A 57,671-nucleotide genomic window follows, 5' to 3' on the forward strand; every position below is an offset into this window, starting at 1 on the left:
CTGATGCTGTTCACAATACTGTTTTCGGGTCAGATCACTGTGCCGCCATTGGGTCACATGGCGCTGTTTTTGTTCGGGGGTGTATCGGTTACGGCGCATGATGGGCTCTCCAAATGAAAAATCAGAAGCCGTAGCGTGCATGAGCTGAATGGACGGAACAAGGTGAGATCACCGGACGGTTACAAGGCACCGAAATTTTTGAAGGGCCTGTGGGTTATCAAGGAGGGGTATATCTAGGTGGGCAAGATAAAATGCAAATCTTTATTAAAGAACCTTGGAAAATAGATGGCGTCAAGGTATTACAAGATTGGCCTTTGAGGTAATACATGGATTCTATTGAACGATCAGAAAAATTAAGAGCCCTCTTTTTTTCACTATGGGAAATTATGCGTGATAACGGTGGAGGAAATTGGATAAGGGGTATTGAGAACATAATTGCGTTGCTGACACCCCCAACGTATGGAGGTGTGAACGATGCAAGAGCTGCGATTGAAGATGCCCGCCATGCATATAGTTCTATGTTCAGAGGCTATGGTGGTTTTTCTGAATATTTTATCTGGAGAGATGATTTTAATGAACGAGTTAAAGCTAATGATGCATTAGATAAAATAAAAAACGATATCAATGAAATGCTTAATTAAGATAGAGCCGGAAAGATCCCTGTGATCTTCCGGCTTTGTTCTTTTTTAGAGCCGCTCAGTCCCTGCCCTTAGTTGCTGTTGTAATTACCTATTAGCTCCCGCATTCTCAGCTTAATTTCACTGAGCTGCTCTTGCTGGCGCTGGTACTGTTGTTTAGTAACCGTCCGGTGATCTCACCTTGTTCCGTCCATTCAGCTCATGCACGCTACGGCTTCTGATTTTTCATTTGGAGAGCCCATCATGCGCCGTAACCGATACACCCCCGAACAAAAACAGCGCCATGTGACCCAATGGCGGCACAGTGATCTGACCCGAAAACAGTATTGTGAATGTAACCGTCCGGTAATCTCACCTCGCTTTATCAGATAAGAACGAAGTGAGACTACCAAATGCTTACATTCATCGTTCTTCTATCCTCAGTTCAAACACCATCCCCACCATGACCTCCTGATTGACCTGGATATTTTCCATCCCCGCCATTGGGACAATCGCTATCAGGTACTCCGTTTTGACCCGGTTTTCCATTTAATGCTGCACAATCAGTGAGTTTTGTCATGTTTGTTTTTTCGTGGAGTTACTTTTAGTCTCAGCATGTCATGATGAAAAAGGAAAACTTAATAGGGATGCGGCGATAATGATTTTGCTGAGTTTCATTTGAATTTCTCCCACAAGATATTACAAAAATGAAATAACTTAACTTATTAAATTACTGACTCAATCCCCCCAACACGCCACGTATGGGTGTATGCTGTTTAATCAGCTCCTGCAAAACTTCTTTTAATAGCTGGCTTTTACTATCGCCCAATGGCTCCAGCACACTTTTTTCATGCAATTCAGCCTCAACCAGCAACCCTGCTACCACGTTTTTTCCTGTTTCAGTCAGGCGTACCAATGTCACACGGCGATCATGACCCCCATTGGAAAAACGCACGACATACCCCTGTAATTCCAAACGCTGTAAGACGCGGGTAATCGTCGGCTGTTTACTGACCGTTTTCTGCGCCAACAAACTGATACCAATCGGGCCACTTCCTGCCAATGTCGATAGCACCCGCCACTCCAGCACTGACAACCCTTGCGCTTCAACGATGTCATGGAATTCAGAAGAGACTAGCATCCATGCCTGCCCAAGCAAGGCTGGCAAGTAATTGTCAACAAACACTTTTGAATCTGGCATAAGTTGAACAACCTTTTTATCTCAGGAAGTTTTTTTGTCTTCCAATACTAAAAGGTTCACCCATGAAAAACACGCCCACAACAGCCATTCAGTCAATATTTTCCTGATAATAGTGAGCCAGCTCCCGGAACGGATGTATTTAGCCCAAGCTGTTTCAGTATCATGTAGGTTGTCGCCACAGATGAAGACATAACCGGCAATCCCACCCGATCTTCGATCAGCGGTACTGACGCCAGGGAAGGCATTTGTACACATGCGGAAGCAACAATCACGTCCACATTGCTGTTCAACCGTTTGGTAATCTCCACGGGAGCGAGGGGATCTTGCCGCCCAACATCAAGGTTATCGGGGATCTCCAGCGAAATGCTGTCGATCACTTCAATTCCCTCATTTTCAATATAATCAATGACTAACTGAGTCAGTGGCTTCATATAAGGTGTTAATATGGAGATCCGTTTCGCCCCCAAAGCATGTAACCCATCCACCAGCGCACCTGCGCTGGTCACAACCGGCGCCGGATAGCCATTTTCCGCTGTCCGCAGATGGAGCCGTTTTTCAGAGCTCCGATGATACCCCTTTCCCATGCTCATAATCGCCACTAAACAGGCATATCCCAGCACATCGACCGCCGCATCTGACAGTTCAAGTGCACAGCGATCACTGTCGGCATCCATTGCCGCGAGTTCCGTTTGGGTGACCGTTTTCATTCTCATGCGGCTGGAATGAAAGGTAAAACGTTCGGGGCTTATCGCTTCACGGGCACGCAGGATAGCAGGGATTTCTGTTTCCATTGTCGTATTTGAAGAAGGCACAATCAGCCCGACCCGAAAATGCTGCGTTTCATTCATGGAAGATCCTCCGGTGTGAGATCGCCCCAATCCGCCTCTGCCTGGGATCTGGCCTGATCGGATGGCAGATCAGCAAACCGGATCGCAGTCAGCGGGCGACGATTCACTTTGAGATCGAAAATATCAAATCGATTGTAATGCCCGGTGATATCGTGCATCTGGCGAGGCTGGATACAGCGGTTCAAGTCAATATCGGCATAAACGATCCCCTCTTTATCAATCAGGGGAGTGCCAATCACACGTCCATCTGGCCCGATGAACCCGGTAAATGCACTATTAGTGCGCGCCAACAACGCCTCAGCCTCAGGATGGCTGGCTGACATGGCGTTGATAATTTCCGGTGAAATCGTGGAGCAGGAAACGATGGTAAACACCTTGCCCTCAAAACAGTGAGCCGCTGCGCGTAAACGGATCGCCTCCGCCATGTCATAATCCGGCGGGGCAACAGGCAGGGAAATATAGCTGGCGACATGGACCAATTCCCCCTGAGACAACAGGGAAAAACGGGCCAACGTATTGGTATTTTCACCACAGGCCAACACGCCCAGTGGCCCGATACTGGTATCATGCACTTTTAACGCAGACGCATCGCCATTCGCCCAGGTCAACTTCTCCGCCCAGGTCGGCACCAGCTTGCGATGTCGCCCCAGAATTTGCCCTTCATCAGAAAGGGTCACCAAGGTGTTATAAAGTGTTGCGATACCCTTGGGATTGCGTTCATTGACCCCAATCACAACATTGATGTGATGACGTGCCGCCACCTGTGCGATTTTGTTGATCTCCGGCCCCGGTACTTCAATGGCCGATTTGCACAGTTTTTCAAACCACGAGCTACCTTGTATCGGGTTCATTACCCAATTCCAGTAAGGATACCCAGAAACAAACACTTCGGGAAAAGCCACCAAACTGGCTCCCTTATCTGCGGCTTCCTGGATCAAGCGACAAACGAGATCAACCGTTGCCTCCGTATCCAGAAAGATGGGGGCAGCCTGTACCGCAGCCGCCTTGAACTTGGGAAGTTTCAGCATTATCGGGCTCCTGTTTTATCTATTTTGGATTTACACCGCAACCACGGGGTGACGTAAATCACCAATCTTTTCAAGGTGCGCTTCAACCACATCCCCAGGCCATAGCCATTCCTGGGGAGCACGCCCCGCCCCAACACCTTCCGGCGTGCCTGTGGCAATGATATCCCCCGGCTCCAGCGTGATGCCTTTGCTAATATCTGCAATCAGGGTATTGACCTTGAACAACATATGGCGGGTATTGGAATCCTGTTTGGTCACCCCATTGACTTTCAGGCTCAGCGCCAGATTCTGGGGATTGGGAATTTCATCCGCGGTGACAATGCAAGGTCCAAAAGGTGCATAGGTATCCTGCCCCTTGGAGTAGATCCACTGACCAGCTCGGCGGCAATCACGGGCGCTCATGTCGATAAGCAGGCTATAGCCAAACACATATTTCAATGCCTCCGCTTCCGATACGCCTTTGGCGCGCGTTCCGATAATAACCGCCAGTTCCACTTCCCAATCCAATTGCTGGGTGATCGCACTGTTATGTTCAATCGCCTCGCCAGGGCCAATGATCGTCGTTGGCGGCTTGGAGAAAATAACCGGTTCTTTGGGCAGATCTTTTGCCGTATCCAGCGAGCGGCTGGACTCAGCCACATGCTCAACATAGTTCAGGCCGATCCCAAAGATATTTTTCCGCGGGCGAGGGATCGGGGCAAGAATGTTCACATCCTGCAATGGCTGTGAAACCCCCGTAGGCCACAATCCCTTGAACGAATCTAACAGCGCTGTTGTGCTGCTTATCGCCAACGGCCCCAGCTCAATAAACTCCAGCATGTTATCCGGCAATTTTTTCCCAGCATGAACAGCCAGTTTTGCCAGATCGACGACGTGATTATTGACAATTGCCCCTAAACGCGCGGCAGCCGTTACTTCTGAACGGTAAGTGATTAAACGCATCTCTTATCCTCTCACTTGTTGGTGCCCATCGTTATCAGTCAGGGCTTCTTCGTAATACAATTGCAATGCCTGCATCACGGGTAGGTCGTTGAAGCAGAACAGGCAAGCATCATCTGTTTGCGAGGTATTCACATGCTCATGAAATGCCCATGATGGTACGCAGAAAATATCCCGCTCCTGCCAATCAAACCGTTGGCCATCAATCACGGAATAGCCTTGCCCTTTCGCCACTTGGTAGATGAAACTGCCAGTATGACGATGTGCCTTGCCAACAAAGCCCGGACGCAGCAACTGCATACTGGCACCCAGGGTTGCCATGACATGACCACCGGTGAGGGGATTGGTGTAATGCATCAGCGTGTCATCGAAGGGTGATCCATCCGAGACGCGGGCGTAACGCTGCAAGGCTTCATAAGTGGGTCCCCATTGGTATCTGAACAAGGGAGAATAGGGTTTATCCCAGCCAACATTTTGTGGACGCAAGGCAGGCGCCCCCCAGAGCGCAATGGCAGCATTCACCGGTTCAGTCACCGCCTGGCGTAAGTCAGGATGAACCTTATAAAACCCCGCCTCCAATACGTTAACCAGGGGGATATCCAGGCCATCCTGCCAGATACATTGCGATCCCGTAGGTTCAACGCCATGTTCATGCCAGGTGCCATTGGGGGTTAAGACGAAATCATTCGCTTCCAGCAACAACTTCTGCCCATCAACAATGGTGTAAGCACCACGCCCTTCCATGATAAAACGCAGGGCAGAAGAGGAGTGGGCATGTGCCGATGCCGCTTCGCCTGGCCGCATGGTCTGGAGACCGGAATAGAGCAAGCCAACCGCGGTTGACGCTTGTGGATCGCCGGAGTTGTTCAGGTAGACCACACGGCGCCCGGCTTTTTCCGGTGTGACTAAATCAGCCGATTTGATAACGTGCTCACGCAGCTCACGGTAACGCCAAAGTACCGGAACCGAAGCGGACTTAGGTTGCCAGGGTTCTATTTTGTTGGCGATTGTCCAAAGTGCCCCTGTCCGGTATTTTCTCAACTCCCGGTAATACGCCAACAGCTCAGGGCTATCGGCAACGTTGGCACGGCCATTAATCTCTTCCCGGTATTGATCATGGGCCTGGATATTTTCTTGTTGAGACATGGATATCTCCTATACGGATAGCGGTAAAGTGACTAACTGTTTTTACCGAAGGGTTTTTTAATAAATTTGTTTTTTAATAAGCTGCGCCTTGCCGTAAAGATAAGGTTTCGGCCAATCAATCCCTGTCCAGCCATATCTGGCACATTCATGCAGTAGCCAGGCCGCATTGGCTAAAAATGGGCGGGATAAGGCACAGAGATCAGCACGCCCCGACGCGATAATGCCGTTGATTTGATCCGCATCGGTAATCGCACCGACAGCAATTACCGGCACGTTTCCTTCATTACGAATGCGATCCGCCATCGGAGTCTGGTACATTCGCCCGTAAACCGGTTGCTGCTCAGCAGAAACTTCGCCGGTGGAACAATCCACCATATCCACCCCGGCTTCATAGAAACGACGGGCAATTTCTACGCCTTCATCAACCGTCGTGCCTCCTTCCACCCAATCCGTCGCAGAAATGCGCACAGAAATGGGCAAATCAGCCGGCCAAACTTCACGTACAGCTTCAAAGACGGCCAACGGGAAGCGAAGTCGGTTTTCCAGCGAGCCACCGTATTCGTCATCGCGCTGGTTCGTCAGCGGGGAGATAAAACTGGAAAGCAGGTAACCGTGCGCGGCCTGGATCTCCAGCCAGTCAAAGCCGGCTTGCATGGCACGCTGGGTTGCTGCGACAAATTGCGCAATAATCTCTTGCATTTGTGCCTGAGTCAGCGCGGCCGGCACGGGTGAAATCCCCGCTAAATAGGGCAGTGCCGAAGCGGAAACCAAGGGCCAGTTGCCCGCAGGCAAAGGGTGATCCGCGTGTTCCCAGCCTAGTTGGGTTGAGCCCCGCCGCCCGGCATGCCCCAATTGCACTCCGACCAAGGTGTCAGAATGCTGATGGACAAAATCGGTGATCGTCTTCCACGCCTGTACCTGTTGATCGTTCCACAATCCCGTACAAGCCGGGGTGACGCGCGCTTGTGGAGAAATTGCCGTCATTTCAGCGATCATCAAACCGGCTCCGCCCAATGCCCTGCTGCCAAGATGAACCAGATGGAATGGTCCCGGTACACCTTCTTCTGCGCTATACAACAGGGTAGGCGAGATAACGACCCGATTTTTCAAAGTCACGCCCCGTACCTGATAAGGCGTCAGCAACGGTGGGGTGAGCGGTGAGAGGGGGTTAATTCTTTGGGCAAACCCGCGTTCATAATTTTCCAGCCATGCCCTGTCCCTCAAGCGCAAGTTTTCATGGGAAATGCGCTGTGAACGTGTCAGCAGTGAATACGCGAATTGTTCCGGCGAAAAACGTTCATAGCGGGCGACATTTTCGAACCACTCCGTTGAATTGCGGGCGGCATTTTGGATTTTCAGCACTTCGACACTCCGCGATTGCTGATAATCGGCTAAACCCGACCGCCAATCCCCCTGATGAATTTTCAGGCTATTGGCCAGTTCAATCGCGTCTTCCAATGCCAATTTTGTACCGGAGCCGATGGAAAAATGGGCGGTATGGGCGGCATCCCCCATTAATACAAGCGGAATATTTTTGCCGTTATCACCCTCGGCTTTGATCCAGTGCACCCAATTCGCGCAAATGATGCGCGGGAAACGTATCCAAATGGCGGCACCACGTAAATGGGTGGCATTGGAGATTAATGGGTGTCCATCCAGCCACGGGGCGAAGAGTTTTTCACAATAGGCAATGCCCTCTTCTTGTGACATTTTGTCGATACCCGCCGCCAGCCAGGTTTCTTCCGTTGTCTCAACAATAAAAGTCGATAACCCTTCCTCAAATTGATAAGCGTGAACCTGAAACCAGCCATATTCGGTTTCAACAAACAAAAACGTGAATGCATCAAAGATCTTGCGCGTCCCTAACCAGACAAAACGGCAATGGCGTTGATCGATATCGGGCCGGAAAAAATCGGCATAACGGGTGCGGATCTGGCTATTGATGCCATCAGATGCGATCAGCAAATCCGCTTGATATTGGCGGGCAATCTCCTGTTCATCCTCAACCTGGGTTTCAAACAGCAGCTCAACCCCAACTTCCTGGCAGCGATCTTGCAAAATATTCAGGAGCTTTTTACGGCCAATACCAATAAAACCATGACCGCCACTACGATTTACCGTTTCCTTGAAGTGGATATCAATATTATCCCAACGGCTAAATTCCGCGCTGATCGTGTTAGCTGACACCGGATCAGCCAGGTGCAGGTTTTCCAGCGTGGCATCCGAAAACACCACGCCCCAACCAAACGTGTCATAAGGCCGATTGCGCTCGATCACCACGACGCGATTATCCGGATTTTGCAGTTTCATCAGCAGACCGAAATACAAGCCAGCCGGTCCACCGCCAATACAGACGATATTCTTACCCGTTACGGTCATTGCATTTTTACTGATAACTGCATTCTTACCTCTTACATTCATATTTTTCTCCTGCCGCACGATATCTACCCCATGCGATAACCCAGCTACAGTGCCTGTTTAACTGACTAAGGCATCAGTTCAGTTAACGCATAGTAAAACTCATCGGGTATGGGGATAGCTTGATGGGTATCCAGTGAAGTCGTGACATAAGTCTGAGTGGCACTCATCCTCAACTCACCTTCTTTGCTGACGCAGCGCTGGAGCAGCGTCAATGATTTTTTGCCAATTTTCTCAACATTTAATTCCAGCCAAACCTGATCCCCCATCCGGCTAATGGCCTTAAATTCCGCCTCCAGATGAACGGTTGGCAGTCCAAAACGGTGTTTGGCGATGTAGCTGGCATATCCCATTGGCGTTAATTCATCGAACCAATCTTCCAGCAAGTTATTGAACATCACGAAATACTGGGGATAAAAGACGATCCCCGCCGGATCACATTCGGAAAAGCGGATCTTATGGGGCTGTATAAATCTAAGCAGACTCATTGCGGGTTCCTTAGGATAAGTTCTTTAATATAAAGAGAGACGTCGTTGGCACTCACGTAATCGATCACCCTGCTCATCCGCCAATGCCGCTTCACACAGTTGCCGCAGGCTGGAGGGGGATAAATCATGCGGATGGTGGTCAACAATCCTCATCAGGGTTTGAAAATGGCTCAAACCACGGGATTGCGTTTCGCCATATCCCTTGAGCAAGCGCTGGCATTGAGCGATGGCCAAAGCCAGTTCGGGATCACGCTTTGCCGCGATTCCAATGCGCCGCAGCCACGCTTCAATGCGTACCGTTTCATGCTGAAAGCGCAGCGTATGGCGGCGCATGTGGCGCCAACTCGCCAGCAGATAAAGCAACGAATATCCCCGAAGAGAGCTGGTGGTAATGACACGCCCACGGCTGAATAATTTTGCCAATACACGATGAAAAAAATGGGGACGGGACAACCAGCGCCCGATATTGGCAGGCAAGGTGTCACAGATTTCTTCCATCCTGGGATGCAGAAAGTCATTGATCTCGACAAATTGATCGCCCTTCACCCGCATTTCTTGGCTAACACGTTCGAACCGCCCGGCACGGATTTTGAGATCCGCCACCCGCATGGTGTCTTCGTACGCCATCCACAGCGCCAAATGACGGGCGGTTTCACGCAATAATGGCTCCTCAGGCTTGACGATTTGCTCGATCAGGTGTTGCAGTCGATCAAGATACAGGCGGGCGTAAGCGAGATCCTGATAATCAATCAGCCGCTTGATACCTTCAATCACAATGTCATGGATACTGGAAGGGAACGTCTGCCGGAGATGCAATAGCAGGGCATTCACCTTGTTGTTGTGGGAGATCCGGCTATGGGAGATCCGGCTGTGGGAGAACCGGCTGTGGGAAAGATGACGTCTCTTGGGCGGAACAGGGGTTTCTGGCGCGATGTTTAATTCTGCCGCCAACTGTACCTGACTCACTCCCAGATTAAAGGCTTGCAAGCTGGGTTTGATCCCCACTTTTTTCTTGATGATCGCCGCCTCAAACTGGTTACGGCTGAAGGGTAAAGCCGCCGTGCCACACAATGCACCAAACAAGACGGCACTGATCACGCTATGACTTTTCTCTGCCATCTTCGCCATATCAAAATGGATAAAGCGCAAAGCAGCCTGGCGGCATTGCCGGATCAGCACCTTGTTATTGACCCGCCCATCCCCCATTGCCGAACGCTCTGCCATCGAAAACACCCGATGGCTTGACGCGATCAGTGTCGTGCGATCAGGGGTGGCAAAACCGCGTTGGACAGCACGGCCGGCTTCCATCAATTCAGAAGCCAGCACAATATCCACATCACCGGCCGTCGGCATCAGTGCCAGCACCGGGGCTAAAACGTTCGGATCATCAGCACCAGGAAATAACTCAACATAATAAATGGTGGCTCCTGTTCGCTGGGCGACGCCAGGGACTGACGTCGTTTGGGCAAAATAGCCATTCTCTTCCCCCAACGTCACGATCCAATCGGCCAGTACGCCCCCCCCTTCACCGCCCATCGCCAGAATGGCAATTTTGATCGGCTGTTTGGGTGAGTTCATGAGCGGGGAGTGGGTGGATAATGACATAGACATGACTCCTTATTAAAAATCATATTGCTGACGCCGTCTGGCATCACGACGTTGCACATAACCGATGAGTCTTTTGCGAATAGGGTGAAGCCACCGCTCCCAACGATTGGGGTTGGTAATGATCCGTGCCTTAAAAAAAGAGGGACACAGCACTGCCGCATGGGATAATTCCCCGCACAACCCACAGCCCACACAACTACTTAATACCGTTGTGACCGGATCGGTGCGTAAGGGATCAGGATTCGGCTTAATCGACAGGGAAGGACAGCCGGACAAGCGGATACAGGAGTGATCGCCCGTGCAGGTATCAGGATCAACGCCAAACTGCTCACGGACGACCCGCTTTCCTGCCGCAATTGCCCCTTTCGTCTTTACCTTCTCGCGCCGCTGTTTATTCAACATGCACTCACTTTGCGCGACCAGGACTTTTGGCCCCGGTTCGCCGGTTGTCAGCGCCTCACGCAACGTTTTGATCATCGCCTTGAGATCGTAAGTCCGCTTGATCTTACGTACCCATTTCACGCCAACCCCTTTGACCGCTTTTTCAATGTCATGGCCGGTACTGCGGTGGGGATTCAGCGCGGTTGAAGAGGGAATATCCTGCCCGCCGGTCGCGGAAGTGTAGCTGTTGTCCACAATAATGGTCAGGTTGTCGCTGCGGTTAAAAACACTGTTCGCGATGCCGCTGGTTAAGCCGTTGTGCCAAAATCCCCCATCCCCCATCACTGAGATTGCCCGCTTATTCGTCAGCGACGTATTCAGTGCGGCCGCACTCGCAGCCCCCAATCCATATCCCATTGTGGTATTGCCCAAATTAAAGGGGGGCAAAATGGCAAATAAGTGACAACCTATATCGGCACTGACATGGTGTTGCCCCAACTCCCGTTCGAGCAACTTCATCGCCGTAAAGATTGGGCGTTCCGGGCAGCCGGTACAAAATCCGGGGGGACGGGCATGAACCGCCTCTTCCAGTGGATCTGGTGGCGCGGCATTGATATTGCGTGCCTGATCCTTATTTTCCTCGCTCGGTAAAGTGACGGCGGGAATGCGCACCTGACAGGCAGACACCGCACTTTCCGCCGCAATTTTACCGTAACGTTCAAGGAAAGCCCGGAGTCCTGCTAACACGGTTGCCGTATTGTATTCTCCCGCCATTGGCAATAAATCCTTGCCATGTAACCGGGTCGCTATCTCACGCTGGCGCAAAATATTCGCGACATTCTGCTCCACAAAATTGGGCTGGCCTTCTTCCAGCACTAAAATCCCCCGCTTGCCACGGCAAAAACGTTCAAACTCGTCGTCAATCAATGGATAGGCGACATTCATGACATACAGCGGGATTTGGCTATTGCCAAAAACATCCGCCAGGCCAAGTAAATTCAGGGCGCGGATCACGGTGTTATAGCATCCACCTTGCAGGGCAAGGCCAACATCGTCAGCTTGTTCGGCGAAAAACTCATTCAAGGCGTGCTGCTGGATAAAACGCACGGCCGCCGGCCAGCGATCCTGGATTTTTTCTTTCTCATGCAAAAAGCTGGCGGGAGGCAGCACGATACGGCTGAGATCGCGCGCCGGATTTTCCAGCGCATCTTTAATCATGAACGTGGATGCGCGATTTTTCTCACACACAAACTGGCCATGCACATGGCAGGCACGAATGCGCACCTGTAACATCACCGGCGTATTGCTGGCTTCCGACAGCTCAAAACCGGTCTTCACCGCCTGTACAATCGAGGACAAGTTAGGGCGTGGATCGAGCAACCAGATCTGGGATTTCATCGCGAAAGCATGGCTACGCTCCTGCATGATGGAAGAGCCTTCACCATAATCTTCACCGACGATAATCAGGGCGCCGCCCACCACGCCGCCCGATGCCAGATTTGCCAACGCATCCGAGGCAACATTTGTACCCGCCGTCGATTTAAACGTGATGGCGCCACGCAGTGGATAATTAACGGAAGCGGCCAATGTCGCAGCAGCAGTAGCTTCGCTGGCACTGTTTTCAAAGCGAATGCCATATTCAGATAAGATATCCTGTGCATCCAGCAGCACATCCATCAGATGGGAAATCGGCGCCCCCTGATAGCCCGCCACATACGCCACACCGGATTCCAGCAGGGCTTTGGTGACGGCCAGTATGCCTTCACCCCTGAAAATCTCGCCCTGATCCAAACGTAGCTTTTTCACTTCCTCGACAAATGATCGCTCAGCCATGCTCACCTCATCGTGTTCGCCTTACGCTTTTTCGTTATCCCTTATGTAATTCGGCGATGAGTTAACGGTCAATGCATGATTTGTCATGTAATTGGGATTTATGCAGTGTTTGGATAAAGCGTGCAGCAAGCGGATAAATTTGGGGTAGGGGTGGGGAGGAAATGTGGCCGTTCAAGATCCGCTATCGTTGTGAAAAATCATTTTTGTTCACAACAAGGTTAGCCAGACATTTAGCAAGATACGCAGTGACCACCATAAATATATTCATAATCATATATATTTCATTTAAGCAACATGTGGATACTGTTATCAGACAATAGAATAAGGACAAGACGAATACTGTTATTTTTAATTAAGTTATTTCATTAACCATCTTAAAAATATCCCAAATAATCAAAACAGGGAATAAGAACGTTATTAGCGGGATATCTCACACATTATAACAATTATGTGACTGGATAGAGGTATCTGAAATTATGAGCAATTCGTGGTCTAGCGACTATTCTGGAACCCAAAATTATTCTGGAAATAAAGGCACTGAGCAAACAAGCCCTGCTCTAAAGCACATTGGCTCAGGAAGAACAGAATCAAGGTATTCAACTTCAAACTGCGCAGATCCCAAATACGCCGTGACGAAAATTGGGGTGCATTTCAATTCCCCGAAACATCTGCTTTTTTCATCCAACGATCTTGATGAAGTTAAATCGATGGTCGGGCGGGTCATGCAGCCCCACCAGCTAACGATATTGGGCAACAATCAAAAATTGGATGCGAGGATGCACTATATTCCACTGGGGGATATTTCCATCAGCCGGCTACGTTACGGCGCCAACGTTGCAATCACGCCAGGAGAATTGAATGCGTTCTTTCTCGTCCAGATGCCACTGGCAGGCTGCGCGGGTATTGAAAGCGGGGAGCAGTGCCTTGATTCCACGCCTCATCTGGCTTCCATCCTCAGCCCAGACCAACCCACCGCCATGCGCTGGAATGCCGATAACGACCAGTTTATGGTCAGGATTTCCCGTTCCTTGCTGGAGAGAACCCTGGTCGGGCAATTGGGGCATCCTCTGGATCAACCGCTGGTCTTTGAGCTGGGATTTGAATGGCAACGCTGTCAGGCCTGGCGCTGTTTGATGCCCTATCTTCTGGAATGTACCACGCAGGTGCCGGATATCTTGCAACACAAGCTGATCACCAGCCAGATAGAGCAATTAATTTCCGTTACCCTGCTCTCCACCCATCAGCATAATTACAGTGAAACCCCCGCCAACCGCCGATGCTCTATTCGACCGCGGCATGTACGGCGAGTGCAGGAGTATTTGCAGGCTCACGCCCACGAACCCATCACCGTGGAACAGCTTGCCCAAGTGGCAGGGGTCAGCTTGCGCAGCCTCTACGCCGGCTTTCGGGCGTTCCTGAATATCAGCCCGATGCAATACTTACGTGACCTGCGTATGGAACATGTCCGCACGGAGCTATTGGCCGGCGAAGCTACCAGTGTCACCGGCGTCGCCCTGCGTTGGGGATTCGCCCATATGGGACGCTTTAGCGCAGAATATAAAGCCCGTTATGGTGAGACGCCAAGTGAAAGCCTGAAACGTGGGTGAAGCATTGCTTTCATATTTTCATATCTCCTCAGAAATATTCAGCCTATCGCCGCCCCTGGTGACATCCCAAACTCACCCATTCAAAAATCATAAAATGATTTCACGACAACGAAAAACATTAGGTTGAATACCCTGATGGTGATTAATATCGTAAAAAACAGACCCTACACATTTAAAAAGGACATCATGTATGGATCTTCAAGCAGGACAGAATATCGTTTTATCTAAAACTTTGCTTCGAATCACCCTCTCTTACCCAACAACCCCTTCTTTTCGCAGTGAAGTCGATACCTCCGCTTTTCTATTGAATGCGAATGGGAAAGTCAGGGGAGATAGTGACTTCTATTTTTACAATCATCCCACCGCCGCAGATCACAGCCTGGTGTTGGAAACCGCTCACCAAAGCAGCACGATCACCGTGGATCTGACCAAAATGGCGGCCAGTGTGAGCAAAATGGCGATCACGCTGGTGATCGATGGCCCAGATTCAGTCGCTGGTCTTCAACAGTTGAAATTTGACATGCAAGATGTTGCCACCTTTACGGTTTCAACCGCAGGCAGAACGGAAAAGGCCATGATTATTGCGGAAATTTATCGACATTCCGGTAGCTGGAAACTCCGTGCCCTCGGCCAAGGGTTCAATGGTGGGCTGGAGCCTCTGGCGGTGAATTTTGGGGTTGATGTGGAACAACCGGTATCCCCAACTCGCCTCACTATCAGCCTTGAGAAAAAACTCCAGGATAAAGCACCACGCCTCGTCAACCTTGCCAAGAATGCCACCGTCAGCTTGAGTAAACATAACCTGCAATCCATCAAAGCCAGGGTGGCATTTGTGCTTGATGCTTCAGGATCAATGAAAGGCCAATTCAAGAAGGGATATGTTCAGGCAGTCCTGGATCGTATTGCGGTATTGGCCGCGCAATTTGACGATGACGGCTCCATGGATGTCTGGGGTTTTGCCGATAAGCACAAAAAATATCAGGACGTCACCCTTGATAATCTTGATGACTATGTCCATGCAATCCAAACCACGATGAAACGCTCCAGATGGGAAATTCTCCCCGGCCTGGGTGCGACAAACAATGAACCACCCGTCATGGAAGATATTATCGACTATTTTAAAGACAGTGACCTCCCTGTCTATATCGTGTTTATTACAGACGGGGGGATCAGCAAGACTCGTCAAATTAAGGAGGCCATCCGACGTTCAGCAAATTATCCTATTTTTTGGAAGTTTGTTGGCCTGGGGGGAGCGTATTATGGCGTACTCGAAAAACTCGATAACTTTACCGATCGTCGTCTGGATAACACCCATTTCTTCGCCATCGACAATTTTGCCACGGTAAAAGATGAGGTGCTGTACGATTTATTGTTAACCGAATTTAAAGAGTGGCTAGATATTGCGGCGGCTGAACAGATCCTGTCGTGATAAATAACGGTCAGCGCCCCAATCGGGGCGCTGGAATTTATCCCAATATTTCATAAAGTCTCTCAATTTCCTTTTTCCAACTTGCCTGATTTTGGGGTTTCTGGTGCTTCGGTTTTCTTGCCAAATCCTGCGCCAGATTTTGCTCCAATACCACAATACGTTGCAGGATCGCTTCCTCATCTGCCAATACTTGTGGTTCATCAGGCGCGCTTTCCTGAACTTTAATCACCTCTTTTGGATATAGGGTCACATTTTCATTCAGAAACTGGTAATACCCTTCGCTGGATGTCACTTCTTCCAGTTTGCCATTTTTAATCAGCCAAAAACGATTGGCGACGTTATCAATAAATACCCTGTCATGCGAAGTGATGAATATCGTCATTCCGTTATTCATTAATTCATTCTCTAATTCCATTTTGCCAAAAATATCCAGATGGTTTGTTGGCTCATCAAGGATCAGGAAATTGTGCTTATTTAATTTCAAGATCAAAAACATTAATCTGGAACGTTCTCCACCACTTAATCGCCCCACCCGTTGATGAAAATCCGCATATTGAAAGCCTGTCGCAATTAATTGTTGTTTACAGGTAATATCATCAATGTTCGGCGTGTTATTTTTGACCGCATCGAAGATGGATTCGTTCAGCGAAATTTTTTCCAATTCCTGATCGAGATAACCCATATTACACTGCGGGGAGAAGGTGATATTCCCGGTATCATAGGCCGAAGTCGCCAATTCTCCATTATTCACATTTCTGGCCTTGTTATAGGCATCAACAAGCGTATGGATCAAGGTGGATTTCCCGACACCATTATCACCGAGCAGGGCAATCCTGTCGCCTGGCCGGATATACAAGCCATTCATTGAAAATAAAGAATTAAACTGCCTATTTTGGTGATAGCCAATCCATTTTTCCCCAATTTGCAGCATATTTTTCGATTTGATCGTGTCGGCATCCAACGATAATCGATAGGTTTCCCCTTCGGTTATTTGGGTTTTACTCTTTTCGAGTTTTTCCGCCCGTTTTTCCATCGATTTGGCTTGTCTGGCTAATTTTTCGTTATCGTGGAGTTTTCCCCACAATGCCAGACGCTTGGCACTTTCCTGTATGCGTTGAATATTCTTTTCTTCCGCTTTCAAACGTAAAGCGTCCGCTTCATCTTTTTCCTGCAAAGCCATAAATGCCTGACTGAATGGCAGGGAAAATGTTATCAATTGTTGGTCACGCAAGAAAATCGTTTGGTTGGTGACGTTATCCAGAAAGTTTCGATCGTGGGAAACGATAATAAACGCGCTCTTTAGGCTTTTATTAAAGAAATCCTCGAAAAATTTCAGGGTATTGGCGTCCAAATGGTTACTGGGTTCGTCAAATAAAATGATATCGGGTTCCACGGCCACACTCATGGCAAACATCAATTTTGTTTTTTGCCCACCACTGAGATCAGCCACTTTCGTCGTAAAGTCAGCATCCTGAAAGCCAAAATCATAAAGCAGGGATACCGCTTTATAATCACCATATTCATCGATTTGTTTGACTTTCTGGGAAATAGAGTCAAGCAAGGTCATCTCAAGTAATGCGTCATCAATAAACTGGGAAACCATCTCCAACCTCAAACCATTGGCATATTCAATGACGCCATCATCCGGCTTTTCAATACCCGCCAATAATTTCAGTAAATGGGTTTTTCCCGTGCCGTTATAACCAACCAACGCAATTTTGTCGTTTTCTTTAATCGTTATAGAGAGGTTATTAAATAATGGTTTTGAATGAATGCTAAAGTTAACCTTATTACACTGAATCAGCGTTGACATTTTTATGTCCCTATCATAAGACTTTTATTAATCTCAGGATGATGATTTTCAGTCAAAACTTATATATTCAAAGAACGGTTGGGTCAAGTTGTTACCCGAATAAATGGAGATATCACCACGGTATTTTAGTGTATTAATGTCATTATTTACTCGATTAATTAATTGATAAAAATAAACGCCGCGCATATTAATGGGCGGCGTTTATTTCTTATTGGTAACCGTACCATTTTATTTCCCCGCTGCGCGGGGAGATATAAAACGCATCTTGAAAGGCGATGGGTATATACGCATTAAACTTCAAGTTGCAATTTACAACACGATATGAAACCTGATTTCTCCCCGCGAAGCGGGGAGAAATCACACGCATCTTGAAGTTAGATTGGTATAGTTCACTTCCTTAAAATGGAATGGCCGCTTTAACGAAAATTTGGGAACCCGCTGGGCGATGGCTGACGATAAAGTCTTTTTGCCATTTCAACGTCACCAGCCAGCCTTTATCATTGGCATAGCGAAGGGAGGGACCCAAACCCACCGCGCTGGCTTTACCTCCGGCTGAGTTTGTCCCACTATCATTGGTAACCTGCTGGAAGACATAACCGCCAACGCCTACGACAAAACCATTGCCAAATCCCCACCCCAGCGCATAATCCGCATGCAGTGCCTGACCAGAGGTCGTCTTGGTGGCTTTGTTGCGGAAGTTGACATCATACATCACTTTTAAATCGGCATTGATGCCGTAAGCCGGAAAATAGCTGATCGCCCCAACCGGTTGGGCTGTCCAATAATTTTTTCCCAGGTTGGCAAGATCGTGGCGGTTATAGTGGCCTGTTGGTGCGTTAACATTCACGCCAATAACATAAGCTAAATCCGGTGCGGGGTGGTAACCCAAAGCAGGACCCAAGGTGATATCCCCGATCCCCTTGCTGTTGCTGTGTTTGCCAGCGGCATCAGCGGTAACATCCAATAACGGCACGATCGCATGGTAAGCCAGTTGGCCGCCAAAAACCTGTTTTTCCGTCACCCAGACCAGCCGAGGGGCAAGGACGTTGACGTTGACTTTAAAACCCGGAACCGGGATCACATCGCCATGCGCGCCCTTAAGTTTGTTGTAGTGAATATTGCCACCATAAAACAGGGCGTGAATGCCCGCTGGCGGTAACGCACCGGAGAGATAGTTATCCAGCCCATCGGGATAGGCTCCAACTCCTCCTTCTGTCGCCATCGCGCCATGACTGACCATCGCCAGACCACCGGGCAGTGATAAAAGCGCAACATAAATGAGTTGTCTGAATTTTGACGTCATAAAATTTTCCTCTCTGTAAGAGATGAATTGATAAAAAATGAAAGGATTGGCTAAGTTGATCAGCGCCGCACAAGCCGGCGAGCGACAAGGTAGCCGGAAGTCCCGCTTAATCCGGGGCCTGGGTGGGTTGAAGCCCCAATGTGAAACACGTTACTGACTGGCGTTTGGTGCGCCTTTGCACCTTGCGAGGACGCAAATGGGCGTAGCCAGAAAAATTGATCCGGTGAACAAATCCCCGAATAGGGATCGCCGCCTGACAAGTTGCAGTTCAATGCCTGTAAGTCCGCCGGTGAATAGGCTCTGCGACCCACAATCGAAGCGGAAAAACCCGCCATCACCGTTTCCAGACGTGCCTGAATGCGATCCGCAACCGCTTCGCGGATCGTGTCATTCCATTTGCCATCTGCCGGAATTGGAATTTCGCCCAAAGCATCACCTTTAAGCTGGGTGGGCAACTCCTGCATTTGAATCCACAAGATCCACCCCCCTTCTGGGGCGCGGGAAGGATCAAGGGCGATTGGCTGCCCTATTGCCAGTGTCGGGTGGCTTGGCAGATAACCGTTGTTGGCTTGTGTGACGGATAAACACACGTGTTCCATGCTTTCTGTCAGGTGGACAAGGGGGACATGGCGTAATTCAGGATCACACCACGGGGGCGGCGTGCTCAAGGCAAAATGAATCTGCATTCCCCCACGCCCATAACGATAGTTTCGCGCCTGTTGCAAGACAGGTTCGGGGATCCTATCCAGCAGGTGACCATAAAGTTGTTGGGGCGTTACATTACAGACCACCGCTTCACTGGCGTGGTAAACCTGCCCTGCGACTATCACCCCCGAAGCGCGGCGTTTTTTCCCCTGCCCTTGGCTGATGATGCGGTCAACCTGAGCCTGGGTGATAAACCGACCACCGTGTTGCTCGGTGATCTGTTTTAGCGCCTCGACAATGCGCATACTCCCGCCTTTCACCACCGGCATCCCGCCTGCAATCACGGCGGCAAAGGTGAGTTTACCTATCAGGGCGGAGCTGGCATCATCCGGCCCCAACCCGGTATGCAATACCCACGGCGCTAACAGGGCGCGACTAAAATCAGACTGTAATTCACGTTCAGCCCAGCGCCGGAAAGTTTCCAATGAACGACCGGCAAACCCGGTCAATCCCTCCATGCCGCGTTTGCGCCATTCAGAAAACAGTAGCTTGGCTATGCCGAAGCTATAGGGATTTTGCCCAAGCAAGCCAAAGATCAAACCGGCATCATCATGAAAGATTTGCTGGGCCATGCGCGTTAATGCTTCGCCATCACCTGCCGCCATTTCATCGAGCCGCAAGGCAGAGGCCAGAATATCCCGTTTTAAAGCAATGCTTTTGCCATTGGGTTGAACCAGCCCGGTCGCATAATCACTTTGCATGAATTCCAGGCCGGCCTGTTCCAACGCCGGCCTGAGTTCTTGATAAGCCGGGCTACCCAAAAACAGCGGATACCAGCAAGAGAGCACATCATGGGTATAACCGGGAAAAAGGGCTTCCGTGCGAATACAACCCCCAAGAACGGCATTACGTTCCAGTACCAGTACGGATTTGCCCCATTTTGCCAACAAAGCGGCACACACCAGCGAGTTGATGCCACTGCCGATAATAATCACTTGTGGCCTGGACGCTGTCATGATGCCGCTCCCGAAAAGGATTCAACTAATGCCAGAACACGCAACGGGCTGCCCGATCCGCCGCCGATTTTGAGGGGAGCAGCAATAATGACCGCGCCAGTCGGTGGCAACAAATCAAGATTTTTCAAACACTGTAAGCCATATTTATTCGCCCCATGCATCAAGGTATGGCAGGGATAAGCCACAGGCCAGGCGTAAGATTGCCCCGCATCCGTATTAATGGTTTCGACCCCAAATCCTCGGATGTCACGCTCATGGATCAACCACTCCACCGCTTCCTGACTTGGTCCCGGCGTGTGGGCACCATCATCACGCATATTGAGGAAACGAACCGGATCGTCTGCCCGTTTTGACCAATCGGTTCTCAGCAGTAACCATGCACCGGCGGGAATCGTCCCATGCTGCTTTTCCCAGCTTTGTAAAAACTCAACCGTCAATATCCAGTCTGGATCTTGTGCCACCGGTTGACTGGCATCCACCACCACCGCTGGCGCTACAAAATTGTGCACGGGGATGGTATCGACGGTGTTATCTGGCTGATCTTTGCCACTGACCCAGTGTATCGGTGCATCAAAATGGGTTCCGGTATGCTCACCACAACTAAAATTGTTCCAGTACCAACCTGGACCATTTTCATCATAGTGAGAAATGCGCTCCATTTTGAATGCCCAAACCTGGCCAAATTGCGCCGGCAACTGCAAGGCCGGAAAATCCGCCGTTAATGTCTGTGTCAGGTCGATGATTTTTACACTGCCCTGATTTAACGCAGCAACAAACGCAGTTAACGCACTGTTCATGAGTCATGTTCTCCTGAATGTTTTCCCAACAGAATAAGGCTGTTATATCTCATGAACATCATGAAGTCCGGTAAACATGCCACTATGAAAAACCAGTGGCTTACCTTCGATACTGGCAATGCGTTTGACTTGTCCAATCACCAACAAGTGATCCCCCAAGTGCGTTTGCTGGTGATTGGCGCAAACCAGGGTTGCTATCGCGCCCCCAATGGAGGGGATACCTTCAGGCGTTTCCTGCACCGGAATATCCTGAAATTTATTTTCCACCCGTGAACTGGCAAAACGCAGAGCCAGCTCCCGATGGTCACAGCCAAGAATGCTGATCGTAAAATATTCACAGTCACGGAATACGGCAAGATTCGGGGAGTGTTCCACCAGACTCCAGAGCACCAAAGGCGGCTCCAGCGAAAGCGAAGCAAATGAGTTGATGGTCAACCCCACATCACGCCCTTCGGCAGTACGTGTCGCAACAATGGCAACGCCGGTCGGATACTTTCCCAACAGTGAGCGCAACATCCTGCCTTCAAACTCGGTTGCGCCCCACTCACTCTCAAGCAACGACATTTGGGTATTGATATTCAGGGTATTCATGTAGTTTTCCCCCGTTTATGCCCGAATTTCTTCAATCATCTGTGAATGAATATACTCTTCACAGGCGTGGGGATCTTCCCACCACGGAAACAGTACCGGAGGATGGTTGAAAGCATTGGCAATGGTGCTGGCGAGTGTCGGCAAGCGTTGGGCGGCACCCAGTAAATCCAGAATGTGTGGCTTTGGTGGGATAAGCAGACTGTTTGTCCACTCGACAACGTAGTGACCGTATTGCCAGAATTGTTCGAAGGTATCGTGCATCCATTCAGCCGTGAAAGGCTTGTCACCACGGGCAAGGATCGCCTCGTAGTAGACTTTGCTGGCTTTTGTTGCATTATTCGAACCTTGCCCGGTGATGGGGTCATTGGTAACCACCGCATCCCCCAACCCAAAAACCTGACGGCCAGAAGGCAAAGTCAGCACCGGCTTACGAACCACGGGGGCAAAGCGTCCCGCCAGAATACCGTTTTCATCGGTCAGCTCCACCTGTTCACAACGTTCAGACTCCCACGGCAGGAAAGTCTTAAGGATCTGCTTGCTATAGGCCAGATGTTCCTGCGGTGTTCTGGCCTCTTGCCAGCCATCCATTGCCCCACCGGGAATACCTTCAAATACCATGATGTCGCAGGGACCATTCAGGGTCAGGGCAGGGAAAACAAAATACTCGCCCACGCCTGGGATCAAGTTAAAAGAAACACGGGAATATTCTGGCGTTGGCAACATACCCTTGACATAAGTCAGTGCCAGTGCGCGCCGGGGTTGATCATAGGGAGAGCGTGAAGCATCGCGCTCCATTAATCGCACAATTTCCCCTTTCCCTGCGGCCAAAATGACCAGTTCATGGCGGGCAGCCAGGCGTTCCAGTTCAGCAACCCCGACATCGCTAATTTCCAGCTTGCCGCCACGGGAAACAAATGACTCCAGCCAAAATGGCATCTTAATACGTTGATCGACCGCTTGCGCATAGTTGTCGAGCCGTGCACTCCAGCCAATTGCCTTGTCATTGGGAAATTCGGGATGTGGCACAGTAAAACCGATACCTTCAACGGGCGGACATTGGGTTTCCCACTGATTCAAGCCTAAATCACGTTCAAATTGCAAAGAAGAATCGAACATGCACTGACTCGACAAAACCCGACCATGGCGAATATCATCAGGCGTACGGTTGGTGACCACAGTGACTTGATAGCCCTTGTCAAGCAGACCAAGGGCCAGAGGTAGTCCAGCTTGGCCACCTCCTACGATTGCGATATGACGCATAGTATGTTCCTCTTTCGTTTTACTTTGGATAGGTGCGCTTGCACCTACTCCGCCAGCCGCGGAATAGCGGGTTTTGCCTGTTCGGGTCCCATGGCTGAATAACCACCATCAACGGCATAATCCGCACCGGTGACAAAACTCGCCAAATCGGATAAGAGAAATGCCACGACCTGAGCCACTTCTTCTGGGTGACCGATACGGCCAAGCAGGTGATAATCTGCGGCAACGGTATCGGCTTTCTGTCGATGCCCTTGGGTTAACTCATCCATAACTCGTGACCAAATCCACCCCGGTGAAACCGAGTTAACGCGGATATGGTCAGCGGCATAATCCATTGCCATACTGCGGGTGATTTGCAGTAATGTGGCTTTTGAGGCGGGGTATAACCAACGGCCTGTCTGGGCAATCGAGGAGGAAATGCTGGTGAAGTTAACAATGGCCCCCCCTCCGGCGGCAATAAGATAAGGGCGAACAAATTGAGCGGCTCTGACGGCACTGATCACATTGGTATTTAAAGCCGTTAACCACGTTTCACGGCCAGAATTGGCGCCATCATCCAGATAAGTGGCGGCAAGGTTGATGAGGTAGTCCAGACGGTCATAATAAGCAACAACGTCATGTATTCCTGCAGAAAGCTGTTTGTCGTCAGTAATATCGACGCGCCAAAAATGGATGGATTCCGGTTGCAGGCTGGCCACTTTTTCCCCACCGGCCTGATCAATATCGAAAATCGCGACCTTAACCCCATATTCACTCAATACCTTGGCAACGGTCGCACCAATTTTGGTCGCCCCGCCAGTGACAATAGCGACTTTATTATTTAAGCCCTGCATAAAGGGTTCCCCTTTTGTCATATGCCCGACCTGAGTGATTCAATAAATCATGAGGGGGTATCATTACGTGAAATAAGGAGATTCAAATAGCCGCTATATGCAGAAAAGATCCATCCAGTGCAGATATATACTTGTCGCCTTTCAGGAACAGCAGGTTGTCGGGCTGATTGAGCAGCATCGCTGGACTCGCGATATTCAGACGTATGGCAAGAGCCGGCAATGTGATACGCGTCCTTCTTTGTTAGCCACTAGTCATATACAGCAGAGAGACAGCGCTTCCTCTGCTGTTTTAATAAATATTTTTCGTAGTTTGGGTGGCTCATGTGGTACTGCTATGTTGGGCACACTTTTTATTTCGTATTTCAATATTCACATTTATGATATTAAAATATCTCTACTATCTAGTAACCGTGTGTTTGTTTATTATCTTAACAGTATCAAGAACATGATGATTAATCATGGTTTGGAAACTAATTTTCAGAATATTAAACATACAGCGATTGTTATATACCAATCGCCTTTCAAGATGCGTCTTATATCTCCCCGCTACGCGGGGAGATATAAACACTCTCGTTGGTTTGCAAGCGGCAACTTGAAGTTAGATTGGTATATTGGAGCAGAAGATAGTACAACAAACCCAAATTATGGTTTTTAATGACTTGTTTTTGATCATGGGAGGAATAATGCTGATCACAGTTTTTTTAGTCTTGTTTTCCACCTATGATTTCAATTTATATTTGATTAAGAGGTAATCATAATGAATCAACAAAAATCAATGACTATTTATCATTATTTATTATCGCGTGATGCGATAATGACTCTTATCATTCCTATTATTCTTTACAATATCATGTATTGGATAATGGGAGTTGGTATTGCTGTGCTGACAGTAGCCCTTTATTCTGGAGGTCTACAGTTGGTTAGCCGGCAGAGAAATTCTTTATTCATAGTTTTTTTTATAATGGCATCAGGGGGTAGTCACTACCTTTATCTTCATGGATATACTTTGTTTAATATTAATAAGGAAAGTGTCTTTTTATCTGTTAGTGGTGCTCTTTCTGTAGTAGTAATATTTGGTTTTTACTCTGTAATAAAGCAACCAATCATACGGACAATAGCTGAACAAGCTATGCCAAGATTGAAGAGTATCCCTGCATATGGTACCGCATTGTATACTAGAGCTTGGCATGAAGTTACAATAGCTTGGATTTTGATCTTTTCATTGAAAGCGGCGGGGGTCTATATTCTTTCTTTTCAAAGCAATGTGCCTATTGATGTAATTATTTTTATTAGTGGATGGCCATTAACAATTTTGATGATATTGTTTAGTTTTCATTGGCCAAAATATCGTTGGAAATCCAATTTAAATAATATAAACGATAAATAAAAAATATAAATACATTAAATATTTCAATTATTTTTTACTAAACAGCACTTAACCCTATGTTATTAAAATTAATTATTATGAATATTAATTTTTTGTAACAAGTGGATAATTTAATGGAAAAATTTGGAATGATTATGATAAAAAACATTAAGATAATTATTGTTATTTCCATTATTCTCCTATCGGGTATTTATTTTTATTGGTATTTTTATTGGCGTTTTTTTCAAACCACAAATAATGCTTATGTGCAAGCAAGCATTACAAATGTTAACTCCCGATTAAGCGCTATACCAATCTAACTTCACGATGCGTGTGATTTCTCCCCGCTTCGCGGGGAGAAATCAACACGCTCATTGGTTTTCACGCTGCAACTTGTAGTTGGATTGGTATAGATTTGAGGGAGAAGAGGAAAAAGAAGATTTAAAGTTTATTCAATAAGGCAGCACTTCGGTGGGATTTTATATCCGCCGCCGCAATGATCCCCAATACCTCAGTATCGCCTATTGCTGGCGGCATTCTTACATTAGAAACGATAACCTAAACCGACATTAAACCCATTGATACCCTGATCTTTGCTACTGTATTTCGCGGATGAGCCTTCATAACCGGCATAAAGGCTGAGGTTTTGAATGGGGTTGAATTCCACTCCCGCACCATAGGCGAAATGAGTCGATTCTTTATTTATATTCCAGGAATAATGGCTAATTTTACCCTTTATTTCTTCATATTCGTTCTCAAAGAGATCAATTTTAGAATGGGAAAAACCCAATAAGCCATATATACTCACGCCATCGTCAATGCGGTATGCTGGGCCAACCATCAATGAATAATATTTCAGATCAGCACTGCCTTTCCAGGACTGGTTATTATTATTGTAACTGCCATTTTTACTGCCTTTCATATAGGTAAATGAACCCATAATAATAACCGGAGAATCCCATTCATAGCTGTAATGAAGATTGGCGCCACGAATAGTTTTAAAATCCTGAACCTGGCTTTGCGCATAACCTACAGCCACAGTCTGAGAATCTGCATAAGTGACGGAGCCATATATAAAGCTGGATACGACTAAAGTGGCAAGAAGCGCATTTTTCATCACCATCAAGAATTACCTTTCATGTTTATTAAACGTTTTAACCGTTTAAAGTATAGATAGCTTCTGTCAGGCAATCGGATAAAATGCAACAAATGTGAGTCATATTGGATTATTGATAGCATCACCATGACTTATATTGCGCCGGTGTATTGCCATTTTTAAATCAGGGTTATTTTTTGATATCAACCAAGTCGAAAAAAACGCGTTACTATTTTTGATTGTCAGTCTCAAACGCGAGTCCCACTCTACCTAACTAAAGGAAGTGACAATGAAATTAGAAACCTTATCCATCCACGCAGGTTATTCACCCGATCCAACGACCAAAGCCGTTGCTGTCCCTATTTACCAGACAACCTCCTACGCTTTTGATGACTCCCAACATGGTGCCGATCTGTTTGACTTAAAAGTGGAAGGTAACATTTATTCCCGCATCATGAACCCAACCAATGATGTACTGGAAAAACGTATCGCCGCCTTGGAGGGGGGGATCGGTGCACTTGCGGTCGCTTCTGGCATGGCGGCTATCACCTACGCCATCCAAACCATTGCTGCTATCGGGGATAATATTGTCTCTGTCGCAAAGTTGTATGGCGGAACGTATAACCTGATGGCACACAGTTTCCCAAATATTGGGATTGAAACCCGTTTTGTTGATCATGACGATCTCGCAGCCCTTGACGCCATGATCGATAACAAAACCAAGGCGGTCTATTGCGAATCCATCACCAACCCCAGTGGCAACATTGTTGATATCCAGGCACTGGCAGAGATTGCCCATCGACACGGCATTCCCCTGATTGTCGATAATACCGTCGCAACGCCTTATTTATGCCGCCCATTTGAACATGGCGCAGATATTATCATTCATTCCCTGACGAAATATATTGGCGGGCATGGCACCTCAATTGGCGGAATAATCGTTGATTCAGGCAAATTCCCGTGGACAGCTCATCAAGATCGCTTTGCCATTTTAGGCACGCCAGATCCTTCCTATCACGGCATCACCTATACCGAGCATTTTGGCGCGGCAGCCTTTATCGCTCGCTGCCGTGTTGGGCCGCTGCGTAGCACAGGTGCGGCCTTATCGCCATTCAATGCCTTCTTGATCTTACAGGGGCTGGAAACCCTGGCGCTACGTATGGAGCGCCATACTGAAAATGCCCTCAAGATCGCGCAATATCTGGAAAAACACCCCCAGGTATCCTGGGTGAAATATGCGGGATTGTCTGCACATCCTGAATATGATTTGGCTGTCCGCTATACGGGGGGCAAGCCAGCGTCTATTCTCTCTTTCGGTATTAAAGGCGGGGAAAAAGCAGGCATCCGCTTTATTGATGCCCTGCAACTGATTGTACGTTTGGTGAATATTGGCGATGCCAAATCACTGGCCTGCCATCCGGCATCAACCACCCATCGCCAACTCAATGATGAAGAAATGGTCAAAGCGGGGGTTTCACGGGATTTAATTCGCCTGTCCATTGGTATCGAACATAGCGATGATATTATTGCCGACCTTGCGCAAGCACTGGAGGCGGCAAAAACACCGTAAAATCGTGGTGAAACGCTTCGCACCAGAATATTGAAAATGCGTTGTCCGAGAATAAGCACAGGCTTAGTGATTTTGAGCCTGTGTTTTTATGTAAAAAATAAAACAGCGCAATCCGCCATTTCTGATACGATTGCGCCGTTTTAATCCGTTCAATCATTCTCCAACGCCCCAACTTACCCCTTCTTTCGAATAATCCGGCGACGCTTATTAAACAGATCCGGCAATATCGTCTGCGATACGCATTGCCACTCAATTTTATCGACATCCACCCCTTGTTTGGCAAAGTAGTCTGACAGCGCTGACTGGCAGTGCAGGAGGGCTTCAACAGCACAATCCCCTGCCAATGTCAGCAACCACTCCGTCTGGGTTAGCCGGTAATCACTGGTCAGCGGCAGGGTATTGGCAATGATCCGCGAACAGGGATCAGCAAAAATACTCACCGTTCCGCCAGCCAGTGCTGGCAAAATTAATTGATCATCATTGCGCCCTTCAATGCGTTCTATCGCTAATGCCGGATTACCGCAAGCGCACGGCGTTTTCTTCACCACCAAAATATCATCAAGCTGATAACGCACAATGGGCTGCGTTTCCCGGGTAAAATCGGTAATGATCGGGTTAAAACGCGATCCATCAAGCCAGTTGGGTTCAATATGCAGAAACTCTTCATTAAGGTGCAGCGTCCCATGCGGGCAAGTACACGCCAGAAAACCTTCTGTTGCCTGATAGATTTCACCCACCTCCCTGAATACCGTTGCCAATAACTGGCGATCTTGCGGTTCCAGCACTTCTGCCACCGAGATCACTTTAACCGCGGGCAATAACACTTCACCTTGTTGGATCTTCAATGCCAGCGCCCGCAATACTTGAGCCGGTGCGACGATAATTGTTGGTGCATACGCGACTAACGCTTGTAACTGCTGATTAAAGTCGGCGAACAAATCAAAAAAACGGAAGGATATCCAACGGTTCTGGACACTATCGTAGAGATTGTTTCCTGCCCGTAAAAACAGCGCCACGCGTTCACCGTGAAATAACCCCTTTGGCAGCATTTTGGCGAGCATAATGCCTGCCCAGATGCTCCGTTCTTTAGGGCTAATGACAAAAATGCCTCGCTGCCCCGATGTCCCCGATGACATGCCAACGCTGAATTTGCCGACCGTTGATTTGAAGTTTCGTGACTGTTCGCTTAAACGTGCACATGCCAAAAGTGCATCGCGTTTAAGACCGGCGGTATTCATTTGGTCAAAATTTTCCATCATGATGGCTTTATTCATCAGCGGATATTCCGCCAACGGTAAATCACCGTAGGCGGAAAAATAAGGGCTTTTCGCCAGAACCTTATGCCGGAATCTCGCCAATTCTCTCCGTTGATGCTGTTCAAGCTGCTGTCGATTGGCAAATTTCCACCGTTTCTTGGCACGCCAATAGTACCAAAGCGTTTTTAATATCATTCCAAATCTCCCTCATGGCATAGCTGGATCGGGATCTGCTTTTGGTCAATTTGGTGGAGCTTATTCAATGTTTCATAATAGGCACGGCTGTCATCCATAATGATATTGGCTAACTTGGCAGGCCCACGCCGTTCGCGGTAATTGGTTGGAGTCCAGGCGGCATCTCCCGCCAACAACACCCAACCCTGTTCGGTCAAGACACAAAGGCCAAGATGCCCTGCCGCATGACCTGGCAGCGGAACAATCAGTATCTGTTTTTGGCTCCCAGGCACCACATAACCGTCCCCCAATACCGCTAATTCTTCCGGTAACGGGCTGGTTGCAAACCCTTCATAAAAACGCACTCTGGATTCGAAATCTTCCGGGATTAATCCGCGCACAAAGGCTTTTTGCAGTGCAGCAATGCCGCGTAAGTGGCGGGTTTGCTGCCAACCTTCTCCCGAACAGATAAATTTGGCCTGCGGAAAATCCCGTAATCCCGCGATATGATCACCATGAAAGTGAGAAAGGATAATGCCATCAATATCACGCGCCTGAATGCCTTCCTCTTTGAGTTGCATCACCAATGAATCTTTGGTGTCAAAGTGGACGGGCGTGACCCTGCGATATAACTGAATGATCCCACTGCGAGTGTGATCATAAAAATGGCTGGCGTATCCGGTATCCAGTAGCCAACGCCGGTCATGACACTCTAACAACCACGCACGGGCTGGAAATTTGCAGACACGCAAACTGGCGCCTTTCAGTACCATACAGCCAGGGTGAGTGCAGTATCCCACTTCAAAAATACGCATCTTAACCATGTGGACTCACCTGATCATCGGCCTGTTTTAGCCAATTGGCCGTTAAATGAATGCCTTCTTCTAGGGTATAAATCGGCGAATACCCTAATTCTTCTCGTGCCTTTGTGTTATCCAATGTCATGGAATAATAAGCCGCGCCAATACCGTAACGGGTGAGCAATGGCTCTTTTCGGGTGAGCAGGGCAATGCCTTCCAAGATTGCCGCAACACTATACAAAAGTGGATAAGGCAATGATTTTATTTGATAATCAAACTGCATCTCATCAAATAATTGCCCCAAGGTCTTCGCCAATGGCTGGGGTTGTTGATTGGTAATGTTATATATCGCCCCACTTGGTAATCCTTCGCGTTGAGTTGCCAATGCCATAGCATGCACAACATTCATGACGTAAGTCAGATCCAAGGCATTCCTTCCCCCCGCAGGCAAGGCCATAGCGCCCTTGCTGGCTTTCACCTGCGCCAGCAAACGCGGCAACAACACCCTGTCATGCGGGCCAAATAACCCACGCGGGCGCAGGATGATATAAGTTGTGTCAGGATGGCGATGGATCAGTGGGCGTATGTTCTCTTCAGCCAGAAACTTGGTTCGGGCGTAATCATTGGCGAAACGCTGGCTGCGCTGATTTTCAGTCACATGCTGTTGGTGTGAAAAATTAAAGTATACGGCTGGGGTAGAAATATGGACAAATCGCCGGATACCCGCTATTCCTGCCGCCTGCGCCAATACCTTTGTCGCCGTCACATTAATACGTTCAAACTCCTCAGGATCTCCCCAGGGGGAGGATTTTGCAGCACAATGCCAGACGGCATCACAACCTGACATCAGCGATATGGCTTCGTCCACCGTTAACGTTGCCAGTTCAGCACGGCGAAACTCCGCGCCCAATTGAACCAATGACTCCCCCGCTTGCGGGTCACGTCCGGTTGCCACGACTTTCTTGTTATGCGCTAACAGGTAATCAACCGCATTACGTCCCAGACCGCTTGTCGCTCCAGTTACAAGAATTTTCATGGCCTTAAAATCATCTCACTTAATGAAAGCCCGGCCGCTGTACCCAGTAACATCACATAATCACGACCATAATAGCGATCGGTAATGATGGCTTCATGCAGTGCACTGGGAATGGATGCCGCGACCTGATTACCGCGATGACGATAGATATTCACAAATCGGTCATTCTTGATATTTAATCGCTTGAGAATATGTTTCAATCCCAAATGGCTCGCCTGATGGGGGATCACGGTATCAATATCAGACATTTTAAGATTGGCGCTGGCTAATACGCGCGCGTTAAATGCTTCAATCAATGAAGCCGTCAGTTTAAACAGCGGCTTACCCTGCATCTGAAACAGGAAGTCACTCTCTTCCATCCCGGTACGCAGATTTTTGCGCGTCCCACCTGCCCGGATCTCACATAATGCGAGGCCTTCTGGGTAGGTTTCATGTTTGTGGGTCACAATGCCGCTTTGCCCATCCCCCCTTTCAACAATCATACAAGCCGCCCCATCACCAAAAATCAGTGAAGATTCTTGATGCGACCAGTCAATCCCACGGGAAGCCATCTCTGCGGAGACAATGGCAATACGCCGATATCGTCGGGTTGCCAACAATCCTCCCGCAACATCCAAGGCAGAGATAAAGCTCACACAGCTTGCATTAATGTCAAAACAGGCAGTCCCTGCTGTTAATCGGCTCGCTTTTAAAATATGTGCGGCAGAATAAGGTAGGGCTTGGATCGGGACGGCGGAAGCAGAAATCAGCAGGTCAATGGAATCGGGTGAGATTTGGTGGGTTTCTAGCGTATTATGCAATGCATCTGTGGCCAATTTAGTTGGGGGAGTTTCATAATCAGCATGATAGCGATACTCTATACCTGAATGTTTTTCTACAAAACCATTCGGTTTATTTAACTTCAGGTCTAAATCGGACGAATACACTTTTTTTTCTGGTAAAGCAATACCAGATGCAATGATCTTTAATGGGATCAATTCATTTGCGTTTTTCATTTTATGATGACTTCCAGATGTTAGTTTTTTGTTTAATTTTATTTTCAGAATATAAAATGAATTCTGAGTAGGGTAAGCATTAAATGAGTATTTATCAGATAGCCGATTAAACAGGAAGTCTATATTTATGATACATCACATTACTAAATTGAAATACCGAATACAGGGATATGATAAATAAAAAGTTTTCCAAATTTATCATTTCGATATCATGAAATTTTTTTAATCCAGGAAACCTGTCATGAGATTTAATCATAGAGCTTGTTGTATCGATGTAACATAAAGGTCAATTTTGGTTTACCAATAAATCAACTTGATTTGATTATTGATAAATAATCATTTGGAGTTTTTATTTCATTATAGAATTATATGAATATTGTAGGAGACGTTTTTACTCCTCGCTCTTCGAGGAATAAGGGCTGTTCATAAATATCAGTGTCTCATTATTATGGAAAGGTATTCACTTAAGTTTTTAAAAAAATCATCAATTATGCAATATATATACCAGTCGCCTTTCAAGATGCGTCTTATATCTCCCCGTGTAGCGGGGAGATATAAGCACTCTCATTGGCTTGCAAACTGCAACTTGAAGTTGGATTGGTATATCTTGTAAAAAGATCGATATTATTTTTATGAATAAAACAGGATTTATTCGGATAAATGAAGTGACTGTTTTTTTCAGCCATATATACCAATCTAACTTCAATTGCAAAACAACCCATTTTACGTCCCCAGAACAAAGACTATTATCCGTTGGAAAGTTTTATTGCCTGGCATCGCAAACAGGTTTTTAAGGAATAATCGCCAGAGCGATTAAAAAGGGGAAGCCCAGGCTTCCCCCATCATTCAATGTGATTTCAGATCACTGGCTGGCTTTTAGTTTTTGGAAGTACTCTTCGTACAGGATATTGGCATTGCCAACATCACTCTGCCATTCGCCCTTCTTGATCACGGCGGCATCGGGATACAGGGACTTGTCTTCTGTCATGGATTTCGGCAGTAATTTTTTCGCTGCCAAATTCGGGGTTGGGTAACCAATTTTTTGGGCAACCTGCGCCGCAATTTCCGGGCGCAACAAGAAATCGATCAGCTTCATCGCACCATCGACATTCTTGGCATTCGCCGGAATAGCCAAGCTATCCATCCAGAAAATTCCGCCTTCTTTCGGCCAAATAATCTCAACCGGAGTGCCCGCCTGACGCGCAACATAAGCCGAGCCGTTCCACATCATACCGATATCTGTCTCGCCTTCCATAAACGGGTTGGCGGGGTTATCAGAGTTAAATGCCAGAACATTTGGCATCAGTTTTCTCAGTTCCTGATAAGCCGCTTCAATCTCTTTTGGATCAGTGGTATTGCCGGAATACCCTAATTTCAGCAACGCCATCTGGAAGACTTCACGCGCGTCGTCAGTCAGTACTAAGCTGCTTTTGTACTCCGGTTTCCAAAGATCCGCCCACGAAGAGAGAGACTTGGGATCAATATTATCGCCATTGACACCAATGGCCGTTGCCCCCCAAATATAGGGGATAGAGTAATCGTTGTTCGGGTCAAAAGACTTATGAAGCAGGTTAGGATCAAGATTATGGAAGTTGCTCAATTTACGGGTATCGATTTTTTGCAACATCCCTTCTTTACTCATCTTTGAGACAAAGTAAGTGGATGGAACCACTAAATCATAAGCGCCATCTTTATAGGTTTTCAGCTTGGTGTACATGCTCTCATTGGATTCATAGGTGGAATAAATCACCTTAATCCCAGTCTCTTTAGTGAATTGGTTGAGCAAACCAGGCGGAACGTATTCAGTCCAGTTGTAGAAATACAGCGTCTTGCCATCATCAGCGGCAGCGGCATTCACCGAACCCATGCTTATTGCCATCATCCCAGCGGCTAACAGACAGAACCACTTTTTCATGTTGTTTTTCATGTCATGTTTCCCCTCGCAGTTGGTGCGTTAATATCGTATAGGTTCGGCGTGAACCTATCCCCGAAAAAGGGGCTATTATAAAAGCCGCGTTTTATAGGGTAAAGCCACTTGTTACGGTGCAAAGAAAAGCGTGGTCAACTCGCAACCACGCTTACAAGAAGATTAAGACTTACCGATGCGATCACGCATCACAAACTGGCTAATCAGCACCAACACCAACGACATCAGTAATAAAATCGTGGCTAATGCGTTCACTTCCGGCGAAATTCCCACTTTGACCATCGAATAGATCTTGAGTGGCAAAATTTCATAGCTTGGCCCTGTCACAAATGAGGAAACCACCACATCATCCATCGATAGGGTAAAGCTCAGTAACCAGCCCGCCATGACAGCCGGCATTGCCAGCGGCAGGATGATTTTTCGCAGGATGGTCAATTCACTTGCGCCCAAATCCCGCGCCGCTTCCAGCATCTTAACGTCGAAGTCTTTCAGGCGGGAATACACTGTTATCACCACAAACGGCAGGCAGAAAGTGATATGCGAAAACAGCAGTGACCAAAATCCCAGTGAGACACCAAGCAGCATAAACAGCACCAGCAATGAAATTGCCATGACGATATCCGGCGACATCATCACGACAAACAGCATCCCACCCACAAATTTTTTGCCACGGAACGAGTAACGATACAGGGCGACCGCCGTCAGGGAACCAATTAAGGTCGCAAACGAGGCTGACGCGACCGCCATCGTCAGGGAGTGGCCGGCCGCTTGAAGCAGGCTGTCATTAGAGAACAACAAGCTATACCATTCAGTGGTAAAACCCTGCCAGCTAATGCCAAAGCGTGATTGGTTAAACGAGCTTACCAGCAGGATAATAATCGGGATATACAGGTAAGCGTAGACGGTGGTCATGAAGCCACCGCGCAACAGGCGTCCGATCATTCCAGTTCCACCTTCTTGTTCAGCAACTTAGCCGCACGATAATAAACCAACAGCATCAACCCCATGACCAGCGTCAGGCAAATGCTGGTCGCCGCCCCAAACGGCCAGTCACGGATGTTGAGGAATTGGCTCTTGATCACGTTACCGATCAGCAGGTTTTTCGCCCCGCCCATCAAGTCAGCCACATAGAACAGCCCCATCGCTGGCAGCAATACCAGCAGGCAACCGGCGATAATCCCCGGCATGGTCAGTGGCACAATGATGCGGATAAAAGTTTGCAATTTCCCCGCCCCCAAATCGCGCGCCGCTTCCAGACAGGGTTTATCCAGCTTCTCAATACTGGAATAGAGCGGCATCACCATAAATGGCAGCAAGATGTAGACCAGCCCCAGCACAACCGCTTCGGGGGTATACATGATGCGCAACGGCTTATCGATAATCCCTATCCACAGCAGAAGATCATTCAAATACCCACGGGTACTGAGAAACATCTTCAAGCCATAAATACGAATTAACGAGTTCGTCCAAAACGGTACGATCAACAAAAACAGCATCAGAGGGCGCAGTTTCTCCGGCATACGAGCCAGGAAAAAAGCGAACGGATAGCCAATCACCAGACAGCACAGCGTCGCGACAATCGCCATATTCAGTGAATGCAGCAGCACTTCGCCATACAGTGGATCGAACAATCGGGTATAGTTATCCAGCGAGAAGACCATCTGCACTAAATTGGCATCATCACGGGTCAGGAAGCTGGTTCCGATAATCATCAGGTTCGGCAAAAAGACGAACAGCATCAGCCAGGATACGATGCCCGTAATGACGATATTCTGGAATAGTTTACGCGTCTTCTTCATCGACCAGCACAACCTCCCAGCTTTCTACCCAAGTCACGGCAATCTTCTGGTTCAGGGAGTGATCAACGTCGGGATCGTCTTCGTTGAAGAATTCGCTAACCATGACCATCTTGCCATTTTCCATTTCGACCACTGAATCCAGCGTCATCCCTTTGTAGTTACGCTCACGGACATAACCAATCAAACCCGATACTTGCTCACCGTTATTGATCTCTTCCACGCGCAAATCTTCCGGGCGCAGCAACACTTTCAACGTCTGCCCAACCGTCACGGGCAGCGATGTGAAAATATCACACTCGTGGCCTTCAACATTGGCGCGTATCCGCTGGTCATCAATACGATGCAGCACTTCGGCATCAAAGATATTGATTTCGCCGATAAAGCGGGCAACAAACAGGTTTTTCGGCTCTTCATAGATTTCACGTGGAGAACCATCCTGTTCAATGCGTCCGTCACGCATAACCACGATGCGGTCTGACATGACCAGCGCTTCTTCCTGATCGTGGGTCACAAAGATAAAAGTGATGCCGAGCTTGCGCTGGAGCGCCTTTAGCTCATTTTGCATCTGTTTGCGTAACTTATAATCGAGTGCGGACAGGGATTCATCCAGCAGCAAGACTTTCGGTTTATTCACAACCGCACGGGCAATCGCGACACGTTGCTGCTGGCCGCCGGAAAGCTGGGCGGGTTTACGCTGGGCAAACGCTTCAAGCTGAACCATGCGCAAGGCTTCCTCAACACGCGGGGCAATCTCTTTCTCCGGTGTTTTCTGCATTCGAAGCCCAAAAGCGACATTTTCAAATACGCTCATATGGGGGAACAGGGCATAACTTTGGAAGACCGTATTAACGTGACGGTGTTCGGCGGGGATCTCGGTAATATCCTGCCCTTCCAATAAAATTTTGCCGCCGTCTGAATCTTCTAGCCCTGCAATCAGACGGAGTACTGTGGTTTTGCCACAACCGGATGGCCCAAGGATGGTCAGAAACTCGCCATCATTGATTGTCAGATCGAGCTGTGAAATAACTTGTTTGCCGTCGAAGCCCTTACTCAAGGCTTTCAACTCAACGAGTGGTGTCAGAGAGGTGTTCTCAGTCATTTATGCTATCATCTATCCCTTGGAATAATGCAGATAGAACCGCCACGGGAAAAGACTGTGTCAGCTAGAGGAGGCATCATTTCTCCGCTAAAGCTCAAAGCCAGTGGCGCCGGTTGAAAATACGAAGCGCGCATAATAAACGCAGACAGCCCAAATTGAAAGCCGAAACAATGACAATATGTCATTTTTTATTACTATTTCACGAAGGGTAACAACAATGTTTGATTTTGCGCCTAATTTAATCGCTTGGAAATAATTTACTACCGGATGCTTTTAATCTATTTTATTTTCAATGAGATCCTAACGCGTATTTCTGTTGGTCAATAACGATTGTTAGTTTATCCCCATGTGTATGGGGAACACGCTTTACTAAAATCTATCCTTAGATAATTTTCCGGTTTATCCCCATGCATATGGGGAACACTGAGCCAATGCTACAACGGGACATTTTAATTCCGGTTTATCCCCATGCATATGGGGAACACAGGAATCCAATCATTCGGATTATCCCCGTAATCGGTTTATCCCCATGCATATGGGGAACACCCTCCCTTTCACCGTACCCTCGTGAACGACTCCGGTTTATCCCCATGCATATGGGGAACACTTCAGTAATAATTTTCTGCGTAGCATGTAAATCGGTTTATCCCCATGCATATGGGGAACACTATTTTTGCTCCTTTCGATATAAGGGAAAGTACGGTTTATCCCCATGCATATGGGGAACACCTGACTCGGCTCTAGATGGATAGTCATTGGCCCGGTTTATCCCCATGCATATGGGGAACACAAATCATGCATGAGGCGATGGAGGAGTTAAGCCGGTTTATCCCCATGCATATGGGGAACACCATCATTGCCCGGCGATATAAATTTCTAACGGCGGTTTATCCCCATGCATATGGGGAACACCAATATTACAAAAGACAATACCCCTATATCCCCGGTTTATCCCCATGCATATGGGGAACACTTCGAATTGGGCCATCTCCAAGCCCCCAGAATCGGTTTATCCCCATGCATATGGGGAACACAAATAGTCAGTTATATCGTTGCGGAACTCGGTCGGTTTATCCCCATGCATATGGGGAACACAAAAAGTAGAACATTAACAGCAAGGTGAATAACGGTTTATCCCCATGCATATGGGGAACACGAATGAGACTGAGTGGGCGCGAGAGCGATTAGGCGGTTTATCCCCATGCATATGGGGAACACTAGCCATTATTTATCTCCTATTATTTTTATAACGGTTTATCCCCATGCATATGGGGAACACGCAAATACGAATCAGTCGGGACGCGTGAACCTCGGTTTATCCCCATGCATATGGGGAACACTCAGTAGCGGAATGCCATCTTCTGCTCGAATACGGTTTATCCCCATGCATATGGGGAACACCGATGAAATTGAACGTGTCAGTACAGACAAAACGGTTTATCCCCATGCATATGGGGAACACAGTAATTGCCATAACGTGTCGTTTACTCCATGCGGTTTATCCCCATGCATATGGGGAACACTTTTTATTAACCCGATCACTTTCATACACACCCGGTTTATCCCCATGCATATGGGGAACACTAAAATGATGCGACTGAAATAGCGATTGTTAACGGTTTATCCCCATGCATATGGGGAACACAAGTTGACCGGTTTGAAGATGCCATTGGTTACCGGTTTATCCCCATGCATATGGGGAACACCCAAGAAGAAAATGTTCATGGATTAAATTTAACGGTTTATCCCCATGCATATGGGGAACACTACGTGTGCCTTATTTCCCTAAAAATGGAATGCGGTTTATCCCCATGCATATGGGGAACACGAAATTACAAATCACACCAGCGGGAATACTGGCGGTTTATCCCCATGCATATGGGGAACACATTGGTGTAGTCATTGTCGCCATATTTATTTCCGGTTTATCCCCATGCATATGGGGAACACTACATAAACTGCTATGTCATCGTAATTTTTTTCGGTTTATCCCCATGCATATGGGGAACACAACCCCACAGTAGCCGCCAAACACGCTAATACCGGTTTATCCCCATGCATATGGGGAACACCAGGTTAAAACCGCAAAAAATCAGTTGGCAGACGGTTTATCCCCATGCATATGGGGAACACTCTGCCAAACTCTGAGGGGATGAAGCATCCCACGGTTTATCCCCATGCATATGGGGAACACGCCCCAGACCTGACCGACCACATAGTCCGTCCCGGTTTATCCCCATGCATATGGGGAACACGGTCATTGCGAATTGAATAGCCTGTTTTTGAGGCGGTTTATCCCCATGCATATGGGGAACACAAATATGTTTTGATACAGAAACCCTGAATAATCGGTTTATCCCCATGCATATGGGGAACACGGTATGCGGATGAGGAAGCTGAACTCAGCATTCGGTTTATCCCCATGCATATGGGGAACACCTATACATGATTGATGTTGGAGTGAAATATATCGGTTTATCCCCATGCATATGGGGAACACCCAATTCCAGTATTAGAATAACCATCGTCACGCGGTTTATCCCCATGCATATGGGGAACACTATTTGGTCATTCTTTAGCCTCTTCTTCATGCCGGTTTATCCCCATGCATATGGGGAACACCTCAGTCAAACGCTCTTTGTTGGAGTCCAAATCGGTTTATCCCCATGCATATGGGGAACACGGGCTCATTTTCATCGGACAATATTTTTTTGACGGTTTATCCCCATGCATATGGGGAACACGAAACCAGATTTTTTCAGTATTTCCAACGATTCGGTTTATCCCCATGCATATGGGGAACACATCCTCAGATTGTGACTCTTTAAGTAAATTTTCGGTTTATCCCCATGCATATGGGGAACACCAAAACCATCATCGTTGGGTAAGTTTTCAACACGGTTTATCCCCATGCATATGGGGAACACATTATCGATTATGCGGATTCAGTCGGCATGGACGGTTTATCCCCATGCATATGGGGAACACATATTCATAATCACCAGTATCCCTACATCTTACGGTTTATCCCCATGCATATGGGGAACACAAATTGGCATGCGTCAGTGAGTCGAAAAGTGCCGGTTTATCCCCATGCATATGGGGAACACCGTTTATCGATGAACGTCACGGGTTGGACTGGCGGTTTATCCCCATGCATATGGGGAACACATAGTTTCATTGTGTTTATCCTCTAATGTTTTCGGTTTATCCCCATGCATATGGGGAACACGTGTGACTAATGGTTGTTGGATACATAATTACCGGTTTATCCCCATGCATATGGGGAACACTCTAACTATATTCTTTTGTTTTTAAAGAACTTTTTTGGCAGGAAAAACTCTACCACGTTTTCCCCTTAAAAATCACATTATTAACAAATATAAAAACACATATTTTTCAATGTGTTAAAAAAATAGAAATGTAATCCATTACAATCTACCGAAATTATCCGCACGAAGTATAAAAGAAATACGCGATAACATTGTCGGCAGTGTTACCTCCAACGGCTTAAACTTTTCCAATCCCCAAACAACAAAAATATCAACCCGGCGCTAAAGAGAGTAAACCACACCCCATCGCTTTAGCCGGCCCAATCCCTTTATTTAAAAGGGCAATAAAGGCATCACTTTCCTGTACAATGAGTTGCCCCTCAAAGCATATTGGCTGGATTTTCCCCCTGATATCATCTTTGCAAAAATAGATTGGGGATTCCGGTGTGGCCCAAGCCGTCGATAACAACGCCGCTCCTGCTAATTTGCGTGATAACCACTGCAACTGCTCCTCCTCATGGATAAGCGGCACTCGGCAACATTTGATCTTACCGTTACGATCCCGGCGCTGCTCCCCGTCTTTAATCGTCTTAACCGGATTAGCCCGTAGCTTAAAACGTAGACTGGCGCCAGTGGGAATACGCCATTGAATGGGTTTACTCACGATAACCTGAGCCACTTCCGCTGATAAAGGTGCCTGTGCCGATTGCAATAATGCTTCTGCACCGCGACCCAAATTCTTCCTCTCAATCCGAAAGAGAAAATCACGTGCATCATCAGGTCGATGAGGAAAAAGCTGCCACAAAGCCCGATGCAGTTGATAGGGATCTTTCGCCCATCGCCAGTTGATCCAGACTTTGCTTAAGAACATGGTGAATCTCCCTGAATAACAAACCAATCATGGGTCGAAAATTGACGAGGCAAGGCAACAATAGGCTCATCCCGGACACGCAAAGGGCGCTCTTTGGGATTGAGAGCCTCTTCACTATAAATAGTTCCTCCCTGACCAAATTGATTTAATGCCAATCGGGGATTATCCGCCTCACATTGTCCCAAATAGAGTGGATGGCTCAGAGGACAACTACGTCTCCCCAAATAGGGTGTAAACCAAGGCTTCTGTACTGCGGCAACCAAGTTCGCTACTTGATAATGGCTGTTGGGTACACACCAGACTGCTACGGTAAAATGCGCATCACAAAGGTATTCACGCCAGGTTTGGATAGTGTTATGGCTTTTCAGGCCAACGTAATCGACTCTGGCATCCTTAACAGTATGGTAATCCGTGATTTTGCTCAGTTTGACAGGCTGCTTACCATTCAATTGATGTTCATCACAGCGTACCGCAAAGCGTACGCTGTCAGACAAGGCTTGAAGCGCATCCTTATCATTTCGACGTATCCCCAGACAGGCGCCGAGCAATCCCAGTAAACCGCTGCGAGTGGGAAAATTAGCAGTAGGGCGCATACCTTCAAATGTAGGCTGCCCCCAAAACTGCATGGGACCGGAAAGGCGTAATAGGAGATAAGAAACCATATTTAACCCTCGCCGTTATTACGGATCCAGTTTTTCAACTCTTCCAACCCTGACTTAGATACCACACCTTCCGGGGGTGTTGTATCCAGCAAAGAAAATTGTGCCGCCGGTCCCGTTAGCCCGTAAGCCTGGGCAACACGGTTCCAGTAGTCTTTGAAAGCGTCAACCGAGGGTTTGAGGTAACCATCCTGTTTTGCTTCGACCGGTGCCTCAAAAGCATTGGCCATAGAGACTGGCACATCAGAAAAGTTGATTATCACCAGGTCCGCTGGATTAAACGCTGCAAATGTACGCTGTTTAGCGTTCGGGGTTTCCGTCGCCAACATATGCGCCAGATGAGCGGCAATATCTAACGCTTTATTGCGTTCGACACCGCCCAGATTCTCCTGTAATTGCGCAAAATTCAGGCTGGCATAACGGTAGAATACCCCAGCAGAAAATTCCTGAGTCCCCAAATGCGCGGAACCCAGATCTTTTAGATCATCAACGGCAGAAAACCAATCAATATCCGATTCCACGGCATGTGTAGTGATAGCATGAGCGATGGACATCGCACCATCCACTTTACCCAGTTCGCTCATCAAACCGCTCGTCGCCATGCGGCCACTTAACGCCACATCAACGCCGTTTTGTAAGTTAGCACGCATCGCCGCAATGTGCGGTTTTAGGTGCTTTGCCAGTTTTTTGTCATCCATTCCCTCAGCCTCTGGCTGAGTAATTTGCTCACAGAACCAGGCGACTTCTTCTGTGACCCAGGGAGAGACAGCATCGCTAATTATCTTCTCTGCATCATCAATTTTTTTGTCCGTCAGCAGCGCTAATGAACGATCAATCAGTGCTGTTTCAAAGCGTGACCCTAAACGTTTATGTAAAACATTCCGCAGCTCAGCCAGTTGAATAGTTCGAATACTGGGTTCACCCAAATGCCGCATGTAGTAGTCACTTTTACGTATTGCTCGTTTAAGGCTTTGGCTGGAAATACGAACCCGACGCTTGCCACCAAAGATGACGTCTTTTTGCATGTTCATATCATCACGGTTCAGACAAGCCGGACTGTGGGAGATTAATACGTGGAAGTTAATGAAATTGTTCATTCTGTTATATCCTTATGCGGTTTTCTTTTGGGGAAGAGCAATGATGAAATCTTCTAAGATCTGACGGCGATCACATTGACTCCACCGGGTTAATTGCTTTGCCAACGCTGGCCAGTAGAGTTTGGGTTCTGCATGGATGAGCAAACGGCGCAACTGCACCATATCGTTAGGCCAATCCGCACGCAGCATTTGAAATAGCCGGCGTTCACTGATACATCCACTATCTGCCAGCGCTTTACCCAGACTAATACCTTTGGGATTTTTTTCATCCGGTTTGACATGTTTGATAACGTCTTTCCCGGCACTCAGACAAAACACCATACGGAGCAATGGCCATTGGTTCTTTGTCTCCTGCCAGCCAAAAGGCTGCACAAAACGGTAAAAGGCGGGGATATCTCTTAGTTTCTCAGGTTCAGTCACGCGTCTAAGTTGAGCACTGGCACCGTTATCCAGCAGATTCCAGGCGTTATAGAGAGCAAGTGGATCAAACGACATATTTTTATTCTCCTTAGGCCAGCGCAAGGCATCGAGGTGTTTGTGTAAGATACGGCGTGAAATAGCGAGCGTTTTGACCAGCTTCGGATGATGGCTATAAGGCGTGGTAATTTGTTCAAAAAGATCATTACACAACGTACATAGGTCCCGCTTTAATTGCACCAAGTACTCATCTGCCTGGGTAAAATCGATAGATGCCAGCAAGTGAGGGATCAATAAATCACTCTGTCGGTAATACTCCCGCTCTCCCTTTTCATGCACTGCGACGCCAGCCCCTTTGATATCACTATCATTCCCTTTGATGCCTTCCGCAAAGACATAAAGCGCCTTACGCAAAGCGGTCTTATACTCAAGGCCAATATCAACAACTTGATGGATCACTTCAGGATGTGTTTGCCAGCCCTGATTAACAGCCATGACATCATGCCGACGTTCCAGAATTGACGCCTGATTATTGCGATAACCACCAACAATAAATTGCATCCTGACCTTGTTAAACAAGATCTTACTTTGCTCCACCACAGCGGCAGGGCGATGGCCTTCTTTTTTATCCACCTCACGACTGACTAGCAAGCGGCTGATTTGTGTCCATGACGGCGCAGAGGTTGTAAAGGCCAGGAATTTATCTTCCCTTTCTCCTTGTTTTACCTGTAAGACACGCGGAGAGTGAGGATGTGGCCATACGCCTTCCAGAGAGAAAGTGAATTTTTCTTTCAGAAAGCCAGCATAGCGTTGTGTGGCTTGTTGCCCGCAACCGCTGCACTGACCGATACCCACTGGCGGGCATAATTCAATTCGGTTGGGTTGCCAGAATAACCCTCTTAGTAAACCAATATGTGTAGCAGGAATGGTTGCACCTGACTGGATCGGCTCTTGCCATACCGGCAGTGGGTTAGCCTGCAAGTTTCCGTTAAACCATTCTTGTAGATAAGGTTGTGTCAGTACGTTTAACCAGATCGTCGTGCGTAAATCAGCCCAGCGGTTATCTATTGCCTGCAACAAAGTGGTAATGGGGGCCGCGCCACGTAAGCCACTTTTAAATCCGCCACCAAAACCAGGCGCGTTATTCGCTTTGTTAAACAAGGCAATGGCGGTACACCCACCACACAATGCATTTCCCTGCCCAGGTTCATTAATGAAGGTACAGTTGGTGGCTCCCGTTAATCCGGCGAATAGCTTATCCATACCGGTTACATCCTTGGCTGACACACCTTTAAACTGCATAAATGGCGTATCGGGATGATCGAGCTGAAAGGTATCATTCCAGGCAGAAACGCCCTGAACGAAGTCGTCAGATGTCAACGGCTGTTTTATACGCAGGCGCAACGTCTGATCATCTTGCGGTGTCCAAATTACTTGAGTAAGGCAAATCAGCAACTGGAGTGCGGCCAGCTCCATATCGTCTCTGGGTAAACACAAAACCCACTGTTCGCCTGAACACAACAATGTTTGCAAAGAAATTGTCGTGGGAGATCCACCCGCTAACGAGCGAACAGGTATCCAACTATGAACCAGTAAATCCATCCACTTTCCCTCCTTCAACCAAAAATTTTTGCTATCTCCCCAACAATGCCAACGCTGCCACTGAAAGAGCGACAATCGCAATCCCCATTGGGTTAACCGAATTTATCGCATTGATTAATAACCGGATATTTCTAACAAAACCCCGCATACCCAAACCTCACTCTCAATATTTAGAGTTCAGGGTACTGAAGAATCGTATAAACAGCAACAAAAAAACCAAGTCATTATGTATAAGTCATTATGTACTACTATATAGATGTCATAACCAGTTATTGTTCTTGCAAAAACAAATTCATTGCTTGTTACAAACCACAACGTATACTGTTTTACTGTCTTCCTCGCGTATGCGGAGGATAATTGGCATTATTATTCGCAGCATTAGCTGCATCTCTATGTTCCCCGCGGATGCGGAGGATAAACCGTCATTCTGTATACGGGTGATGCTTGTCATCAAGTTCCCAAATTCTTTTGGGATTTATTGGGGGATGGCTAATACCATCCCCACTTCATGACTGTAACGCAATTTGCCATCCTGACTCTCCCAATCCCAATCGATAATATCGCTGTTTCCTTCCAGCCAAACTCGGTTCCGTTTATCCCGAACTAAGCCCAAATTTCGCGTCCACCATACGGGAATATTGACTTGATTATGGTTCAATGCTTCCTGCTGCTGGAATTCCCCCAGTTGTTCATAGATACGGCCATCTAACAACCGCCTACCGGCTTCTGTTGCAACAAAAGGCACCACAGGAACACTCATAGCACCATCACGGGTAACAGCGATTTCATTACTTTCATTGTCCCGTAACCCAATCCGTTCAGCCCAATCCAGCATTTGTTTCGCTTTCATATTCTGAGTGAAGCGATGACTTTCAAACGATTTCATACCTTCAGTCACCCAGTGTGGTTCAGGCTCTGAAATGTCTTCCCGATAGATAGGCTCAATCCATTTGCGATAAGCATCGGGAAAATAGAGTGGTTTACCTTGTAGCGCTTCAATCTTTTGTTGGGTACGCCACATCACGCGGGTATGACTATAGATTTTGCCAATTCGGCCATAACCTTCGGTCGTGGGGAAGAGCACCACAGCCCTGGGATGAGCAAAACCTTGAGGACGTATTGCGCGCCAGTGACGGTGCAATCTGCCCAGCCGCTGAAACAAAAGATCCACTGGACAGTGTTGAGTGATCATCCAGTCAAAATCGACATCAAGAGATTGTTCAACCACCTGGGTGGCGACCAAAATACGCCCAGTACAACGCTGCCCCTCTTTACCAAAGCAACTCAGCACAGCACTCTCTTTAGCCTGTCGATCCGCCAGGCTAAAACGGGCATGAAACAACATAACCTCAGCCCTGCCCGCGGCCAGCACTTTAAGTTGCCGCCAGACCTGCTGAGCCACATCGACTAAATTACAGATCAGGCATACCTGTGCTCCATTGCTGGCAGCATCAACCATCCGTTCCAATAAGGAATCATCAGGCACAGCCTCTTTTGTGTAATAAGGTTCAAGGTGAAGAGAGAACGTGGCAGGATATTGTTCAGGCTGATCTTGTAAGTCAAAAAACGTCTTCTCACCATTTCCCACCCAGCTCACCAGAGGATAAGGCATGTCTTCTGCTGCTACGGTTTGCTGATGATTAGCATCGGGAGAATAGCCGGTTAGTAACTGCTGTTTTTGCTTTTGTGGTAACGTGGCCGACAGTAATATTGCCGGGCTTCCAGCAAGTGATTGATTATGTAAAACCGCATCCAGCAAGCCATACATATATTGATCGTACGCGTGTATCTCGTCGATTATCAACACACTACGACCAATACCGAAACCACGGATAAAACGATGACGGATCGGCAATACCGAAACCAGCACCTGATCAATAGTACAGACTCCTATTTGCCCTAAAAAAACCCGTTTTCGTCCCTGAGATAACCATTCACAACACTGACTCCAGGCATCTTCCTCTTGAAGATTAGTCCCACGCTGCTTGATCGCCTGAAAAGTCGAATTAAAGCGCGCATTGCCATGAGCAAGGATCAGATTCGGGGCAGTAAAGAGTTTTTCCGCCAACTTATCCATACGCTGCAACATAGCGTTAGCGGTGGCCTGAGTCGGCAATGCAAAGATAATGCTATCGGCCAGATTATGCTCCAACAATCGCCAGGCATAAGCGAGAGCCGCTTCTGTTTTACCGGAGCCTGTGGGCGCTTCGATCAGTGTCAACCCTGAAGCAACAGGGAGCTTATCAACCAGAGTCTGTATTTGCCGGGGTTGATAACCGGGATCAAGCAACGCCTGCATTGACGCGTCTTGTTTCGCTTGACCGATTAAACCACTACGCGTCACGACACGCATGGCATCTTCCTGATAACGCTGCTCGAAATAATCTCGCAGCTCCGCCACATCGGAAGCCGCCGCCGCACGATAGTTAAAAGTATCTTCGGTTGACCAGGAGCCTAGCCAGTCCGCTATTGAACAAAACCCCGCCATCAAAACGGGACAATCCGGCGGAGTGTCCTGCAACGAAAGACCGACTGGCGCTAAAAACAATTCTGCTGCAATATCCAGCCAAGCGAGCCTGGCCGATTTATCACGCGCTGCGTAGTGACGTAATAAAAATGGCAATGAGTGACCAGCAGAGTGGGATACGTCCTTTTTCCGTCTGATAGTGCCGTGGTGACCACATACTGCTTCTACCCAGGGTAACCAATCCTCAAAAGGATGTGCTGTAGGTTCAGTAAATCCAAAACCGCCATCATCTTCAGGTGATTCTGGCTGGTAGTCATTAATAAACCAGTAAAGCCCTGTGGCACCGTGATCGTAAGTTTGATATTCATTGATTGAAGGTCGTTGGGATTGTTTATCTTCCGGGTTTAAAGATAACCATGCTTGGGCGGATTTGTATTGAAAGCGGATATCTAATTTACCCAGATCATGTAAAGCAATAAAGAAGAGCACCCATGCCCTCACTTCACGCTCACTTCTATTCTGATGTAAACAAAACAGGCGTCTTAAAGCCGGGCTATGATCCCACCAGTACGCAGCGACACTGACCACATCCAGACTGTGGAAAGGTAACAGATGATATTTATCTCCCTCTGAGGCTTTGAGTTTCCGTGCTTTTCCCCAATATAGATATATTATTGTCATAGTCATTTTTATTAGAATGTTATTAAACTGCCATTCAAAGAATGAAATATTATCTTTTATCCGCTAATAAAATGACAAAATAATAAACTGTCATTATCTCAAAATCTGCGCTATCTCATAAAAAACGAATCCAAACTTGCATATAGGCCGAAAAGTGAGTAATTCCGCAAGCCATTTAAGACGTGATGTGATGATGTATTTTCATTGATAGCGTAAACCCACAATACCTCAACGCACACCAACCAGCTCCACCGCATGCAACAATTTGTGGGATAGCAAGATAATCGCGAATGTGCTTAACACTGATCCCACCTGTTGTTTAGTCTGGCGCAAACGTCCCATCATCTCTCGCATCTTTATTTCCTTCGATGTCGTTTGAATTAAAAAAACGGGCGGTCACTTCTTGCGTTGCCACCTGCGGGACAATTGCACCTTTATGCTGGATCACCACTCCTGCGAGCTGATGCCCCATTAATGCTGAATCATGAATGGATTTTCCGTTTAACCACCCTGCGATAAATCCCGCATTAAACGCATCACCTGCCGAAGTGGTATCAACGACCGGTGTCACCACCTGCGCCTTAATATGCTGTGTGGCATTTAAGTCACGATAAAAACAACCTCGTTCCCCCGCTTTGATAATGGCTTGTTTCACCCCCATGCTTTGCAGGCGATGAAAACTCTCCCTAATTGACGTATCGCCCCAGAGCCGTGCTTCATCATCGTCAGTGACTAACGCGATATCCGTGATGGCATACATTTGCTGATAACACTCACGGGCTTGTGTTTCATTTCCCCATAAAGCCGGGCGATAATTACTGTCAAAGAAAATCACTTTCCCTTCAGAAGATAACTGTTTCAAATCAATTAGCAGCCATTGGCGATCAGTGTCAGGCAAAATCGCCAGACTGATCCCGCTGAGGTAGAGCACATCCATGTCCTGCAATTGCCGGCGCAATCGGGGGTAATCAGGATGCTGCAAGAGATAACGCGCCGCCGAATTATAGCGCCAGTAAAGGAAAGTGCGTTCACCTTGTTCATCCAGTTGGATCAAATATAAACCGGGCTGGCGTGCGTTATCACGCAACACGAACGACGTATTAATGCCCTCTTGCTGCCAGCGTGAGATCATGCCTTCGCTCAAGGGATCCGTGCCCATCGCCGTGACAAAATGGACATCAAACCGAACGCCGCCGGCGCGAGCCAGATACACCGCACTGTTTAGCACATCCCCGCCATAGCTTTGGGTCATGGCACCGAATGGGATGCCATTGAGTTCAATCATACCTTCGCCAATCAGGGCGATTTTTCTCATCGGCATCCTTTAATCCTTCACGGCCTGAAAATAACGTTCAGCATTATTGAAGCAGATATCCTGGACTACCTGCCCCAGCATTTTTTCATCATGGGGGATTTCGCCCTTTTCGACCCAGTTCCCCAGCATATTGCAGAGAATGCGACGAAAATATTCATGGCGGGTATAGGATAAGAAACTGCGTGAATCTGTCAGCATACCGACAAACTGGCTTAATAACCCTAACTGGGAGAATTGCTCTAATTGGCGCTGCATGCCGTCTTTTTGATCGTTAAACCACCAGCCCGAACCAAATTGGATTTTGCCCCCGGTACTTTTCTGGCCTGCTGCAAGGCTTCCGCCCTGAAAATTACCCATCATGGTCGCGATCACTTCATTGTCACGCGGGTTTAAGCAATAGAGAATGGTCTTGGGTAATTCATCGGTTTTATCCATCTCATCCAGCAAGCGTGATAATGGGTAAGCGATATGGCTATCCCCAATGGAATCAAAGCCGCTATCCGGCCCTAACCGGTTAAACATACGGGTGTTGTTATTGCGCAAAGCACCGATATGCATTTGCATGACCCAGCCGCGTTTTGCATACTGCTTACCTAACCAAACCAGCACCGCCGTTGTGAATTGCGCGATTTCTAATTCACTGAGAAATTGCCCTTGGCGGCGCTTTTGCAAAATAATATCCAACCTTTTTTCGTCGGGCGGCGGCGCATAACGCAAATGTTCAATACCATGATCCGATGCCACACAACCGTGCTGCTGAAAGTGTTCAAGTCGGCGCTCTAATGCCCGCAATAAATCAGCAAAACTTCCGATAACGACATCTGAGACTTCGCCTAAGCGTTCGAGATACTCACAAAAACCCGCTAACTCAATTTTGAAGATTTTATCTGGCCGCCAGCTTGGTAATACTTTGATAGAAAACGCTTTATCTTTTGCGATCTGCTGATGATAGACAAGAGAATCAATGGGATCATCCGTCGTTCCTGCCATCCGCACCTGCATTTGCTGCATAATGCCACGGGCAGAAAATTCATCTTGCGAGAGTTTTTCGTTCGCCTCATGCCAGATAACTTCTGCGGTATCAGGGCCAAATAATTTTCCGCGAATGCCAAATGGGCGTCGCAATTCCAGATGTGTCCAGTGATACAGTGGATTGCCGATCGTCAGGGGAACGGTTTTTGCCCAAGCAAGGTATTTTTCGTAATCACTGCTGGCAGTACCGGTAATCAGCGACTCTTCAATCCCGGCGGCACGCATCGCACGCCATTTATAATGGTCGCCTTCCAGCCAGATTTGCCCAAGATTGTGGAAACGGCGGTTTTGCGCAATCTCTTTGGGATTGAGATGACAGTGATAATCATAGATAGGCATCGACGCCGCGTAATCATGATAAAGACGGCGGCCAACGTCATTATTTAACAGGAAATCTTCACACATAAAGGTTTTCATTGTGTTTTCCTCTATGGTCAAAGGGCAGCAACCGCCTGACGTGCACCAACATGCAGTAAGTTCTGGTAAACCCTGGTGACGTTATCGACAAAGTTACGGTTTTTTACTAATTTTTGACCGAAGATCGATTCAATGGCCAGTAGCGCTTTCACCACATCGCCCACCACCGCAACAGAATGACCATATTCGGCATAGATGGCAGCAAAGGTTTCTTTTAAGGGATCACGCACATCAATCGGTTGGCCTTGTTCATCCACCCCACTGACATAACGCATCCAACCCGCCACACCGAGGGCTAAGTGGCGATAATCACTGCCCTGCCTGAGATGCCATTCAATGGAATCAATCATGCGCTGTGGCAATTTCTGGCTGCCATCCATCGCAATTTGCCCGGTCTGATGTTTTAACGCTGGGTTAGTCAACCGTTCGATTAACTTATCTGCGTAGGCCATTAAGTCAATATTTTCCGGCATCGACAGGGTTGGGGCTTGTTCATTTAGCATCAGTGCATACACCGCCCGACGATAATCGGCATTTGTCATCGTATCGGAGATATGCGCATAGCCCCCCAAATAACCCAGATAGGCCAGAAATGAATGAGCGCCGTTTAACATGCGCAATTTCATCATTTCAAATGGCGCCACATCGTCCACAAACTGCGCACCGGCAAGCGCCCAATCTGGGCGCCCATTGACAAAGTTATCTTCAATCACCCATTGACGGAAAGGTTCGCAGGCGATGGCACAAGGATCGTCAACGCCCAGCCGTTGGGCGATTTCAGTTAACGTGTCTGGTGTAGCTGCCGGCACAATACGATCGACCATCGTGCTGGGAAATGTCACCTGGGTTTCTATCCATTGTGCCAATTTTTCGTCCTGCAAACGCGCCAAACCCAAGACGGCTTCACGGGTAACCTGTCCATTTGCCCGCATGTTGTCGCACGACAAAATCGTCACAGCCGGTAATCTTCGTTCAAAGCGCAATTTTAATGCCGTAGTTATATACCCTATGGCTGATCTCGGCACAGCCGGGTTAGCAATATCGTTAATAATCAAATTATTATTGGGATCTAAACGCCCTGTCGCGGCATCGGTACAATAGCCTTTTTCGGTGATTGTCAAAGAGATGATAGCGACATCAGGATCGGCCATTTTTTCGATAATCGCCTGAGTGCCATCAATGGATGGGTGCAGCCCTTCTTTCATTGAACCCATCATTTTTAATGTGACACCTTCCCGCCCTTTCTCTGCAACGGTATAGCGCATAGATTGTTTTTTAAGATTTTCAATCAGTGAAATACCGTTTGGTGTCAGATTAATTTCGCAGTATCCCCAATCACTGTCTGTTTGTTCTAATACATGATGCGTATAAAGCGCCTGATGTGCCCGATGAAATGCCCCGCATCCTAAATGAACGATACGGGAAGTCAGGCGTTCGGTTGTCCAGCTTGGACATGGAACAGAAGTTATCGTATTGACAAGATTTTTTTCCATGATGGACTCACCAATAAGCGGTAGCGAGTGATACTCATCCACTACCATGTAGGGTTAGCTCAGAAATTATTTTGGGTAAAATGCGCGATGAATACCCAACTCAAGGCCACGAATTTCAGCCAGCCCTTTCAGGCGGCCGATGGCTGAATAGCCGGGGTTCGTTTTCTTTTTCAAATCATCAAGTATCTGATGACCATGATCAGGTCGCATTGGAATAAGGTGATGTTCACCCGCCGCCAGACGACGATATTCTTCTTCCGCAACCGCTTTGATGACTTCATACATATCCACATCCCCCGCCAGATGTGCCGCCTCGTGGAACGTGGCGGGGTTTTCTTCACGTAAGGTTGAACGTAAGTGGAGAAAATAGATACGGGAACCCAATAATTTGATCATCTTCACCAAATCATTATCCGCACGCACGCCATAAGAGCCGGTACACAGCGTATAGCCATTGGCATCGCTGTCTACTGTTTCGGCTATCCAACGCATATCCTCTATCGTAGAAACAATGCGCGGTAAGCCTAATATCTCACGAGGGGGGTCATCAGGATGAACCGCCATTTTGATGCCGATTTCTTCCGCAACCGGAATGATTTTTTTCAGGAAATAAGCAAAGTGCTCACGCAATTTGGCCTTATCAATTCCGGTATAACGTTTTAGGTGCTGGCGAAGTTGTTCTAAGGTATAGCCTTCCTCTGCACCAGGCAGACCCGCGATGATTGTGTTTATCAGTTTTTGTTTTTCTGCTTCTGTCATTGACGTAAAGCGTGATTGTGCTTGCGCAATTTCATCATCGGAATAGGCTTTTTCTGCTCCACAACGTTGCAAGAGATGGATATCAAAAACAGCAAATTCGATTTGATCAAAACGCAGCGCTTTTGAGCCATCCGGTAATTCATAGGCGAGATCAGTACGCGTCCAATCCAAAACAGGCATAAAGTTATAGCATATTGTTTTGATCCCACAGGCAGCGAGATTACGCAAAGTTTGTTGATAATTTGCGATCCATCGATCGTACTCACCGGTATGCGTTTTGATCTCTTCATGGATGGGAACGCTTTCTACCACTGTCCATTCAAGTTGATGGGCTTCAATCAATGCCTTACGTTGTGCTATCTCTTCGATAGGCCAGATTTCGCCATTGGGAATAGGGTGTAACGCCGTCACAATTCCGGTTGCGCCTGCCTGACGGATATCCGCTAATGAAACAGGATCTTCAGGCCCATACCAACGCCAGGTTTGTTTCATCATTCCCCCTATCACTCATTCAAGACTAATTCAGGTAACCACAAACTCAATTGCGGCAGATATGTCACCAGCGCCAGCGCCAAGATCAGCGCGATATACATCGGTAACAGTGGCTTCATTACCTTATCAATACTCACCTCTCCCACAGAACAACCGACAAATAAAGCGCTACCGACGGGCGGGGTACAAATTCCAATGGCTAAATTAAACGTCATAATGATGCCAAAATGAACCGGGTCAATCCCCATGCTCATCGCAACGGGCAAGAAAATCGGCGTGAAGATCAAAATAGCCGGTGTCATATCCATAAAGATCCCCACAACCAGCAAGATGATATTAATGACAAGCAGGATGGTCAGTGGATTATCAGAAACTGCCATCAATGCATCTGCAATCATATATGGCAGATCAGCATTCGCCATCGCCCATGACATCCCCATTGATACGCCAATCAGCAGTAACACAATCGATGTGGTGACCGCTGAATCCAGAATAATTTTTGGCAGTTGTTTGACACTCACTTCACGATAAATCACCACGGCGAGCATCAAACTGTAGAGCACGGCAATAGCTGAGGCTTCTGTCGCCGTGAAGATCCCCGCAATAATCCCGCCCATCACCATCACAATCAATATTAATGGCGGTAGCGCTTTCCACACTGTCGCCAAAAATTCGCGTCGTGTTGGCCGGGGTACAACAGGATAGCGCTTTCGCTTGGCGATAATGGCAGACACAACCATCAGTGAAATCCCCATAATAATGCCAGGGATGTAACCCGCCAAGAACAAGGCGGCAATCGATGTCCCCCCCGAAACCAATGAGTACACAATCAAGGTATTACTGGGAGGGATCAACAAGCCAGAAGGACAAGACGCGATATTCACAGCAGCAGACAGCTCAGGATCGTATCCTTCTTTTCTCTGCATCGGTGCCATGGTTCCCCCGACCGCAGCAGCCGATGCCACTGCCGAGCCTGAAATTGCCCCAAACAGCATGTTCGACATAATATTGACGTGCAGTAATGATCCCGGTAAACGGCCGCCAATCACTTGAGCCAGCTTGATTAAACGCGCGGCGATCCCACCCTGGTTCATAATATTCCCCGCAAGGATAAAAAACGGGATCGCTAATAAAGAGAAGTTATCGACTCCCGCCGCCATCCGTTGCGCAACAACGGTGATCGCAGATTCCAGCGGCAATGTCATCATAATCGCGACTAACGAAGATAAGCCGATGGCAAAAGAAACAGGAACACTCAATACCAGTAATATGGCAAATGTGCCAAAGAGTGCGGCAATGACATACCAATCCATACCCTAAACCTCTTATCTTCACAGATTAACGATTCTCAGACACAACGGGCGGTTGACCCGTGAACTGCCGAAGGATCGCGATCACATCAACGAGCGCATAGAAAATCATCAAGATCCCGCTAATCGGCAAACATAAATAGATGTACCCCATCTTCCAACCCAATGCCGGTGTGATTTGACCATTTTCCAGTGTCGATGATACAAGCAGGCTGCCACCATAAAGCAGCACAACGGAAGAAAACAAAATGATGGCAGACTGAATAATCAGACCGATAATACTTTTCTTTACGCCGGTTAATTTCATCATCAGCAGATCGATAGCAAGATGACGATGCTGTCCGGTTGTATAGGCAGCGCCAATCATTGCGACCCACATAAACAGATAACGAGCTAATTCATCTGTCTCAGTACTTGGCACCCCCAAGAGATAGCGTGAAATGACTTGCCATGACACACATAAAACCAGAAAGGCCAGCAGGCAGATGGTCAAAAATGCCAAACTTTTATTGGTAATCGCTACAAGGTTTTTCATTAACTTGTCCTTGCCATTTTGGTTAACCAATTAAAATCAACACAGAGATTAAAGTCTATACCGAATGCACTAAAAGCACTGAAATAACAACTTGAAAGAGAGTAAACCTCTCATTAAGCCAAAAGGTCAACCAATGATGCATTTTTTTGCGAGTCAGATCGACCAATTGAATTTTGCCCTTTGCCTAATAACAGAGATCTGATTATTGTTTGCCCACAAAATAATAAAAACCGACACTTACCTCTGGAGAAACAATCATGCAGAATAGTCAACGCGTTTTAGGCATAACGTCGGGCGTCATATTGATGCTGGGGGCGTTCCAGGCTTTCGCTGTGACAACACTGAAACTTAGCCATAACCAGAACCGGGATCACGCTGTTCATCAGGCCATGACCCAATTCGCTAATGAAGTGAAAGAAAAAACCAACGGGGAAGTCTGCATCCGCATCTATTCTGATTCCCAATTGGGCAACCAACGTGAATCCATCGAATTGATGCAAAATGGCGCCCTGGATATTGCTAAATCCAATGCAGCAGAATTGGAAGCCTTCTCCCCGGCTTATTCCATTTTCAACCTGCCCTATTTATTCCGCGATAAAGCGCACTATCAAAAAATCATCAATAGCGATATCGGTAAAGAAATCCTCAGTTCAAGTCAGGCGATGGGGTTTATTGGTCTTACGTACTATGATGCGGGCGCCCGCGGTTTTTATGCGAAAAAAACGATTAGAACGCCTGAAGACCTCAAAGGGTTAAAAATTCGCGTCCAACCCAGCCCAACAGCAATTGCGATGGTGAAAGGGCTGGGAGCAAATCCAACCCCATTAGCTTACGGTGAACTCTATACCGCCTTGCAACAGGGAGTGGTGGATGCGGCGGAGAACAACATCATTTCCTTTACGCTAAGCCGCCATAATGAAGTGGCAAAATTCTTTTCGCTGGACGAGCACACGATGATCCCTGATGTCCTGTTAATATCAAACAAGTCATTGAAGAAATTAACGGCTAAACAGCAAGAGATTGTGAAAAAAGCGGCGCTGAACTCCTCAAAATACATGGTTCAACTTTGGGAAAAATCAGAAAAGGCAGAGCGAGCCAAAGCAGAACAACAAGGCGTTGAATTTATTGTTGTGGATAAAACTCGCTTCCAAAACGCGGTTAAGCCCATGTATGACGATATTGCTAATACTCGACCGGAATTATTCGAAATGGTAAATAGGGTGCGTAAAGTAGAATAATTTTCTCTCAACACTCCCTATTGCAACAAAAATAGGTGGTTATATTTCTGGCATTGATGTCTTAGAATAACATCATTTTTAGTCGTTCCACTTAAGTCTATTAACTTACGGCGGCATTAATGATGAACTTTGCAGAATCCAAGCGCCCCTATCATGAAGTAGCCCAATCGTTACGTCAGATGATTATCGATATGGGTTATTCTCCAGGTGATCGTCTCCCTACAGAACGTGAAATTGCAGACAAGTTCAGCGTTTCGCGCACACTTATTCGTGAAGCGTTAATTGTATTGGAATTGGAAAATCTCATTGAAGTACGCAAAAGCTCAGGGATTTACCTCATCCGCCTGCCGCGTTCTTATTCAAGCAACACCACCATCAATGCCGCAGGGCCTTTTGAGTTATTACAAGCACGCCAATTATTGGAAAGTAATATTGCTGAATTTGCGGCGCTCCAGGCGACTCCGGTCGATATTGCCAATATGCGCAACGCATTGGAAAAAGAGAAAAGTGATCTGATTTCGGGAGAAAGTGAATCCGGTGACAGGGAATTTCATTTAGCTATTGCGCAGGCAACGCATAACAGTATGTTAGTTGAATTACTTAAACAATCTTGGGCATGGCGTGAGAATAACCCCATATGGATAAAGTTACATAGCCGAATTACCAATACTGATTACCGTAAAGCATGGTTGAGTGATCATCAGGCGATTTTAGCGGCTATGATCAAAAAAGATCCCGCCGCCGCAAAGCAAACGATGTGGCAACATTTAGAAAATGTGAAACAGAGTTTGCTTGAATTATCCGATGTGGATGATCCTAATTTTGATGGGTATTTGTTTGAGTCTTATCCGGTTGGTATTGGGAAGTGAGTTTTTGACGACTGAGCTGGCTGGGGATTTCAAAATCCGGGAAGATCTGAGCCAGATCTTCCGTTTTCTAAAACAACCGTGATAACGGGTGGTAACCACTACAGCCTTTTCCATCCCTTTAACATTTTTTATTTTGTGGCAATAACAACAATTTTAGCTATATTTCACTCATTCCTCCGTAGCATCAATATCCCCTCCTTGATATTGCCATTGACACCAAAATAAG

45 protein-coding genes, 3 pseudogenes and 1 CRISPR repeat array are annotated in these 57,671 nt (G+C 47.4%); of the genes and pseudogenes, 10 read left to right on the forward strand and 38 right to left on the reverse strand.

What is annotated here, in order from left to right; genetic code table 11:
* Positions 1–326: 326 nt before the first annotated feature.
* Both Xkoz_RS12740 and Xkoz_RS24090 read left to right on the forward strand, forming a co-directional pair.
* Positions 327–641, forward strand: coding sequence for a hypothetical protein (locus Xkoz_RS12740; protein WP_099142524.1), 315 nt, complete (start codon positions 327–329; stop codon positions 639–641).
* A gap of 240 nt (positions 642–881) precedes the next feature.
* Positions 882–1,010: a hypothetical protein gene (locus Xkoz_RS24090; protein WP_279627408.1), complete on the forward strand. Its 129-nt coding sequence runs from the start codon at positions 882–884 to the stop codon at positions 1,008–1,010.
* A 30-nt stretch (positions 1,011–1,040) separates the two neighbouring features.
* Here the strand turns inward: Xkoz_RS24090 and Xkoz_RS24095 are convergent, their stop codons facing one another.
* From Xkoz_RS24095 to Xkoz_RS12785, 10 genes are all read right to left on the reverse strand, one after another.
* A complete protein-coding gene (locus Xkoz_RS24095; RefSeq protein ID WP_279627409.1) occupies positions 1,041–1,166 on the reverse strand; it encodes a hypothetical protein in 126 nt (41 codons plus the stop codon).
* A gap of 181 nt (positions 1,167–1,347) precedes the next feature.
* Positions 1,348–1,818, reverse strand: coding sequence for a MarR family winged helix-turn-helix transcriptional regulator (locus tag Xkoz_RS12745; protein WP_099142525.1), 471 nt, complete (start codon positions 1,816–1,818; stop codon positions 1,348–1,350).
* Between the two features lie 92 nt (positions 1,819–1,910).
* The gene (locus tag Xkoz_RS12750; protein ID WP_099142526.1) at positions 1,911–2,666 is read right to left on the reverse strand and encodes a maleate cis-trans isomerase family protein; all 756 of its coding nucleotides are present in this window, start codon (positions 2,664–2,666) and stop codon (positions 1,911–1,913) included.
* Positions 2,663–3,694 carry a carbon-nitrogen hydrolase family protein gene (locus tag Xkoz_RS12755; protein WP_099142527.1) on the reverse strand — a complete coding sequence of 344 codons (1,032 nt, stop codon included), beginning with the start codon at positions 3,692–3,694 and terminating at the stop codon, positions 2,663–2,665. The genes Xkoz_RS12750 and Xkoz_RS12755 overlap by 4 nt, the downstream gene beginning before the upstream one ends.
* 30 nt (positions 3,695–3,724) lie before the next feature.
* Positions 3,725–4,636 (reverse strand): fumarylacetoacetate hydrolase family protein, encoded by a 912-nt coding sequence (locus Xkoz_RS12760; RefSeq protein ID WP_099142528.1) that lies wholly within the window; start codon positions 4,634–4,636, stop codon positions 3,725–3,727.
* Positions 4,637–4,639: 3 nt separating this feature from the next.
* On the reverse strand, positions 4,640–5,779 hold the full coding sequence (locus Xkoz_RS12765; RefSeq protein ID WP_099142529.1) for a cupin domain-containing protein: 1,140 nt from the start codon (positions 5,777–5,779) through the stop codon (positions 4,640–4,642).
* Positions 5,780–5,836: 57 nt separating this feature from the next.
* The gene (locus Xkoz_RS12770) at positions 5,837–8,200 is read right to left on the reverse strand and encodes a bifunctional salicylyl-CoA 5-hydroxylase/oxidoreductase (RefSeq protein WP_244183473.1); all 2,364 of its coding nucleotides are present in this window, start codon (positions 8,198–8,200) and stop codon (positions 5,837–5,839) included.
* A 65-nt stretch (positions 8,201–8,265) separates the two neighbouring features.
* Positions 8,266–8,685 (reverse strand): acyl-CoA thioesterase, encoded by a 420-nt coding sequence (locus Xkoz_RS12775; protein ID WP_099142530.1) that lies wholly within the window; start codon positions 8,683–8,685, stop codon positions 8,266–8,268.
* A gap of 24 nt (positions 8,686–8,709) precedes the next feature.
* Entirely contained in the window at positions 8,710–10,290 is a 1,581-nt protein-coding gene (locus Xkoz_RS12780; protein ID WP_244183474.1) for an indolepyruvate oxidoreductase subunit beta family protein, read from the reverse strand.
* Between the two features lie 15 nt (positions 10,291–10,305).
* Entirely contained in the window at positions 10,306–12,507 is a 2,202-nt protein-coding gene (locus Xkoz_RS12785; RefSeq protein ID WP_099142531.1) for a thiamine pyrophosphate-dependent enzyme, read from the reverse strand.
* Positions 12,508–12,983: 476 nt separating this feature from the next.
* On the opposite strand from Xkoz_RS12785, the gene Xkoz_RS12790 reads away from it, so the two are divergent.
* Complete coding sequence (locus tag Xkoz_RS12790) at positions 12,984–14,114, forward strand: AraC family transcriptional regulator (RefSeq protein WP_099142532.1); 1,131 nt, start codon at positions 12,984–12,986, stop codon at positions 14,112–14,114.
* Positions 14,115–14,304: 190 nt separating this feature from the next.
* Positions 14,305–15,543, forward strand: a complete 1,239-nt coding sequence (locus Xkoz_RS12795) for a VWA domain-containing protein (protein ID WP_099142533.1) — start codon at positions 14,305–14,307, stop codon at positions 15,541–15,543.
* A gap of 37 nt (positions 15,544–15,580) precedes the next feature.
* On the opposite strand, the gene Xkoz_RS12800 is transcribed toward Xkoz_RS12795, so the two are convergent.
* The 7 genes from Xkoz_RS12800 to Xkoz_RS12830 form a co-directional block, all read right to left on the reverse strand.
* Positions 15,581–17,356: an ABC-F family ATP-binding cassette domain-containing protein gene (locus tag Xkoz_RS12800; RefSeq protein WP_099142534.1), complete on the reverse strand. Its 1,776-nt coding sequence runs from the start codon at positions 17,354–17,356 to the stop codon at positions 15,581–15,583.
* A 397-nt stretch (positions 17,357–17,753) separates the two neighbouring features.
* A complete protein-coding gene (locus tag Xkoz_RS12805) occupies positions 17,754–18,659 on the reverse strand; it encodes a SphA family protein (protein ID WP_208615265.1) in 906 nt (301 codons plus the stop codon).
* 59 nt (positions 18,660–18,718) lie between these two features.
* A complete protein-coding gene (locus Xkoz_RS12810) occupies positions 18,719–20,320 on the reverse strand; it encodes a phytoene desaturase family protein (protein ID WP_244183475.1) in 1,602 nt (533 codons plus the stop codon).
* Complete coding sequence (locus Xkoz_RS12815) at positions 20,317–21,117, reverse strand: cyclase family protein (protein WP_099142536.1); 801 nt, start codon at positions 21,115–21,117, stop codon at positions 20,317–20,319. Before Xkoz_RS12815 ends, Xkoz_RS12810 begins: the two co-directional genes overlap by 4 nt.
* 42 nt (positions 21,118–21,159) lie before the next feature.
* On the reverse strand, positions 21,160–21,708 hold the full coding sequence (locus tag Xkoz_RS12820; protein WP_099142537.1) for a flavin reductase family protein: 549 nt from the start codon (positions 21,706–21,708) through the stop codon (positions 21,160–21,162).
* A gap of 15 nt (positions 21,709–21,723) precedes the next feature.
* Entirely contained in the window at positions 21,724–22,968 is a 1,245-nt protein-coding gene (locus tag Xkoz_RS12825; protein ID WP_099142538.1) for a styrene monooxygenase/indole monooxygenase family protein, read from the reverse strand.
* A 44-nt stretch (positions 22,969–23,012) separates the two neighbouring features.
* The gene (locus tag Xkoz_RS12830; RefSeq protein ID WP_244183476.1) at positions 23,013–23,822 is read right to left on the reverse strand and encodes an SDR family oxidoreductase; all 810 of its coding nucleotides are present in this window, start codon (positions 23,820–23,822) and stop codon (positions 23,013–23,015) included.
* 67 nt (positions 23,823–23,889) lie between these two features.
* On the opposite strand from Xkoz_RS12830, the pseudogene Xkoz_RS25940 reads away from it, so the two are divergent.
* Together Xkoz_RS25940 and Xkoz_RS12840 are read left to right on the forward strand one after the other, a co-directional pair.
* A pseudogene (locus Xkoz_RS25940) lies at positions 23,890–24,036 on the forward strand (IS4 family transposase); the annotation flags it as partial.
* 522 nt (positions 24,037–24,558) lie between these two features.
* Entirely contained in the window at positions 24,559–25,188 is a 630-nt protein-coding gene (locus tag Xkoz_RS12840) for a hypothetical protein (protein WP_099142541.1), read from the forward strand.
* A 523-nt stretch (positions 25,189–25,711) separates the two neighbouring features.
* On the opposite strand, the gene Xkoz_RS12850 is transcribed toward Xkoz_RS12840, so the two are convergent.
* Complete coding sequence (locus Xkoz_RS12850; RefSeq protein WP_099142542.1) at positions 25,712–26,290, reverse strand: Ail/Lom family outer membrane beta-barrel protein; 579 nt, start codon at positions 26,288–26,290, stop codon at positions 25,712–25,714.
* A 262-nt stretch (positions 26,291–26,552) separates the two neighbouring features.
* Between Xkoz_RS12850 and Xkoz_RS12855 the strand changes: the two genes are divergently transcribed.
* Entirely contained in the window at positions 26,553–27,833 is a 1,281-nt protein-coding gene (locus tag Xkoz_RS12855; protein ID WP_099142543.1) for a bifunctional O-acetylhomoserine aminocarboxypropyltransferase/cysteine synthase, read from the forward strand.
* 173 nt (positions 27,834–28,006) lie between these two features.
* Here Xkoz_RS12855 and Xkoz_RS12860 read toward each other — a convergent pair whose 3' ends face one another.
* Genes Xkoz_RS12860 through Xkoz_RS12875 form a run of 4 tightly spaced genes read right to left on the reverse strand, consistent with a single transcriptional unit; the run spans position 28,007 to position 32,094 of the window.
* A complete protein-coding gene (locus Xkoz_RS12860; protein WP_099142544.1) occupies positions 28,007–29,284 on the reverse strand; it encodes a F390 synthetase-related protein in 1,278 nt (425 codons plus the stop codon).
* The gene (locus Xkoz_RS12865) at positions 29,281–30,087 is read right to left on the reverse strand and encodes an MBL fold metallo-hydrolase (protein ID WP_099142545.1); all 807 of its coding nucleotides are present in this window, start codon (positions 30,085–30,087) and stop codon (positions 29,281–29,283) included. Before Xkoz_RS12865 ends, Xkoz_RS12860 begins: the two co-directional genes overlap by 4 nt.
* Complete coding sequence (locus Xkoz_RS12870; RefSeq protein ID WP_099142546.1) at positions 30,080–31,099, reverse strand: NAD-dependent epimerase/dehydratase family protein; 1,020 nt, start codon at positions 31,097–31,099, stop codon at positions 30,080–30,082. Before Xkoz_RS12870 ends, Xkoz_RS12865 begins: the two co-directional genes overlap by 8 nt.
* Complete coding sequence (locus tag Xkoz_RS12875) at positions 31,096–32,094, reverse strand: 3-oxoacyl-[acyl-carrier-protein] synthase III C-terminal domain-containing protein (RefSeq protein ID WP_099142547.1); 999 nt, start codon at positions 32,092–32,094, stop codon at positions 31,096–31,098. The genes Xkoz_RS12870 and Xkoz_RS12875 overlap by 4 nt, the downstream gene beginning before the upstream one ends.
* A 702-nt stretch (positions 32,095–32,796) precedes the next feature.
* On the opposite strand from Xkoz_RS12875, the pseudogene Xkoz_RS25010 reads away from it, so the two are divergent.
* Positions 32,797–32,895, forward strand: a pseudogene (locus tag Xkoz_RS25010) (phosphorothioated DNA-binding restriction endonuclease); the annotation flags it as partial.
* A 61-nt stretch (positions 32,896–32,956) separates the two neighbouring features.
* On the opposite strand, the gene potD reads toward Xkoz_RS25010, so the two are convergent.
* From potD to Xkoz_RS12965, 16 genes and pseudogenes are all read right to left on the reverse strand, one after another.
* On the reverse strand, positions 32,957–34,009 hold the full coding sequence (potD, locus tag Xkoz_RS12885; protein ID WP_099142548.1) for a spermidine/putrescine ABC transporter substrate-binding protein PotD: 1,053 nt from the start codon (positions 34,007–34,009) through the stop codon (positions 32,957–32,959).
* Between the two features lie 174 nt (positions 34,010–34,183).
* Positions 34,184–34,963: a spermidine/putrescine ABC transporter permease PotC gene (gene potC / locus Xkoz_RS12895; RefSeq protein WP_099142549.1), complete on the reverse strand. Its 780-nt coding sequence runs from the start codon at positions 34,961–34,963 to the stop codon at positions 34,184–34,186.
* Positions 34,960–35,820 carry a spermidine/putrescine ABC transporter permease PotB gene (gene potB, locus Xkoz_RS12900; protein ID WP_099142550.1) on the reverse strand — a complete coding sequence of 287 codons (861 nt, stop codon included), beginning with the start codon at positions 35,818–35,820 and terminating at the stop codon, positions 34,960–34,962. Before potB ends, potC begins: the two co-directional genes overlap by 4 nt.
* Complete coding sequence (gene potA, locus Xkoz_RS12905) at positions 35,804–36,919, reverse strand: spermidine/putrescine ABC transporter ATP-binding protein PotA (RefSeq protein ID WP_099142551.1); 1,116 nt, start codon at positions 36,917–36,919, stop codon at positions 35,804–35,806. Before potA ends, potB begins: the two co-directional genes overlap by 17 nt.
* Positions 36,920–37,253: 334 nt before the next feature.
* Positions 37,254–40,212: direct repeats of the CRISPR family, unit length 29 nt; unit sequence CGGTTTATCCCCATGCATATGGGGAACAC.
* A 250-nt stretch (positions 40,213–40,462) separates the two neighbouring features.
* Complete coding sequence (gene cas6e, locus Xkoz_RS12910; RefSeq protein ID WP_099142552.1) at positions 40,463–41,062, reverse strand: type I-E CRISPR-associated protein Cas6/Cse3/CasE; 600 nt, start codon at positions 41,060–41,062, stop codon at positions 40,463–40,465.
* On the reverse strand, positions 41,053–41,724 hold the full coding sequence (gene cas5e, locus Xkoz_RS12915; RefSeq protein WP_099142553.1) for a type I-E CRISPR-associated protein Cas5/CasD: 672 nt from the start codon (positions 41,722–41,724) through the stop codon (positions 41,053–41,055). The genes cas6e and cas5e overlap by 10 nt, the downstream gene beginning before the upstream one ends.
* A 2-nt stretch (positions 41,725–41,726) precedes the next feature.
* Positions 41,727–42,818, reverse strand: coding sequence for a type I-E CRISPR-associated protein Cas7/Cse4/CasC (gene cas7e / locus Xkoz_RS12920; protein WP_099142554.1), 1,092 nt, complete (start codon positions 42,816–42,818; stop codon positions 41,727–41,729).
* Positions 42,819–42,830: 12 nt separating this feature from the next.
* On the reverse strand, positions 42,831–43,313 hold the full coding sequence (gene casB, locus Xkoz_RS12925) for a type I-E CRISPR-associated protein Cse2/CasB (protein WP_099142592.1): 483 nt from the start codon (positions 43,311–43,313) through the stop codon (positions 42,831–42,833).
* Between the two features lie 21 nt (positions 43,314–43,334).
* Positions 43,335–44,837: pseudogene (casA, locus tag Xkoz_RS12930) on the reverse strand (type I-E CRISPR-associated protein Cse1/CasA); the annotation flags it as partial.
* Between the two features lie 475 nt (positions 44,838–45,312).
* Entirely contained in the window at positions 45,313–47,985 is a 2,673-nt protein-coding gene (gene cas3, locus Xkoz_RS12935) for a CRISPR-associated helicase/endonuclease Cas3 (RefSeq protein WP_167386589.1), read from the reverse strand.
* Positions 47,986–48,304: 319 nt separating this feature from the next.
* Entirely contained in the window at positions 48,305–49,306 is a 1,002-nt protein-coding gene (locus Xkoz_RS12940) for a sugar kinase (RefSeq protein ID WP_099142556.1), read from the reverse strand.
* A gap of 3 nt (positions 49,307–49,309) precedes the next feature.
* Positions 49,310–50,749 (reverse strand): glucuronate isomerase, encoded by a 1,440-nt coding sequence (gene uxaC / locus Xkoz_RS12945; RefSeq protein WP_099142557.1) that lies wholly within the window; start codon positions 50,747–50,749, stop codon positions 49,310–49,312.
* Positions 50,750–50,766: 17 nt separating this feature from the next.
* Positions 50,767–52,242 carry a fructuronate reductase gene (locus tag Xkoz_RS12950; protein ID WP_099142558.1) on the reverse strand — a complete coding sequence of 492 codons (1,476 nt, stop codon included), beginning with the start codon at positions 52,240–52,242 and terminating at the stop codon, positions 50,767–50,769.
* A gap of 66 nt (positions 52,243–52,308) precedes the next feature.
* On the reverse strand, positions 52,309–53,493 hold the full coding sequence (gene uxuA / locus Xkoz_RS12955; RefSeq protein WP_099142559.1) for a mannonate dehydratase: 1,185 nt from the start codon (positions 53,491–53,493) through the stop codon (positions 52,309–52,311).
* An 11-nt stretch (positions 53,494–53,504) separates the two neighbouring features.
* Entirely contained in the window at positions 53,505–54,806 is a 1,302-nt protein-coding gene (locus Xkoz_RS12960; protein ID WP_099142560.1) for a TRAP transporter large permease, read from the reverse strand.
* Between the two features lie 25 nt (positions 54,807–54,831).
* Positions 54,832–55,338: a TRAP transporter small permease gene (locus Xkoz_RS12965; RefSeq protein ID WP_099142561.1), complete on the reverse strand. Its 507-nt coding sequence runs from the start codon at positions 55,336–55,338 to the stop codon at positions 54,832–54,834.
* A gap of 257 nt (positions 55,339–55,595) precedes the next feature.
* On the opposite strand from Xkoz_RS12965, the gene Xkoz_RS12970 reads away from it, so the two are divergent.
* Both Xkoz_RS12970 and Xkoz_RS12975 read left to right on the forward strand, forming a co-directional pair.
* On the forward strand, positions 55,596–56,576 hold the full coding sequence (locus Xkoz_RS12970) for a TRAP transporter substrate-binding protein (RefSeq protein ID WP_099142562.1): 981 nt from the start codon (positions 55,596–55,598) through the stop codon (positions 56,574–56,576).
* Positions 56,577–56,695: 119 nt separating this feature from the next.
* On the forward strand, positions 56,696–57,445 hold the full coding sequence (locus Xkoz_RS12975) for an FCD domain-containing protein (protein ID WP_099142563.1): 750 nt from the start codon (positions 56,696–56,698) through the stop codon (positions 57,443–57,445).
* Positions 57,446–57,671 lie beyond the last annotated feature (226 nt).

It is taken from the genome of Xenorhabdus kozodoii (genome assembly GCF_002632875.1).
Taxonomy (GTDB): domain Bacteria; phylum Pseudomonadota; class Gammaproteobacteria; order Enterobacterales; family Enterobacteriaceae; genus Xenorhabdus; species Xenorhabdus kozodoii.

Bases quoted from the DNA above. Each gene is read 5' to 3' on its own strand.
- Xkoz_RS12940 (WP_099142556.1), bottom strand. From the start codon at position 49,306: ATGCCGATGAGAAAAATCGCCCTGATTGGCGAAGGTATGATTGAACTC.
- Xkoz_RS12765 (WP_099142529.1), bottom strand. From the start codon at position 5,779: ATGTCTCAACAAGAAAATATCCAGGCCCATGATCAATACCGGGAAGAG.
- Xkoz_RS12950 (WP_099142558.1), bottom strand. From the start codon at position 52,242: ATGGAAAAAAATCTTGTCAATACGATAACTTCTGTTCCATGTCCAAGC.
- Xkoz_RS12745 (WP_099142525.1), bottom strand. From the start codon at position 1,818: ATGCCAGATTCAAAAGTGTTTGTTGACAATTACTTGCCAGCCTTGCTT.
- Xkoz_RS12775 (WP_099142530.1), bottom strand. From the start codon at position 8,685: ATGAGTCTGCTTAGATTTATACAGCCCCATAAGATCCGCTTTTCCGAA.
- Xkoz_RS12965 (WP_099142561.1), bottom strand. From the start codon at position 55,338: ATGAAAAACCTTGTAGCGATTACCAATAAAAGTTTGGCATTTTTGACC.
- cas7e (WP_099142554.1), bottom strand. From the start codon at position 42,818: ATGAACAATTTCATTAACTTCCACGTATTAATCTCCCACAGTCCGGCT.
- cas6e (WP_099142552.1), bottom strand. From the start codon at position 41,062: ATGTTCTTAAGCAAAGTCTGGATCAACTGGCGATGGGCGAAAGATCCC.
- Xkoz_RS12855 (WP_099142543.1), top strand. From the start codon at position 26,553: ATGAAATTAGAAACCTTATCCATCCACGCAGGTTATTCACCCGATCCA.
- Xkoz_RS12970 (WP_099142562.1), top strand. From the start codon at position 55,596: ATGCAGAATAGTCAACGCGTTTTAGGCATAACGTCGGGCGTCATATTG.
- Xkoz_RS12975 (WP_099142563.1), top strand. From the start codon at position 56,696: ATGATGAACTTTGCAGAATCCAAGCGCCCCTATCATGAAGTAGCCCAA.
- Xkoz_RS12790 (WP_099142532.1), top strand. From the start codon at position 12,984: ATGAGCAATTCGTGGTCTAGCGACTATTCTGGAACCCAAAATTATTCT.
- Xkoz_RS12820 (WP_099142537.1), bottom strand. From the start codon at position 21,708: ATGAATACCCTGAATATCAATACCCAAATGTCGTTGCTTGAGAGTGAG.
- cas5e (WP_099142553.1), bottom strand. From the start codon at position 41,724: ATGGTTTCTTATCTCCTATTACGCCTTTCCGGTCCCATGCAGTTTTGG.
- cas3 (WP_167386589.1), bottom strand. From the start codon at position 47,985: ATGACAATAATATATCTATATTGGGGAAAAGCACGGAAACTCAAAGCC.
- casB (WP_099142592.1), bottom strand. From the start codon at position 43,313: ATGTCGTTTGATCCACTTGCTCTCTATAACGCCTGGAATCTGCTGGAT.
- potC (WP_099142549.1), bottom strand. From the start codon at position 34,963: ATGATCGGACGCCTGTTGCGCGGTGGCTTCATGACCACCGTCTACGCT.
- Xkoz_RS12795 (WP_099142533.1), top strand. From the start codon at position 14,305: ATGGATCTTCAAGCAGGACAGAATATCGTTTTATCTAAAACTTTGCTT.
- Xkoz_RS12840 (WP_099142541.1), top strand. From the start codon at position 24,559: ATGAATCAACAAAAATCAATGACTATTTATCATTATTTATTATCGCGT.
- Xkoz_RS12875 (WP_099142547.1), bottom strand. From the start codon at position 32,094: ATGAAAAACGCAAATGAATTGATCCCATTAAAGATCATTGCATCTGGT.
- potB (WP_099142550.1), bottom strand. From the start codon at position 35,820: ATGAAGAAGACGCGTAAACTATTCCAGAATATCGTCATTACGGGCATC.
- Xkoz_RS12785 (WP_099142531.1), bottom strand. From the start codon at position 12,507: ATGGCTGAGCGATCATTTGTCGAGGAAGTGAAAAAGCTACGTTTGGAT.
- Xkoz_RS12750 (WP_099142526.1), bottom strand. From the start codon at position 2,666: ATGAATGAAACGCAGCATTTTCGGGTCGGGCTGATTGTGCCTTCTTCA.
- Xkoz_RS12865 (WP_099142545.1), bottom strand. From the start codon at position 30,087: ATGGTTAAGATGCGTATTTTTGAAGTGGGATACTGCACTCACCCTGGC.
- potD (WP_099142548.1), bottom strand. From the start codon at position 34,009: ATGAAAAAGTGGTTCTGTCTGTTAGCCGCTGGGATGATGGCAATAAGC.
- uxaC (WP_099142557.1), bottom strand. From the start codon at position 50,749: ATGAAAACCTTTATGTGTGAAGATTTCCTGTTAAATAATGACGTTGGC.
- Xkoz_RS12810 (WP_244183475.1), bottom strand. From the start codon at position 20,320: ATGACAGCGTCCAGGCCACAAGTGATTATTATCGGCAGTGGCATCAAC.
- Xkoz_RS12825 (WP_099142538.1), bottom strand. From the start codon at position 22,968: ATGCGTCATATCGCAATCGTAGGAGGTGGCCAAGCTGGACTACCTCTG.
- Xkoz_RS24095 (WP_279627409.1), bottom strand. From the start codon at position 1,166: ATGGAAAACCGGGTCAAAACGGAGTACCTGATAGCGATTGTCCCAATG.
- Xkoz_RS12860 (WP_099142544.1), bottom strand. From the start codon at position 29,284: ATGATATTAAAAACGCTTTGGTACTATTGGCGTGCCAAGAAACGGTGG.
- Xkoz_RS12770 (WP_244183473.1), bottom strand. From the start codon at position 8,200: ATGAATGTAAGAGGTAAGAATGCAGTTATCAGTAAAAATGCAATGACC.
- Xkoz_RS12800 (WP_099142534.1), bottom strand. From the start codon at position 17,356: ATGTCAACGCTGATTCAGTGTAATAAGGTTAACTTTAGCATTCATTCA.
- Xkoz_RS12830 (WP_244183476.1), bottom strand. From the start codon at position 23,822: ATGACAAAAGGGGAACCCTTTATGCAGGGCTTAAATAATAAAGTCGCT.
- Xkoz_RS12850 (WP_099142542.1), bottom strand. From the start codon at position 26,290: ATGGTGATGAAAAATGCGCTTCTTGCCACTTTAGTCGTATCCAGCTTT.
- uxuA (WP_099142559.1), bottom strand. From the start codon at position 53,493: ATGAAACAAACCTGGCGTTGGTATGGGCCTGAAGATCCTGTTTCATTA.
- Xkoz_RS12815 (WP_099142536.1), bottom strand. From the start codon at position 21,117: ATGAACAGTGCGTTAACTGCGTTTGTTGCTGCGTTAAATCAGGGCAGT.
- Xkoz_RS24090 (WP_279627408.1), top strand. From the start codon at position 882: ATGCGCCGTAACCGATACACCCCCGAACAAAAACAGCGCCATGTGACC.
- Xkoz_RS12755 (WP_099142527.1), bottom strand. From the start codon at position 3,694: ATGCTGAAACTTCCCAAGTTCAAGGCGGCTGCGGTACAGGCTGCCCCC.
- Xkoz_RS12740 (WP_099142524.1), top strand. From the start codon at position 327: ATGGATTCTATTGAACGATCAGAAAAATTAAGAGCCCTCTTTTTTTCA.
- Xkoz_RS12870 (WP_099142546.1), bottom strand. From the start codon at position 31,099: ATGAAAATTCTTGTAACTGGAGCGACAAGCGGTCTGGGACGTAATGCG.
- Xkoz_RS12780 (WP_244183474.1), bottom strand. From the start codon at position 10,290: ATGTCATTATCCACCCACTCCCCGCTCATGAACTCACCCAAACAGCCG.
- Xkoz_RS12760 (WP_099142528.1), bottom strand. From the start codon at position 4,636: ATGCGTTTAATCACTTACCGTTCAGAAGTAACGGCTGCCGCGCGTTTA.
- Xkoz_RS12960 (WP_099142560.1), bottom strand. From the start codon at position 54,806: ATGGATTGGTATGTCATTGCCGCACTCTTTGGCACATTTGCCATATTA.
- potA (WP_099142551.1), bottom strand. From the start codon at position 36,919: ATGACTGAGAACACCTCTCTGACACCACTCGTTGAGTTGAAAGCCTTG.
- Xkoz_RS12805 (WP_208615265.1), bottom strand. From the start codon at position 18,659: ATGACGTCAAAATTCAGACAACTCATTTATGTTGCGCTTTTATCACTG.